This is a genomic window from Candidatus Zixiibacteriota bacterium (genome assembly GCA_040752595.1).
In the GTDB taxonomy this organism is placed as follows: domain Bacteria; phylum Zixibacteria; class MSB-5A5; order WJJR01; family WJJR01; genus JACQFV01.
In genome coordinates this window covers 1-57671 of the sequence record JBFMGX010000011.1, presented here as the reverse complement: position 1 = coordinate 57671, position 57671 = coordinate 1, and the positions used below count along the sequence as shown (strand labels likewise).

At 62.5% G+C, this 57671-nt stretch carries 55 protein-coding genes (1 of these 55 running past the window's edge); 12 read left to right on the top strand and 43 right to left on the bottom strand.

What is annotated here, in order from left to right; translation table 11 throughout:
• From atpD to AB1792_04295, 22 genes are all read right to left on the bottom strand, one after another.
• Positions 1-934, bottom strand: the 5' portion of a protein-coding gene (atpD, locus tag AB1792_04400) for a F0F1 ATP synthase subunit beta (GenBank protein ID MEW5701452.1). It extends 488 nt beyond the left edge of the window; 934 of the gene's 1422 nt are visible here — the first part of the coding sequence; it begins with the start codon at positions 932-934; the stop codon falls past the left edge of the window.
• 150 nt (positions 935-1084) lie between these two features.
• Entirely contained in the window at positions 1085-1945 is an 861-nt protein-coding gene (gene atpG / locus AB1792_04395) for an ATP synthase F1 subunit gamma (protein MEW5701451.1), read from the bottom strand.
• 49 nt (positions 1946-1994) lie between these two features.
• Positions 1995-3503, bottom strand: a complete 1509-nt coding sequence (gene atpA / locus AB1792_04390; GenBank protein MEW5701450.1) for a F0F1 ATP synthase subunit alpha — start codon at positions 3501-3503, stop codon at positions 1995-1997.
• 57 nt (positions 3504-3560) lie between these two features.
• On the bottom strand, positions 3561-4118 hold the full coding sequence (gene atpH / locus AB1792_04385; protein MEW5701449.1) for an ATP synthase F1 subunit delta: 558 nt from the start codon (positions 4116-4118) through the stop codon (positions 3561-3563).
• Positions 4119-4136: 18 nt separating this feature from the next.
• Positions 4137-4634, bottom strand: coding sequence for a F0F1 ATP synthase subunit B (atpF, locus tag AB1792_04380; GenBank protein MEW5701448.1), 498 nt, complete (start codon positions 4632-4634; stop codon positions 4137-4139).
• Positions 4635-4719: 85 nt separating this feature from the next.
• The gene (gene atpE, locus AB1792_04375; GenBank protein MEW5701447.1) at positions 4720-4953 is read right to left on the bottom strand and encodes an ATP synthase F0 subunit C; all 234 of its coding nucleotides are present in this window, start codon (positions 4951-4953) and stop codon (positions 4720-4722) included.
• Positions 4954-5171: 218 nt separating this feature from the next.
• Entirely contained in the window at positions 5172-6032 is an 861-nt protein-coding gene (gene atpB, locus AB1792_04370; protein MEW5701446.1) for a F0F1 ATP synthase subunit A, read from the bottom strand.
• Complete coding sequence (locus AB1792_04365; protein MEW5701445.1) at positions 6032-6436, bottom strand: hypothetical protein; 405 nt, start codon at positions 6434-6436, stop codon at positions 6032-6034. Before AB1792_04365 ends, atpB begins: the two co-directional genes overlap by 1 nt.
• An 18-nt stretch (positions 6437-6454) precedes the next feature.
• Positions 6455-6697, bottom strand: a complete 243-nt coding sequence (locus tag AB1792_04360; GenBank protein ID MEW5701444.1) for an AtpZ/AtpI family protein — start codon at positions 6695-6697, stop codon at positions 6455-6457.
• Positions 6698-7051: 354 nt separating this feature from the next.
• On the bottom strand, positions 7052-7813 hold the full coding sequence (locus tag AB1792_04355) for a DpnI domain-containing protein (protein MEW5701443.1): 762 nt from the start codon (positions 7811-7813) through the stop codon (positions 7052-7054).
• Positions 7814-7873: 60 nt separating this feature from the next.
• Entirely contained in the window at positions 7874-8506 is a 633-nt protein-coding gene (locus AB1792_04350) for a BglII/BstYI family type II restriction endonuclease (protein MEW5701442.1), read from the bottom strand.
• 84 nt (positions 8507-8590) lie between these two features.
• Positions 8591-10180: a glutamine-hydrolyzing GMP synthase gene (gene guaA, locus AB1792_04345; protein MEW5701441.1), complete on the bottom strand. Its 1590-nt coding sequence runs from the start codon at positions 10178-10180 to the stop codon at positions 8591-8593.
• On the bottom strand, positions 10177-11808 hold the full coding sequence (gene nadB, locus AB1792_04340; protein MEW5701440.1) for an L-aspartate oxidase: 1632 nt from the start codon (positions 11806-11808) through the stop codon (positions 10177-10179). Before nadB ends, guaA begins: the two co-directional genes overlap by 4 nt.
• Positions 11809-11962: 154 nt before the next feature.
• Positions 11963-13045 carry a tetraacyldisaccharide 4'-kinase gene (gene lpxK / locus AB1792_04335; GenBank protein MEW5701439.1) on the bottom strand — a complete coding sequence of 361 codons (1083 nt, stop codon included), beginning with the start codon at positions 13043-13045 and terminating at the stop codon, positions 11963-11965.
• 47 nt (positions 13046-13092) lie between these two features.
• Complete coding sequence (locus AB1792_04330) at positions 13093-14364, bottom strand: glycosyltransferase N-terminal domain-containing protein (GenBank protein ID MEW5701438.1); 1272 nt, start codon at positions 14362-14364, stop codon at positions 13093-13095.
• A gap of 205 nt (positions 14365-14569) precedes the next feature.
• Complete coding sequence (gene lpxB, locus AB1792_04325) at positions 14570-15715, bottom strand: lipid-A-disaccharide synthase (protein MEW5701437.1); 1146 nt, start codon at positions 15713-15715, stop codon at positions 14570-14572.
• 15 nt (positions 15716-15730) lie between these two features.
• Complete coding sequence (locus AB1792_04320; GenBank protein ID MEW5701436.1) at positions 15731-16762, bottom strand: Gfo/Idh/MocA family oxidoreductase; 1032 nt, start codon at positions 16760-16762, stop codon at positions 15731-15733.
• An 18-nt stretch (positions 16763-16780) separates the two neighbouring features.
• Positions 16781-17581, bottom strand: a complete 801-nt coding sequence (gene lpxA, locus AB1792_04315; GenBank protein ID MEW5701435.1) for an acyl-ACP--UDP-N-acetylglucosamine O-acyltransferase — start codon at positions 17579-17581, stop codon at positions 16781-16783.
• Between the two features lie 334 nt (positions 17582-17915).
• A complete protein-coding gene (locus AB1792_04310; protein MEW5701434.1) occupies positions 17916-19313 on the bottom strand; it encodes a bifunctional UDP-3-O-[3-hydroxymyristoyl] N-acetylglucosamine deacetylase/3-hydroxyacyl-ACP dehydratase in 1398 nt (465 codons plus the stop codon).
• A 114-nt stretch (positions 19314-19427) separates the two neighbouring features.
• Positions 19428-19982, bottom strand: a complete 555-nt coding sequence (locus AB1792_04305) for a transposase (GenBank protein MEW5701433.1) — start codon at positions 19980-19982, stop codon at positions 19428-19430.
• 156 nt (positions 19983-20138) lie between these two features.
• Positions 20139-20924, bottom strand: a complete 786-nt coding sequence (locus tag AB1792_04300; GenBank protein ID MEW5701432.1) for a hypothetical protein — start codon at positions 20922-20924, stop codon at positions 20139-20141.
• A 173-nt stretch (positions 20925-21097) separates the two neighbouring features.
• Entirely contained in the window at positions 21098-22681 is a 1584-nt protein-coding gene (locus tag AB1792_04295) for a YifB family Mg chelatase-like AAA ATPase (GenBank protein MEW5701431.1), read from the bottom strand.
• Between the two features lie 414 nt (positions 22682-23095).
• Here AB1792_04295 and AB1792_04290 point away from each other — a divergent pair, with 414 nt between their 5' ends.
• The 7 genes from AB1792_04290 (at position 23096) to AB1792_04260 (ending at position 30118) form a co-directional block, all read left to right on the top strand.
• Positions 23096-25726, top strand: coding sequence for a hypothetical protein (locus AB1792_04290; protein ID MEW5701430.1), 2631 nt, complete (start codon positions 23096-23098; stop codon positions 25724-25726).
• A 558-nt stretch (positions 25727-26284) separates the two neighbouring features.
• Positions 26285-27100, top strand: a complete 816-nt coding sequence (locus AB1792_04285) for a DUF6754 domain-containing protein (protein ID MEW5701429.1) — start codon at positions 26285-26287, stop codon at positions 27098-27100.
• A gap of 18 nt (positions 27101-27118) precedes the next feature.
• A complete protein-coding gene (locus tag AB1792_04280) occupies positions 27119-27748 on the top strand; it encodes a hypothetical protein (protein MEW5701428.1) in 630 nt (209 codons plus the stop codon).
• Between the two features lies 1 nt (position 27749).
• Positions 27750-28562: a hypothetical protein gene (locus AB1792_04275; protein ID MEW5701427.1), complete on the top strand. Its 813-nt coding sequence runs from the start codon at positions 27750-27752 to the stop codon at positions 28560-28562.
• On the top strand, positions 28520-29149 hold the full coding sequence (locus tag AB1792_04270) for a hypothetical protein (protein MEW5701426.1): 630 nt from the start codon (positions 28520-28522) through the stop codon (positions 29147-29149). Before AB1792_04275 ends, AB1792_04270 begins: the two co-directional genes overlap by 43 nt.
• Positions 29150-29174: 25 nt before the next feature.
• Positions 29175-29318, top strand: a complete 144-nt coding sequence (locus tag AB1792_04265) for a hypothetical protein (protein ID MEW5701425.1) — start codon at positions 29175-29177, stop codon at positions 29316-29318.
• Entirely contained in the window at positions 29315-30118 is an 804-nt protein-coding gene (locus AB1792_04260) for a DUF72 domain-containing protein (GenBank protein MEW5701424.1), read from the top strand. The genes AB1792_04265 and AB1792_04260 overlap by 4 nt, the downstream gene beginning before the upstream one ends.
• 195 nt (positions 30119-30313) lie before the next feature.
• On the opposite strand, the gene AB1792_04255 is transcribed toward AB1792_04260, so the two are convergent.
• Positions 30314-31849, bottom strand: a complete 1536-nt coding sequence (locus AB1792_04255; protein MEW5701423.1) for a hypothetical protein — start codon at positions 31847-31849, stop codon at positions 30314-30316.
• Between the two features lie 1779 nt (positions 31850-33628).
• On the opposite strand from AB1792_04255, the gene AB1792_04250 reads away from it, so the two are divergent.
• The 3 genes from AB1792_04250 (at position 33629) to AB1792_04240 (ending at position 35275) form a co-directional block, all read left to right on the top strand.
• Entirely contained in the window at positions 33629-33847 is a 219-nt protein-coding gene (locus AB1792_04250; GenBank protein MEW5701422.1) for a hypothetical protein, read from the top strand.
• Between the two features lie 231 nt (positions 33848-34078).
• Positions 34079-35017, top strand: a complete 939-nt coding sequence (locus AB1792_04245; protein MEW5701421.1) for a serine hydrolase — start codon at positions 34079-34081, stop codon at positions 35015-35017.
• 24 nt (positions 35018-35041) lie between these two features.
• Positions 35042-35275: a hypothetical protein gene (locus tag AB1792_04240; GenBank protein ID MEW5701420.1), complete on the top strand. Its 234-nt coding sequence runs from the start codon at positions 35042-35044 to the stop codon at positions 35273-35275.
• Between the two features lie 150 nt (positions 35276-35425).
• Here AB1792_04240 and AB1792_04235 read toward each other — a convergent pair whose 3' ends face one another.
• The 7 genes from AB1792_04235 to dusB form a co-directional block, all read right to left on the bottom strand.
• Positions 35426-36322, bottom strand: a complete 897-nt coding sequence (locus AB1792_04235; protein MEW5701419.1) for a PorV/PorQ family protein — start codon at positions 36320-36322, stop codon at positions 35426-35428.
• Between the two features lie 92 nt (positions 36323-36414).
• Positions 36415-37509: a PorV/PorQ family protein gene (locus AB1792_04230; GenBank protein ID MEW5701418.1), complete on the bottom strand. Its 1095-nt coding sequence runs from the start codon at positions 37507-37509 to the stop codon at positions 36415-36417.
• A 70-nt stretch (positions 37510-37579) separates the two neighbouring features.
• Complete coding sequence (locus AB1792_04225) at positions 37580-40159, bottom strand: hypothetical protein (GenBank protein ID MEW5701417.1); 2580 nt, start codon at positions 40157-40159, stop codon at positions 37580-37582.
• Between the two features lie 94 nt (positions 40160-40253).
• The gene (locus AB1792_04220) at positions 40254-41219 is read right to left on the bottom strand and encodes a hypothetical protein (protein ID MEW5701416.1); all 966 of its coding nucleotides are present in this window, start codon (positions 41217-41219) and stop codon (positions 40254-40256) included.
• Positions 41220-41456: 237 nt separating this feature from the next.
• Complete coding sequence (locus AB1792_04215) at positions 41457-42443, bottom strand: electron transfer flavoprotein subunit alpha/FixB family protein (GenBank protein ID MEW5701415.1); 987 nt, start codon at positions 42441-42443, stop codon at positions 41457-41459.
• Positions 42444-42445: 2 nt separating this feature from the next.
• Complete coding sequence (gene larC, locus AB1792_04210; protein ID MEW5701414.1) at positions 42446-43639, bottom strand: nickel pincer cofactor biosynthesis protein LarC; 1194 nt, start codon at positions 43637-43639, stop codon at positions 42446-42448.
• A complete protein-coding gene (gene dusB, locus AB1792_04205; protein ID MEW5701413.1) occupies positions 43636-44703 on the bottom strand; it encodes a tRNA dihydrouridine synthase DusB in 1068 nt (355 codons plus the stop codon). Before dusB ends, larC begins: the two co-directional genes overlap by 4 nt.
• Before the next feature lie 163 nt (positions 44704-44866).
• Here dusB and AB1792_04200 point away from each other — a divergent pair, with 163 nt between their 5' ends.
• Together AB1792_04200 and AB1792_04195 are read left to right on the top strand one after the other, a co-directional pair.
• Entirely contained in the window at positions 44867-45565 is a 699-nt protein-coding gene (locus AB1792_04200) for an FHA domain-containing protein (GenBank protein ID MEW5701412.1), read from the top strand.
• 24 nt (positions 45566-45589) lie between these two features.
• Positions 45590-48118 carry a serine/threonine-protein kinase gene (locus AB1792_04195; protein ID MEW5701411.1) on the top strand — a complete coding sequence of 843 codons (2529 nt, stop codon included), beginning with the start codon at positions 45590-45592 and terminating at the stop codon, positions 48116-48118.
• Between the two features lie 203 nt (positions 48119-48321).
• Here AB1792_04195 and AB1792_04190 read toward each other — a convergent pair whose 3' ends face one another.
• The 13 genes from AB1792_04190 to AB1792_04130 form a co-directional block, all read right to left on the bottom strand.
• A complete protein-coding gene (locus AB1792_04190; protein MEW5701410.1) occupies positions 48322-49254 on the bottom strand; it encodes a 4Fe-4S double cluster binding domain-containing protein in 933 nt (310 codons plus the stop codon).
• Between the two features lie 65 nt (positions 49255-49319).
• Positions 49320-49958, bottom strand: a complete 639-nt coding sequence (locus tag AB1792_04185; GenBank protein MEW5701409.1) for a potassium channel family protein — start codon at positions 49956-49958, stop codon at positions 49320-49322.
• A gap of 286 nt (positions 49959-50244) precedes the next feature.
• Positions 50245-50691, bottom strand: a complete 447-nt coding sequence (locus AB1792_04180; GenBank protein MEW5701408.1) for a hypothetical protein — start codon at positions 50689-50691, stop codon at positions 50245-50247.
• Positions 50692-50911: 220 nt separating this feature from the next.
• Entirely contained in the window at positions 50912-51166 is a 255-nt protein-coding gene (tatA, locus tag AB1792_04175; GenBank protein ID MEW5701407.1) for a twin-arginine translocase TatA/TatE family subunit, read from the bottom strand.
• 220 nt (positions 51167-51386) lie between these two features.
• The gene (locus AB1792_04170; GenBank protein ID MEW5701406.1) at positions 51387-51680 is read right to left on the bottom strand and encodes a hypothetical protein; all 294 of its coding nucleotides are present in this window, start codon (positions 51678-51680) and stop codon (positions 51387-51389) included.
• Positions 51677-52423: a phosphoribosylformylglycinamidine synthase subunit PurQ gene (purQ, locus tag AB1792_04165; GenBank protein ID MEW5701405.1), complete on the bottom strand. Its 747-nt coding sequence runs from the start codon at positions 52421-52423 to the stop codon at positions 51677-51679. The genes AB1792_04170 and purQ overlap by 4 nt, the downstream gene beginning before the upstream one ends.
• Positions 52420-52665 carry a phosphoribosylformylglycinamidine synthase subunit PurS gene (purS, locus tag AB1792_04160; GenBank protein MEW5701404.1) on the bottom strand — a complete coding sequence of 82 codons (246 nt, stop codon included), beginning with the start codon at positions 52663-52665 and terminating at the stop codon, positions 52420-52422. The genes purQ and purS overlap by 4 nt, the downstream gene beginning before the upstream one ends.
• Positions 52666-52812: 147 nt before the next feature.
• Positions 52813-53574, bottom strand: coding sequence for a CDP-diacylglycerol--serine O-phosphatidyltransferase (gene pssA / locus AB1792_04155; protein ID MEW5701403.1), 762 nt, complete (start codon positions 53572-53574; stop codon positions 52813-52815).
• A complete protein-coding gene (locus AB1792_04150; GenBank protein MEW5701402.1) occupies positions 53558-54214 on the bottom strand; it encodes a phosphatidylserine decarboxylase in 657 nt (218 codons plus the stop codon). Before AB1792_04150 ends, pssA begins: the two co-directional genes overlap by 17 nt.
• 88 nt (positions 54215-54302) lie before the next feature.
• Positions 54303-55595, bottom strand: coding sequence for an adenylosuccinate lyase (purB, locus tag AB1792_04145; GenBank protein MEW5701401.1), 1293 nt, complete (start codon positions 55593-55595; stop codon positions 54303-54305).
• 39 nt (positions 55596-55634) lie between these two features.
• Entirely contained in the window at positions 55635-56306 is a 672-nt protein-coding gene (gene fsa / locus AB1792_04140; protein MEW5701400.1) for a fructose-6-phosphate aldolase, read from the bottom strand.
• Positions 56307-56378: 72 nt separating this feature from the next.
• Positions 56379-57125, bottom strand: a complete 747-nt coding sequence (truA, locus tag AB1792_04135) for a tRNA pseudouridine(38-40) synthase TruA (protein ID MEW5701399.1) — start codon at positions 57123-57125, stop codon at positions 56379-56381.
• An 11-nt stretch (positions 57126-57136) separates the two neighbouring features.
• Positions 57137-57671, bottom strand: a 535-nt coding sequence (locus AB1792_04130; GenBank protein MEW5701398.1) for an energy-coupling factor transporter transmembrane component T, incomplete at its 5' end; no start/stop codon positions are given.

The window sequence follows — 57671 nt, the reverse complement described above, 5'->3', positions numbered from 1 at the left end:
GGTCATCGGCGGGGACATAGATCGCCTGCACCGAGGTGATCGATCCGGACTTGGTCGATGTGATCCGTTCCTGCAGAGCGCCCATTTCGGTGCCCAGTGTCGGCTGGTATCCGACCGCGGAGGGCATGCGCCCGAGGAGCGCCGAGACCTCGGAGCCGGCCTGCACAAAGCGAAAGATGTTGTCGATGAAGATCAGCACATCCTGATGCTCTTCATCACGGAAGTACTCGGCCATGGTCAGGCCGGCCAGCCCAACCCGCAGACGCGCGCCCGGTGGCTCGTTCATCTGGCCAAAGACCATCACCGTCTTCTTGATCACGCCTGAGGCAGTCATTTCCAGATAGAGATCATTGCCCTCGCGGGTGCGTTCACCGACGCCGCAGAAGACCGAGAAGCCGCCATGCTCGGTGGCGATGTTGCGGATCAACTCCTGGATGATGACGGTCTTGCCGACGCCGGCGCCACCGAAGAGACCGACCTTGCCGCCCTTGGGGTAGGGTTCCAACAAATCGATAACCTTGATGCCGGTTTCGAGGATCGCCGTTTCCGTGGCCTGGTCGGCCAGCGAGGGCGCAGGGCGATGGATCGGATCGCGGCGCCCGGTGTCGCCGGTCAATGGCCCCTTGCCGTCGATCGGCGCACCGAGGAGATTGAAAACGCGGCCGAGGCAGTGCGGTCCCACGGGGACGGCGATCGGGCCGCCGGTGTCGAGTGCCGGCATGCCGCGCACCAGGCCGTCGGTCGAAGCCAACGCCACACAACGGACGAGATTATCGCCGATATGCATCGACACTTCGACCGTGAGATCGATGCCCCGCTCCTTGTCGGCGATCTTAATCGCGTTGAGAAGGTTCGGCAGACGGTCGGAATGGAACTCACAATCGACTGTTGGACCGATGACCTGCACGACTTTGCCCCAGTTTGCTTCCGCCATCCTATCTCCCTTGTACGCAACCTACAGATCCAGTCAATCTCCCGACGCCGCAACAAAGCGCGGGCAAGGGGCTTAAGCCCCTTGTTGACCGATCCGGAAGGCCATTGTCATTGCATCCAATCCAGAACACACAACGCCCGCCAGCAACATCTATTGCACCGCATTGGCGCCGCCGACGATATCCAACAACTCCTTGGTGATGGCGCTCTGGCGCGCCTTGTTGTACTGCAACGTCAACGCGTCGATCATCTCGCCCGCCGACTTGGTCGCCGCCCCCATGGCGAGCATGCGCGCCGCATGCTCGGCGGCGAACGACTCGGCCAGCGCGGTCTGAATCACCGTGGTGGCGTAGCGCGGCATCAAGTCATTGTAGATCGATGCCGGATCGGGCTCGAAGATGTAGTCGGCCGCGGCTCCCACCTGCGCCTCAGACGTCGCAATCGGGAGGAAACGGGCCACCGTCACCTCCGAGCGGGCGATCGACAGGAAACGGGCATAGACCAGGTGGATCGCATCGGTTTGGCCGCCGGTGAATCGTTGCGTCAACTCCGATGAGATCCGGCGCACGCGCGCGAAGTCGAGGTTGCCGCCGAAGTCGAGGTGGGCGGCGACAATCGGGAAGCCGCGTTTCCGGAACCAGGTGTGACCGCGCTTGCCGATCAACACCAATTCTGCGCTCTGTGTGTCGTATTCACCGAGCAACTGCCAGGTGCGGCGAATCAGGTTGGCGTTGAACGACCCGCACAAGCCGCGGTCGGCGGTCACCAGCACGATGGTGGTCTTCCGGACCGGGCGGACATCGAAGTAGGGATGTGGTGTCGCACCGCCCTGCGTCGCCCGTGCCAGATTGGTGAGAATGAGCTCCAGCTTGCGGGCGTACGGCCGGGCCCGCTCGGCACGCTGTTGCGCCTTCCGCAACTTGGCGGCCGCCACCATCTCCATGGCCTTGGTGATCTGCTGGGTCGAATTGACCGTGCGGATCCGGCGTTTGATGTCGCGTAACGAGGGCATGATTCAATATGGAAGGCGGCTCCGCAGGAGCGTCGCCCTCCCAATCAGATCAGGCGACGAAGGCCTTGCGGAACTTCGCGCACGCCTCCTTCAGCTTGGCGTCGAGATCGTCGGTCAATTGCCCCTTGGATCTGATGGTGTGGCCGACATCGGGATACTCTTTGTGCATGAACTCCTGGAACTCGCGTTCGAACTTGCGCACGGCCGCCACGGGGAGATCATCCAAGAACCCGTGCGTCCCGGCCCAAATCACCATCACCTGATCCTCGACCGCCACCGGGACATATTGATCCTGCTTGAGCAGCTCGACCATGCGCTCGCCGCGCGTGAGTTGGCGGCGGGTCGCTTCATCGAGATCGGACCCGAACTGGGCGAACGCCGCCAGGGCCCGGTACTGCGCCAGATCGAGACGCAGCGAACCAGCGACCTTCTTCATCGCCTTGGTCTGCGCATTACCGCCGACGCGCGACACCGACAGACCCACATTGACCGCCGGACGCACGCCGGAGTAGAACAAGTCGCCCTCGAGATAGATCTGCCCATCCGTAATCGAGATGACGTTCGTGGGAATGTAGGCGGTCACGTCCCCGGCCTGCGTCTCGATGATCGGCAGCGCTGTGAGCGAGCCACCGCCCTTCTCATCATTCAGCTTGGCAGCGCGCTCCAACAGCCGCGAGTGCAGATAGAAGATGTCACCGGGGAAGGCCTCGCGTCCCGGCGGGCGACGCAAGAGCAACGCCAACTGGCGGTAGGCCGTCGCATGCTTCGACAGATCGTCGTAGACGCAGACGACATGGCGCTTGCTGTGCAGAAACTCCTCGCCCATCGCGGCGCCGGCATACGGGGCGATGAATTGCAGCGGCGCCGGGTCGGTCGCCGAGGCGACGACGACGGTCGTGTACTCCATGGCGCCATGCTTGCGGAATGTCTCCACGACCTGTGCGACGGTCGAGGATTTCTGGCCGATCGCGACATAGATACAGAAGAGGTCTGTCCCCTTCTGATTGATGATCATATCCACGGCAATGGCGGTCTTGCCGATCTGACGGTCGCCGATGATCAACTCGCGCTGGCCACGCCCGATCGGGATCATCGAATCGATCGCCTTGAGTCCGGTCTGCACCGGCTCTTTGACCGGCTGGCGCTCCACGACGCTGGGAGCATGACCTTCGAGCGGTCGGAAACGATCGGTGACAATCGGCCCGGCACCATCGAGCGGCTGCCCGAGGGGGTTCACGACACGACCGATCAGGGCATCGCCCACCGGCACCGAAGCGACGCGCCCGGTCCGGCGAACCGTGTCGCCTTCTTTGATGTTGCGGTCGGAACCAAAGATCGCGCAGCCGACGTTGTCCTCCTCCAGGTTGAGGATCAAGCCGATGATGTCGCCGGGGAAACTGACCAGCTCCGACATCATCGCATCCTGCAAGCCCCAAACGCGCGCGATGCCATCGCCGACCTGGAGCACGGTGCCGACCGATTCCATTTCGAGCCGACCCTGATATTGGCCGATCTCGCGGGCAATGACGGATGAGACTTCTTCCGGTTTCAACGCCATCGTTTATATTCTCCCTTACTATACGGCATTAATAACAGCGCCAAGATGCGTGACATCTCACGCCGCCGCGTGGACCTTCAGGGCCTGCAGGGCGTCGCGCAGCCGTGTCAAGTCATGCCGCACCGAGTGATCGATGATCTCCCCACCGACGATGATCACAACACCGCCGAGAATGGTCGGATCGACGACGAGTTCGTGGCGGACCCGTTTGCCGGTGAGTGTCGCCAGATGCGCCAGAATGCGCTGCACCTCATCGTCCTGCAACGGGACGGCGCTGGTGATTGTCGCCTCGACGACGCCCTGCGATTCATCCAGAAGCCGGCCATAGAAGGCGATGATTCCGGGCAGGTCGGCGGTGCGCCGTTTGTCGATGACGAACAGGACGGAGTTCATGACCGTCGGTTCGGCGTTGGCCAGCAGGTCGCGCGCCAGGTTCTGTTTGTCTTGATCGGGAATCTGCGGCGCCGCCCAAATGCGCATGAGCTGCGGGTCCTCCCGGAGGATGTCGCCAAGCACCACCAGATCATTCCACACGGACTGAGCGATGCCGCGCGATTGCGCCAACGCGAACAGCGCCGTGCCGTATTTCTTGGCGACCCGTGACTCCATGATCATCAAACTCGTCCGCGTGCATCACGCCGGGCGCGAGCTCTGCTGCTCCAGTTCATTGATGAAACCGGCCACCAGCCGACGGTGGCCTTCCTCGTCCAGCGAGCGTCGGATGACCCGCTCCGCGGCGGTGATCGTCATGCCGACGATCTGTTCCTTCAGCGCGACCTGCGCCTTGGCCAGTTCCTGCTGCAGATCGGCGCGGCCCTTGTCGATGATCTTGTGGGCCTCGGCCCGGGCCTCCTCGCGGATTTCGCCGGCGATCCGACGGCCATCGGCGATCGCCTCCTGGACCTTGGCCCTCGCCTCGGCCTCGATGTCCCTGAGGTGCGCCGCGTACTCTGCCGCGGCGGCCTCGGCCTCGCGGCGTTTCTCGGCGGCGGCATCGAAGTCGGATTGGATCTTCTGCCGCCGCTGTTCGAGAATCCCCAACAGCGGCTTCCACGCATACCGCCGGAGAATCCACAGCGCAATCAGAAAGCCGATGATATGAGTGATGATCTGCTGAATATCAACGTTCATGGTGCCTCTGCTCTCCCGGGCCCGGTCCACGGCACCGCCGCCCGGACCGGACCACGACCCGAGCACGCGTCACGATCGCCGACAATCAGACGATTCGCCCCTGGAGGATGAAGAACGCCACCAGCGCGTAGATGGTGAGCGCTTCAATCAGGGCGCAGCCGATGATCATGCCGGTCTGGATCTTGCCGGCGGCCTCCGGCTGGCGTCCCATGGCATCCATCGCCGCCGCGACGGCGCGCCCCAACCCCAGGCCCGACCCGATGGCCGCCAGGGCGAGACCGAATGGCAGGGCAAACGACAGTGCGGTCTTGAAGTCCATTGTGCCTCTCCTCTTTCTGCTTTGAACCAGCGTTATACAAACAATCACACTATCTGCAATCCCACAGAACACTATGACCGGCACAGGTGTCCCGTTGCGTTTTCACAGCCGGAAGAACGGCAGATCCATCGCTTCCCTCGGCTTCGCTCGGGACGAGTCGCTCAGGATGACAGCAGTGATGGTGTCGATGCACAAGATACATGCTGTCCATTACCCTGTCAGTGTTCGTGCCCTTCGTGCTCCTCGTGGCCGCTCACCATCATCGAGAAATAGACGGTGGACAGCAATGTGAAGACCAAGGCCTGTATTGTTCCGGTCAGCAACGCCAGGAAGATGAACGGCAACTCCAGCGGTACGCCGAAGGGAATGTGCAGGAACGCCGTGCAGGCGACGCCGAGACCGACAAACGCCGCCAGGAGAACATCCTCTCCGGTGATGTTGCCGAAAAGACGCAACGAGAGCGACAACGGCTTGGCGAGCTCGCCGATGATGTGGACCGGGAGATTCAGAGGGACAAGCACCCACTGGATGACGCTGCGGGGGGTTCCCATGAGATGATCGACATAGCCGCCGATTCCGAGCTTCTTCATGCCGGCATACTGGACATAGAGAAAGACGCAGACGGCCAGCGCGATCGTCGTGTTGATCCCGTTCTTGCCGCCGGTCGGCGACATCATGCCGGGGACCAGGCCGAAGAGGTTCATGCACCAGATATAGATGAAGAGCGTGCCGAGGAAGGGCGTGAAGCGCCGTCCCTCCGGCCCGAGAATCCCGGCGAAGAAGTCATCGAGCCCCTGCACGACCATCTCGAAGACATTTTGCAGCGGCCGCGGCACCATGGTCATGCGCCGTGTCGCCAGCCGCGACAGAAGCGAGAGACCGATCGCCACCACGAAGGCGAAGATCACGTTTTCCCATTGATGGAGAAACGCGATCACAGGCGACTCATGGAGACGCGCCGACAGAAGCGTGATGACATTGGGCAATTCCGGCGCCCCGGAGGCGGGTGCGGCATGATCGCCGCCGTGCGACACCGTCGCCAGCAGGGGAGGACCGATGATCGCCAGTGGGGAAAACATCAGCGCGAGACCGCTTTCGCCGGCGAAGTCGATGTCCGCTCATCGAGTTTCAGATACAAACGTCCCAAGGCCTTCAGCAAAGTCACGAAAAACAGCAAGGAAAAACCGGCCAGCAATGGGATGGGGCCGAACCAGCCGCTGTGGAGTATGAGATAGCCGACTCCGTAGAGGGCGGGGAACTTCACGGTCGCCAGAATCAGCGCGCGCCGCCGATCCACGCCACCGGGCCGGATGGTGGCGGTTAGCACGCCCGCAAGTGCCGCGAAATTCGCGACGCCCCAAAGGCAGCCGACGAGCACGCCGAGCGCGAAATCGACGCGGTAGTAGACGGCGGCAAAAACGAAAACCAGCGCTCCCAGCGCTGCTGTCGTTCGACCGATCCGCTTCAGAAACTCCAGGTCCATCGCGCCGTGGCTACCGTCTCACTCGTTCTCCTGATCGCGCGCGGCGCGCTTGATCAGTCCCCAGACTTCCCTTCCTGCGGCCACGAATCCCAGAACAATCAGAAGGACCATCAGGTACGGGGAAGTTCCCCATTTTCGATCCAGCCAGTCGCCGACGAAATACCCAATCAGCGGCCCAACCAAGAGCACGAATGGAATCGCGGTCAGCAGACCGACGGGCCGCATCGATCGCCCGGCCCTCTCGGCCGCGGGTTTCTTCACCGTCCATTCCCCGTTGGCCTTGGCCCACAATCGGCATCCGGCCGGTCTGCAATCTTGTGACGAGACTTGCAAGCCCGACCGGGTCGAAACACAAGTATTTTTCCAATTCAGCAGGAGAGTCAAGCCGAAATTCATCACCGGCGGCCGAGGTTGTCACAATCTCGCTCGGCGGCTCATTCCCACTCGATTGTCGCCGGGGGCTTGGAGGGTATGTGGCGGACTCCCGGTCGACATCTCCCTTCATTCCAAGGTGCCCGATATCGCCTGTCGTCGATACGAGAGCTCAGGGGACCATGTCCCTCGGAGGAACGAGGTCCTCGAACCAATTGTCGCTAGCGTTGAATCTGCGCCCTGTCAGCGGGAGTGAGCGAATCTGTACCGTCCGCCCCCCAAGAAAGAGATCAGCCCCATGTCACGCAACTCCTGCAATTGTTGCCTCATCTTCGCACGCACGTTCCGATTACCAGGATAGAGTGCGGCCATCTGGGACTCAAAAGCATACACGTCGGCAAGTTCGAATGACGGGCCGCCCAAGGAGTGAACGCACCGTAGAACATCCACCGTCCACCCTCTACGCTTTGGCGTAAGGGTAGACAGGGGACGCACCAGACCATACATATCCCGGACCTGGGCGGCATCCAGGACTCTGCCTCTGTCGACGACAGGGAGTTTCCCCTCCGGGGCAATCGAGGTCAGACAGATATTGCACCCAACCCACCCAGCCCGACGCGCGCTGGCGCCGAGGGGCTTTCTCTTCTCTATGCACGACAGATTCAGGAAGAAGCGTGGCACCAACATGAGGTTCCTGACGGTCCAGGCTGCAGTGTATTGAAGCAGAAGAAGGTTCGGGGTCGTATCGTGCTGGATCGCTTGAACCATCGTATCGTAGGCCGCGTCGGGAACACGGCGCTCATTCCATCGAATGCCTGCCTTCAGCTGATACCGGGCTCCACAACTGCCGCAAGAGAAATCGTATGCGCGCGTGTTCGGGAGGGTAGCGTCCAGCCGGTCGGTGTCACAGGCCGCGCAGTAGACATTCCTCAAGCACCAGTCTTCGGTCATGCGCCTTGCGATCTGCGAACCGCTCTTGTAGCCTGTGGCCACGTGAGGGTTCATCGTCAGATCCATTAGCGAAGAGTCTCCTTTGACGGTGGGAGCAGAGACGATCAGTGCTGCTCACGACAATGCTGTCTGGTGGAGGAGCAACTTCGGTGTAGTCCACACGACTAAGACAGGGCAACCGCTCCTTGACTCCGAGCGGAGCCCCAAAGAACACCCCAGAATCCCGTCTGGGCCAAGCCTCGGGGCTGTGGTCGCGCCGCAAGCGGGATCGTACTGCTCAGCAAGTGCTATCAGGGACTCAAAGCACGGTGCGATCTCACAACTTGCAACGACGAGAACACCAACGCTGATCTGATCGTATGCGAAAAGTCTGTTGAAAGCGCACAGGTCTCGCTCGGGAGCCATATGCTCTGCACTCCAAAGGCTGCAGAACGCAACGCGCCCTTTGAGGTGCTGCACCGTGAGCCGACTCCGTCCTACGATTGCCCCGTCTACCGCCAGGTTGACATCGAAGCTGGCTTCTCCCCATCCAAGGGGGCCGAGTACATCGGAGAACTTCCTGCGAGCGCCTTCGTAGCCAGTAGACCCAAGCAGGTTCTCTCTCGTGATCCTGAACTTGCGCAGTACAGTGCAAACATCCCTGAATTCGGACGGGAACTCGTTGGACAGAATCGCCGCCGCATGATGGTAGTCGTGAACCTCATACAGGTCAGCGACGTCCACGGGGATGTAGTCTCGCCATACCATCATTCGTCAATCACTTCCTTCCCTCCCAGCAAGAAAAATGATTCGGCTGCACGTCGCAAGCTCCAGTTATCTGGTGCGCTCGTCTCACTCCCATTCGATCGTCGCCGGGGGCTTGGAGGAGATGTCGTAGACGACGCGGTTGACGCCGGGGACTTCATTGATGATGCGGTTGGAGATGATCTTCAAGAGCGACGGTGGAATTTCGGCCCAATCGGCGGTCATACCATCGGTCGAGATTACGGCGCGCAGGCCGATGACGCGTTCGTAGGTGCGTTCGTCTCCCATCACGCCGACGGTCTGCACCGGAAGAAGCACACAGAAGGCCTGCCAGATGCGGTCGTACCAGTCGGCACGGCGCAGCTCGTCGATGAAGATGCGGTCGGCTTTGCGCAAGAGATCCAGATCGGGACGCCGGATCGGACCGATGATCCGCACGGCCAACCCTGGTCCTGGGAATGGGTGACGTCCGAGAACACCCTCGGGCAGGCCGAGACGTCGTCCGGCGGCGCGGACTTCATCTTTGAAGAGCCACTTGAGCGGTTCGACCAGGCGCAGATGCATCTTCTCCGGCAGTCCGCCGACGTTGTGGTGGGACTTGATGACCGCCGAGGGTCCCCGCACGGAGACGCTTTCGATCCAGTCGGGATAGAGCGTCCCTTGGGCCAGGAACTCGACGGCGCCGAGTTGATGTGCCTCCCGCTCAAACTCCTCGATGAAGACGCGGCCGATGATCTTGCGTTTGGCCTCGGGATCGGTGACACCGTCCAACTCGCGGAGGAAATGATCGGCGGCATCGACGACGCGCACATGGACTCCCGCCGCGGCCAGCGCTTCGGTGACTTCGCGGGTCTCATTGCCGCGGAGCAGACCAGAGTCGATCAGCACGGGATAGGCGCGATCGCCGATGGCGCGCTGCATCAGCACCGCAAGGACGGCGGAATCGACCCCGCCGGAGACACCGAGAATGACATGTCCCTCACCCACCTGCCGTCGGACAGCGGTAATCGCTTCATCGACAAAGACGCCGGCGTCCCAGCCGCCGCGACAACCGCACAGGCGATACAGAAAGGTCCGCAGGATGTCGCGTCCATGCTCCGTGTGCTCGACCTCAGGATGGAATTGCAGTCCCCAGAACTTGGCAGCGGTATCGGTCGCAGCCGCAACCGGAACGGAGGCGGTCTCCCCGATGATGCGCATTCCCTCCGGGATCGAGGTCAACGTGTCGCCGTGGCTCATCCAGACATCGAACGATGCGGGCAGCCCCTCCCAGAGCGGGTCGTGATGATCGGGAGTGAATCGCGCCCGCCCGTACTCGCGCGTGTGGGAGCGCGCCAGCATACCACCGCGGCTCCTGCCGTAGAGCTGCAGACCATAGCAGATCCCCAATTTCGGCACCGGGGAACGGAGGAGTCGCTCATCGCAGCCCGGCGCATCGGGCGCCGTCGCCGACGCCGGGCCGCCGGAGAAGATGAGCGCCCTGGCCTCATCCCAATCGATCTCTTCGTAGCGGACCGTGTGGGGGACGACACGGGAGAAGACGCCGAGTTCACGGACCCGCCGCGCGATCAACTGGGTGTACTGCGAGCCGAAGTCGAGGATCCAAACCGCCTCCCCCTTGTGTACATCGGGCCGGGAGACGTCTCCGGCCGCGGTGTCCAGAACATGATCGGTCATCGCCGCCCTCCGGGCGCCATGATCGTATCGTGCTTCCAGTGCACGTCGTCGCTGCGCGGCCAATCGGTGCGCTCGTGGAGGCCACGGGACTCGCGACGCGCCAGGGCGGATTGGGCGATCAGCAATCCCACCAACGTGGCATTGCGATACTCGATCGTGTCGGCATTGACGCCGCGCCGGCGGAATTTCGCCTCGGCTTCGCGACACAGCCCCCGGAGCACCTTCGTGGCCCGCGTCAATCCGGCGCGGTCACGGATGATGCCGACATCATTCCACATCGTGTCACGGAGCGAGGCCCATTCCCTGCGATCGCGCGAGATCGGACCGACACAAGGCAGCGGCCCATCTTCGGCTGGTGCCGTCAGCCGGCGTTTGAGGTGCGCGCGTGAGCGAGCGGCGGATTGGGCCGCGGCTTCGGCGAAGAACATCGCTTCCAGAAGGGAATTCGAGGCCAGCCGGTTGGCACCGTGCAATCCGGTGCAGGCCACTTCGCCGGCAGCCCACAGCCCCGGCATATCGGTCCGAGCGGAACGGTCGGTGATCACGCCACCGCACATGTAGTGCGCCGCCGGGATGACCGGGATCGGTTGGCGCGTCATGTCGATCCCCAGTTGGCGGCAACGCTGATCGATGTTGGGAAAGCGCCGACGCAGGAACCCCGGTTTCAGGTGCGTCATGTCGAGGAACGCGGAGCGCGATTTCGTGCGACGGCATTCGGCCACAATGGCCCTGGCCACGACGTCCCTGGGTGCCAAATCACCGAGGGGATGGACCTTCGCCATGAATGCTTCTCCGCGGCTGTTGCGGAGGATGCCTCCTGCCCCGCGCAACGCCTCGGAGATCAAGAACCGTCCCGCCCCCGGAGCGAACAACCGGGTCGGATGGAATTGTACAAACTCCATGTTCGCGACACGGCAGCCGGCGCGGTATGCCATCGCCACGCCGTCGCCGGTGGCAATGTCGGGATTGGTCGTGTGGCGATAGACCTGACCGGCACCGCCGGTGGCCAGGATCGTCACCGGCGCATGGATGCACTTGATCACACGACGGTAGCGATCGAAGACGAAAGCGCCGGTACAACGCGTGGCCACGCCGGTCCCGTGATGCAACAGGTCGATGGCGAGGTGGTGTGTCAACAGAAGGGCGCGGGGATGAACAGAAAGAGCGTGGACGAGGGCCGACTCGATCTCCTGACCGGTCAGGTCAGCGGCGTGCACGACGCGCGGCATGGAATGGCCGCCCTCCAGACCCAGATCGAGATTGCGAAGCCGATACGGTCTCTGCCGATAGGTGAAGCGAACACCGGCTTCGGCCAACGCCGCAACCAGCGTGGGGCCGGCACGGACCACGGCGCGGACGATTGGACCGCGTGCCAGTCCTGCCCCCACCGACATGGTGTCACGGACATGCGCCTCGACCGTATCCCATTGGGAGACCGCCGCGGCGATCCCTCCCTGGGCGTAGTTCGTATTCGACTCCGCCTCGTCTTTCTTCGTCACAACGACGACGCTGCCATGTTCGACCAGACGGAGGGCGGCCCACAAGCCCGCGATTCCGGATCCGATGACCAGAAAGTCCGCTTCTGATGTCTCGAACGTCGTGGATGCCTTCTTTGGGATCTTGTTCATAGACGTTCCATTCGCGGGCGATGCGATCCGAACGGCACCATCCGGGAGCCGATCTCAGGCAGCCAACCTGGCAGACTGGGCCGGGAAGAACAACTTGATTCCGTCATCGGAGGCGCGTTCGTGTCAGATTCATCCATGGTCTGCGCGCTGTCCGCTACAGGTTCCCCGCAAGCGTCGTGAACAGGTCATCGCCCGCGACCTGTTGGAGCGATATACGCAGGAAGTACGCCGGCGTTGACCCCAGCCATGCCGGGTCGATTTTGACGGCATCCTTGTGCGTTGTCAGAAACCACGTGCATTGACGATTGCTCCGTCGCCTGTCAAGCTGTTCGGCGTCCGCTCGCCGGTAGCGGTGATGGTCGGTATAGAAGTGGAATCCGCCCGGTTCGAAACCAGCACTGCGGACTTGGGCGAGAAAGCGCCGTGGCTGTCCCAACCCGCAGAAGACGAAGGGGCGGCCAGAGGGGACCGTTCCGCTGCCGGCGGACATGCCGACGATCGGACTCAACGCGATGACACGCGTCGCAAACCAGCCGACCGGACCGGTGAATTTCCAACCGGCCAGGATTCGTCGATGGTGTTCGCGGACCGAATCGGAGCAGTCGAAGGCATCGGTGACGGCGACAGCCGCGGCCCTCGCCACGGTCCGCGGCGTCGTGCGCCAGCGCCCATCCGGAAGGTACCGGACCGGCGCTTCAAGATCGCGGGAGGTCAGAACGGCCAGGCGACGTTCATGTTCCCACCGCCGGCGTACGCCGTCATCAAACACAACGGCGTCGGTCCTGCTGTCACGATCCAACTCCGCGACGATATCCGCCGGCTCGTCCCCCACCCGCACCGGGATGTTCGTCCGCTGCCGCAGTTCCAGAGCCTCGTCCCCGCTCTCCGCGACATCGACAGTGCGGCGTGCATCGCCCAGACCAACCGTCCCCCGTCCGGTGCGACCGTATCCCAACGTCACGATCACCACGCGTCTCCCCTGCTGCTGCAGGCGGTCGGCGATGAAGGCGACAAGCGGCGTTTTGCCGACCCCGCCAGCCACGGGTGAGGAGACCACAATCAACTGCGCGCGATGCGGCCCCGCAAGAACACCGCCGCGATGCCGCCATCGGGCAAACCACTCAACCATACGGTAGATCCATCCGGCAGGTCGGGCGAATATCCCATAACAATAGAGTGCCAGGCGGCGGTCTCCAGCGCTCCAATCCACAAATGCCCGGGTCAGGAATTCCAGCATCACGACGACTCGGCGTGCGCCCCGTCCTCAAGCAAGACACGATCGGTCTACGCGGCCGAATGCCCTCTCGCTTGTTGTCGCCCCCGAGTTGGAAGTGCCTCCAGTCGGGTGAGAAGATCGTCCGCGACGTCGTCACGCACACGGAGGAGGCGATCGCGGAGCTCGTCGCTTTGGGCCTGACGTTGCTCACGGGAGCGGGACGAGCGCAACTCATCAGCAACGGCACGCGCCAGAGAAGGCGCATCGTACACGCGTTGGGCCAGACCTGCCTGCAACACCAGGGCCGCGGCGTCATGCTGTTCGTCCATGTGCGGACCGAAGAAGACCATGGCACCCGCCAATGCCGGTTCGAGAGGATTGTGACCACCGAACGGCTTCAGACTCCCCCCGACGAAGGCGACCTGGGCGTGTCGGTACAGCCCGGCCAAGATCCCGATCTGATCGATGATGAGGACAGGAGCACAGGTCCGGTCCGGCGATTCCTTTTGGCACTGCGACCACCGGAGCGGACGATATCCGGCCTGCTCCACCAGCCTGGAGACTTCATCGAAGCGATCCGGGTGCCGTGGTGCCAACCACAACCGCAGATTGGGGAACTCGGACTGCAGCGAGCGGAAGGCAGACAACACGGTCGGTTCCTCCCCTGGTCGTGTACATCCGGCGACCCAGACCAAGGGCACCCCGTGTTCTGAGACAAGCGGTATTGAACTCGGGTCGGTCGACGCATCAGGCGACGGCAGGACCTTCAGCAGTCCCGTCGCGGCCACTCGCCTGTGGTCGACCCCCAACGAGACCAATCGCTGCGCATCCGATTCAGAACGCATATAGAAGAACTCCACGCCGGACAGCAGGGCACGCCAGTACCGGGACAGAAGACGGTAGCGTCGGTAGGCGCGCTGCGAAACACGGCCATTGATGACGAAGACCGGCACGTCGCAGGCCGCGGCTCCGAGGATCAGATTGGGCCACCATTCGGTTTCGACGAGGATCAACGCACGTGGGCGACAGTGTGACAGAGCGCGACCGACCGGGCCGGGCAGATCGAACGGAAGACGAAAGCAAGCGGTATCCTCCCGATGGACCTCTCGACACAACCAATACCCCGGCTCGGTCATGGCCGAGGCAATGACCGCCTGACCATGGCGTTGGAGTGCCTCGGCGAAGAAGCCACCGACGCGCACCTCACCGAGCGAGGCGCCGTGAATCCAGATCGGCTGGGAGGATGGCATCGGGGGTAGTTGACGTCCCTGGCGCTGCCGGATTCCCTCTTTCGGCCAACGGCCTGACCGTCCAAACCACCAGGCGGAGAGAGGCGCCATCCCAAAAGCTGCGAGCGAGTAGACATTCGTGAGGCGGCGCACCCAGAACCCGTGGCGTATCGGCTCGCGCAACGCGTCTGGCGACGGAGGAGAGAGGTCGCGGACGGCGGGACCGATGGGAGCGGTTATCACGCTATGAAGATAGTGAAACCTGCCGGGACCACCCAAGCGAGATTCGCATGGCGACGAACCGCTGGCCACGCGCTCAATTGTGCCGGGGCACCGACTCCAGCCACTGATCGATGACATCGGCGGCGCGTTCCACGGCGCCGGGCGAACCGAGTCGGGCGCGGACATTCGCCAGGTCTTCGCGCTGACGGGCGGCCGCATCGGGTCTGGTCAGCAATTCCGCGGCCGCAGCGGCCAACGCCTCCGCCGTGGCGGCTTTCTGGATGAACTCCGGCACGACCTGTCGTCCGGCGATCAGATTGGGCATTGCGGCATAGCGAACCTGCACCAGTCGTCGACCGATGGCGTAATTCAGCGCTCCAGTGCGGAAGGCGCAGACCATGGGAGTGCCCAGCAAGGCGCATTCTACAGTTGCCGTTCCCGTCTTGGTCAGAACCAGATCAGCCGCCGCTATGAGATCATAGATCGCGTCGGTCGACGGTATCGACACGTTTCGCAGCGCCCCTGACGGCGCCTGGGCCTTTACTGACGGCGCCAAACCCAGCACGGCATGGAAACCCGGGATGACGCTCCTGAGCCGTTGGGCGGCAGACATGAACACGGGTAGGTGATGACCAAAGTCCTGGACGCGCGACCCCGGGAGGAGCGCCATCAACGTCGCCGTCGATCCGACACCCAAACGCGCGCGCAGTTCATCCCGCAGCGCTGAGGGACGGACCCAGTCCACGAAGGGATGACCGACCCAGTCGACCGTCACGCCGCGTTCCGCGAAGAACTCCCGCTCGAACGGGAAGACAACGATCGTGCGGTCGATGCAACGCTGGAAGATCTCGATCCGTCCCTGGCCCCAGGCCCAGATCTGCGGCACTATGTAGTATAGTGTGCGAACTTCTGAACCACGGAGCCGTCGCGCCAGGCGCAGGTTGAATCCGGGGTAGTCGATGAAGACGACGCCGTCCGGCCGGCGGCTTATGATCTCCGAGTGCAGACGACGGAGCCGGCGGCGAAACTGCGGCAGGGAACGCAGGACCTCGGCGAATCCCATCACCGCCCAATCACGGGAGTGTTGCCACAGATCGCACCCAGCGGCGGCCATCCGGTCGGAGCCAACGCCCCAGAGTCGCCAATCCGGATGACGGCGCCGCAACGCCGCAATCAGGAGCGCGCCGTGCAGGTCTCCCGACGGCTCGCCGGCGACCAGGCAAAGCGATGGACTTGGCATGGGAAGTCCGCACGTCTACGCCGTGGGGCGTGACGTCGTCAGGAGCTCTCGCGCTTCGGGGCTGTTGTCGGTGCGCGCCGCCTCGCGGCAGGCGGCCGCCACCGCTAGAGCCACACGCAGGGACGCGGCGCCTTCGCGCAGATCGACGCGTGGCGCACCGCCGGTTGTGATCGCTCGATGGAAGTCTTCCAATTCCGCCGCCAGAGCATTCGCCTCCAAAGGCGGGAATGACCGCCGGGCAATCATGCGCCCCTGCCACTCGACCACGGGCCGCCATCGTTCGCCGCGAGCCGCGCCCGGTCCAAAGAGCTGAAAGGACTCACAAGTCTTCTGCGCCAGATCGATGGTCGTGTAGCGGTCGGTCGAGAAGACGCGCAACTTCCGCATCGGCGACGCCGAGATGCGCGAGGCGGTCAGATTGGCGACGCAACCATCGGGGAACGCCAACCGGCAGTTGGCGATGTCGTCGGTTTCCGACAAGACGGGCACGCCCGAGGCGCGGATCTCGACCGGTTCGGCACCGACGAGACTGCGGACCAGATCAATATCATGGATCATCAGTTCGAGGACGACGTCGGTCGCCAGGCCGCGCGGCGAAAACTGGTTGAGCCGGTGCGCCTCGATGAACCGCGGCCGGACAATCTCCGGCAGCACGGCGACGAACGCGGGATTGAAGCGCTCGATGTGCCCAGTAACGCCAATAATGCGATGTTGCTCGGCCAACATGACCAGCCTCGCTGCCTGCTCGTCGCTGGCGCACAGCGGCTTTTCAACAAACACATGGCGTCCCCGTTCCATCGCCAGCCGGGCTAACTCAAAGTGGGAATCGGTCGGCGTGCAGATGACGACGGCGTCGCAATGCTCCAGCAGCTCCCCGGCCGACGTCAGAACAGGGAGGGAATACTGCGCGGCGGCCGTGGTGTTCTTGTTTGGATCAATATCAAACACCCCGGCCAGATGCCAGAGCGGCGAGTCGGCCAGCAGGCGCACGTGGTGGGCACCCAGATGCCCGACACCGATGACACCGATGGTCGGCTGCGATGCCATACCGACACGCCGGCGGGATCAGCGAACGATCCCGCGCTCGGAACCGCCGACGAACTCGATGAGGTAGCGCGTTTCCGGAGTATCCGGTGCCTCGGCGCGCAGCTTTTCCATCGCCTGCGTCATGTTCAATCCGGAACGAAAGAGAATGCGGAAGGACCGGCTGACGGCGGCGACCTGCTCGGCGCTGAAGCCGCGACGTTCCAGGCCGATGCGATTGATCGAGAGCGTCTTCAGGGGATAGCCACCGACGATCACATAGGGCGCAACATCCTGTGTCACGCGGAACCCGCCGCCGACCATTGCATGGGCGCCGATCTTCGAGAACTGGTGGACGACGGTCCCACCGCCGATGATCGCCCAATCGCCGATGTGAACATGCCCGCCCAGTTGCACGGCATTGGCAAGGATCACATGGTGCCCAAGCTCGTTGTCGTGTGCCACATGGCCATAGGCCATAATCAGGCAGTCGGCGCCGATGACCGTGCGCCCGCTCGCCTTGGTGCCGCGATTTAGCGTGGCAAACTCGCGGATCACCGTGCGATCACCGACGATCAATTCGGTCTGCTCGCCGCCAAACTTCAGATCCTGGGGCGGATTGCCCACCGCCGCGGCATCGTAAACGCGGACCTCGCGTCCCAAACGCGCCCCGGCGGCGATGCGCGCGTGCGAACCGATCACGGATCCGGCGCCAATCTCGACATCGCCATCAATGACAGCGTACGGCTCGACGGTCACGCCGACATCCAGACGCGCCGTCGGATCCACTATTGCTGTCGAGTGAATCCGTGTCTCTTGTGACGTCGTCTGCACGCTGTCCATTCCTGCCACGTGGCCCGTTATCACCGACTTGACCTCACAAATCTCGTCAACAAGGGGTTTCAATCCCTTGCACGCAGTTCACCTGGCAGGCTGCTGAAAGACACGTCAGAACGCCCGAAAAGCGGATTTGTCATGCTGAGCGAAGCGAAGCATCTGCTTTTCCTCCCCTATCAGAAGACAGCAGATTCTTCACCCCGCCGAAGAGCGGCGGGGTTCAGAATGACAGTGTTGGATGGTTTGTCAGCACCCTCCTGGTCTCGCCAAGACACCACAGCCGTTCTCATTCGAGGACAAGGGGCTCAAGCCCCTTGTTGACCGCCGAACGACACGCGCCTCACTTCTCCATCAGCATCGCCATCATGGTCGCTTCGGTGACCACCACGTCATCGACGAACGCCTTGCCGGCGATTTTACACATGCCGCGCCGGAAGGTCACCATCTCGACCTCGAAGCGCAGTTGATCGCCGGGGCGCACCGGCTTGCGGAAGCGGGCGTTGTCGATCCCCATGAAGTAGACGACCTTCTCCTGGGGATTCTCGATCATGTTCAAAAGCATCAAGCCGCCCGCCTGCGCCATCGCCTCCACGATCAGCACGCCGGGCATCACCGGATGGTTGGGGAAATGCCCGACGAAGTACGGTTCATTGAACGTGACGTTCTTGATGGCCACCACGCGCTGGCCCGGTTCCAGATCGAGAATACGGTCGATCAATAGCATCGGATAGCGATGCGGCATGATACCGGCGATGGCCTGGGCGTCCAGTTGCAGGCCGCGTCCGGTGGATGGCGCCTTGTACTTCTCGGCCAGACGCTTCTTCTCCATCTCGGCGCGGATCTTCTTCGCCAGACCGACGTTGGCGGCATGCCCGGAACGCGCCGCGAGGATGTGCGCCTTGATCGGCATGCCGATCAGCGACAGATCGCCGATGAGATCGACCACCTTGTGCCGTACCGGTTCATTGGGAAAACGCAACGCGACGTCATTGAGAATCCCCGTGCGGCCGATGGACACGGGGCCGGGGTAGTGGATCGCTTCCCGGAGCCGGTCGGCGTCGATCTGCGAATAGCCGTCGTCGCAGATGACAACCGCATTGTCGAGGTTCCCGCCGCGGATCAATCCCTGCTTGTGCAGCGCCTCGACCTCGGACATAAAGCAGAATGTCCGCGCCGGGGCGAACTCGTTGGCATATTCCCCTTCGAGCGACGCCAATGTCGTGTACTGAGTGCCGAGCGCGGGGTTGCGGTAGTCGACCATGAAGGTGACGCGAAAGTCCTCCGACGGGACACAGATCAAGTCGACGCCGCGCCCCGGCTCGGAGTAGTTGATCGGCCCCTCCGGCTCGAAGTAGGTTTTCGGCTCATCCTGCACCGAAATTCCCGCCGACAGGAGGACATCGACAAATGGCTTGCTCGACCCATCGATGATCGGCGGCTCGTTGTTGTCGAGGACGCAGACGCAGTTGTCGATCTCCATCCCGGCGAGCGCCGAGAGGACATGCTCGACCGTGTGGACTTTCGCGTCTCCCTGGGCCAGCGTCGTGCCGCGGTTGACATCCTTGACGAGATCGATATCCGCCTTGATCTCAGCCACATTGTCGCCATTGGGCACGCGGAAGACGACCCCGGTCCCCGCCGGCGCGGGAAGGAATCGGATCGTGCACGCCTGTCCTGTGTGCAGACCGGTGCCGGTCAGTTCCGCCGCTTTTTGAATGGTGCGTTGGTGTTTGTGCATCCTCGGTCTTGTGGGGTGGGCTCTGCCCACCTCTTTCTCGAGCGAGAGTCCTGTAGGGTGGGCTCTGCCCACCTTCTCATTGAACGGAAGAAACAACGGTGGGCGGAGCCCACCCTACTCGTTTCCGATTCCTTCCGGCCACTCATCCAGCCCGCCCCAATCCTGCGCGTAGATGCCTTCCTCGACATACCGATGGAATGTCGAATGCCGCCACTCCATCGGTCTCCTGACAAGCCCATGCTTGACAGGATTGAAATGAATGTAATGAAAATGGGCCTCGAAGTCAGCCTCGTTGCGGATCTTGTGCTCCCAGAATCGCCTCTGCCAAATGGCACTGTCGCTCCGGGCAATCTTCGACCTGCTCCGTGTCTCCGTCTCGGGCCGGAACGAAGACAGGGCGACCATGCGCTTCGTGAATCGCAACTTCACCAGCGCCCACGCTCGGGAGAAATCGCAGGTGTCATCGCCGAGGCGCCAAATGCAGTGGAGATGGTCCGGCAGAAGCGCATAGGCCTCGACCTGGAACGGGATTTCCTCGGCCACAACGCTTATGATGGCGAGAAGTTGATCGGCAACCCCGTCTTGGCATAGAATCGGACGGCGCTCATGCGTGACGACCGTGAAGAAGTAGGTCCCGCCTGGAGTCCTACATCGGCGGTATTCGGACATCGGTCATTCAATGTAGGGTGGGCTCTGCCCACCATGCGACGCCACAAAAGAGGTGGGCGGAGCCCACCCTACGCACAATTCGTCTGCTGTTCGGCATGGGGAAGAAGAACGGCGGGCAGAATCCGCCCAATAACTCCAGGCCGAGCCGATTCCCCCTCACACCCGTCCCAGCCAGGCGCGCACGCCGGTCTGGACCAGGAGAACATAATCGTTCACGAGGTCGGGCGCGACCTGTTTGACACGCAGCTTCAGCGCGGCGAGCTTGCCCACGGAGGTGGTGAAGGAGGCGGCATCGGCGGATTGGAACATCGCCATGAGAATCGCCAATTGATCGATCAGTTCCTTCTTCGCTTCATCATCACGGGCGGGATAGGCCTGCAACTCGGCGAAGAACGAGGCGACCTCATCGGCGAAATTCTGCTCGGCTTCCTCCTGCATCGCGGAGACGGCTTCCTGCGTTCCGCCGACCGAGACCTTGATCCGTTCGCGACCTTCCTCCTCGGGCGGGCGTTCCTGTTCCTTTACGCCGCCGGTGTCGGGACGGATATCAATCTTCCCGTCCTTGATCGTCAATCCGACCTTGCGAGGTCCGGGCGGCGGCTCGGTCTCGCGCGTTGAGGATGCCGCCGTGGTATCGCCGAAACCGATGCTGAATCCGCCGGCGGCGCCGCGGGGCGGTTCGGAAAGTCCGCCGGGACGTTCCTCGATCCCGCGCACGCGAATGTGATACGCCGTGGCATTGCCATGGGCATCGACGGTCGCCGCCTTGGCGGTAATCTTCCCTTCGTTGAGCAACTCGCCCAAGGCATTGATCAGTTCGATTTCATTCACCTGGGGAAACTTGCGAATCACCAGGTCGGAGTGAATCGTCATCGACGGATCCTTCTTCGCGTACGATTCCAGGACCTGCCAGACGGCGTCTTTGAGTTCGGGTGCCACCATGATCGCAACCTCACATCAAGAGTCACATTCGATACATGCTTGTGTGTTCTGTGTGCCCGCGATCTCCGATCGCGGCTTTGCATCGGAACACCGCGATCAAAGATCGCGGCCATGTGGACTATCACTCCATCTTCCCACTGACCAAGGTCAGTGGCACACTATTCAATCCTCCATTACATCCACAGCGTCCGGTCCAGGTTGCGGTATTGGATCGCTTCGGCGATGTGCTGCGAATGAATGTCCATCGTCCCGTCGAGATCGGCGATTGTCCGGGACACTTTCAGGATACGATCATACGCCCGCGCCGACAAGCCGAGTTTGGTGATCGCGCGGCGCAGCAGATCGAGCGACTCGTTGTCGATGGGGCAGTAGGTGCGCAGGTGTTTCGATTCCATGTGCGCGTTGCAGTACATCCCCTTCTCGTGGGCGAAACGATCCAACTGCCGTTGGCGCGCCTTGTTGACCCGGGCGCGGATCGTCTCCGAGGGTTCGCCTGCTTCTTCCGATGACAACTCTTTGAATTTCACCGCGGGGACCTCGATGTGGATGTCGATACGATCGAGAAGCGGCCCGGAGATCTTCGACATATACTTGGTGATCTGCTGCGGCGTGCAGTGGCAATCGTGTTGCGGCGAGCCGAAAAAACCGCAGGGGCAGGGATTCATTGCCCCGATCAACATGAAACGGGCCGGGAACGTCAATGTCTGCGCGGCGCGGGCGATGGTGACATGGCCATCCTCCATCGGTTGACGCAGCACTTCGAGGACGTCCTTGTTGAATTCCGGCATTTCATCGAGGAAGAGTACGCCATGGTGCGCCAGTGAGACCTCGCCCGGGCGCGGCGTGGTGCCGCCGCCGACCAGACCGGCATTGGAGATCGTGTGGTGCGGCGAGCGATACGGGCGTGTGGCGATCATCGCCGCCCCCGACGGGAGTGATCCGGCGACGGAGTGGATCTTCGTGGTTTCCAGCGCCTCGTCCAGGGTCATGTTCGGCAGGATCGTAGGGAAGCGTCGCGCCAGCATCGTCTTTCCCGATCCGGGCGGACCGACCATGATCACGTTGTGTCCACCGGCGGCGGCGACCTCGAGGGCGCGTTTGCTCAACTGCTGGCCTTTGACATCGGTGAAATCGACGGGATAAACCAAGGCGCGATTGAAGATTTCCTGAACATCTATCGTGTGCGGCTTGACCGTATCGCCGTTTTCGAGGAAGGCGACGGTCTGTATCAGCGACTCGACCGGATAGACATTCAGCCCGCTGGGGATCGCCGCCTCATCGGCGTTGGCAACGGGGACGAGGATTCCCTTCTTCTTCTCCGCCAAGGCGCGCATCGCCATCGGCAACACGCCGGGGACCGGACGCAAAGCACCATCCAACGACAGCTCACCGATCAGGACATAGTCGGAGAAATCCTCGCGCAGGACTTGTCCGGTGGCGGCGAGAATTCCGACCGCCATCGGCAGGTCGAAGGCCGAGCCCTCCTTCTTCACATCCGCCGGGGCGAGATTGATCGTGACCTTCTTGCTGGGGAACAGGTAATCGGAGTTCTTGATCGCCGAGGCGACCCGTTCTTTCGCTTCGCGCACTGCGCCATCGGGGAGGCCGACGGTCACGAACGCGGGCAACGCCGGGGTGATGTCGGCCTCGACCTCGACCAGGTAAGCGTCGATTCCCAGCACCGCCGATGAGATCACTTTGGCCAGCATGCTCGCCCCGGATTCGCGCGTGTTCGGCCCGGTACAGGCCCGCGTCACAACCACCTGCAATGGACTAAGCTAAACGTCGGGATCGCTGGATTCAATCACTTTCCGGCCCCTTCGGCCCGACAGGACAGCCCGCGTCGTATCGGTCCGCCGCTGCTGTGATAAGGGGGAAACAGCAGATCCCTCGCTTCATCCCGTGCTCCAAGGCACGGGACTCGCCCGGGATGACAGTTGAGTGGAGGGGTAGTCCTGTACCTGATCGAAGCCCCCCCTGTCATCCCGAGTGGAGCGACGCCCATGTGGCGGCGCGCAACGAGGGATCTGCTGTCCATGGGCCGCGGAAGGCCTGACAAGTCTGGCTTGCTTCCGCCGAGAATTCCGGGAATACGCAGGAGGCAGGGCGGTATATTCCCTTGGTTTGTTCGTTTACTCAGGCGGACTTCCGGTACGACGTGGGAGGTGCGGATGTGGTCTGAGGGCTACAGGAATGGACACAGTCCTCGTGGGCTGGTTCTGGCGATCTTCGCGGGGGCGCTGGCGGTGCTGGTGTTGTGTCCGCGTGCGTCGGGCGGGCCGACGACGGGGATTCCCGACCGGCTCCGATTGCGTGACACGCTCCTCTCTCAACATGAAATGAGCGCTGCGGCAATCAGAAGATCACGCTACCATGACTGCGGGGACTTGCGGGTTGCCATTTGGAACTATGGAGTTGTGGGGGAGTGGTGGATCACTCGGGACGCCCCACTATATTGGCTCATTTTCCCGTTCAAACCCTCTTACACTCCTGCCTTTCGCGGCGAGCCCATCTCCGGCAACTACTACTTGAACGGCCTTGCCTCCCTCTTTGGATGTGTCCGCGGCTACGACACATTGGTCAGCGAAACCTCAGACGAGTTCCTCTCCTACGAGCCGGTTCGCGCTCGAAGTGCCGATCCCTTGTCCTCAGAATACGCATCGGGCGCCAAGGCGAAGCAGGAATACTACGTGGTGTGCTCCGATACTCTGTGGAATGTGTACGATGAAGTCGAACCTCAGAGGTACCGAGCGATCGGTCTCGAAGTCCACCAATCCTCCTATTCTTGGGACGCGTCCTACAGTCGGCGCTTCGTCATCGTCGATGCTTGGTTCGTCAACATCTCCGGCGGCCCCATCGAGCAGGGCACTGTGGGGATCGAGGTGAATCCACACATCATGAAGGGCCGTTGGAACTGGGATGAGGTTCCATTGGACGATCCCGATGACATCTGTGGCTTCATACAATCCCTCCCGGGTGTTGTTGCGCGTATACCTGACACAATGAACCTGGCTTGGGCCGCCAGCAACGACGGTGATCCGAACAAGAGTACTGGGCGGTTCGACATCTTGAGCACAACCGGGGTTCTCGGTATCCGGCCCCTTCGCACTCCGCCCGGTACATGCATTAGCTTCAACCGGTGGGGATCGGTTGGGAGTACCTCTCCCTGGGTATGGTGGAGCTGGGGTCCGTCCCGTCAGAAGACTCCGCCGGAATCGTTCGCTGATCCGTGGGGCGGGGGACCTGTCGGCGACCGCAATCGATACAAGCGCATGACCAACGGGGAGATTGACTATGACTCGCCCTACTCGGCCATCGACTACTCGGCGGACGGTTGGTATCCGCCACCCCAAGACGAGAGCTTGCGGGTCTGGAATGCACGTGGGGCCGACGTCATGTTCCTGCTCTCCTGCGGCCCATTACCCCCAATTGCCCCCGGCGATTCGGTGTCGTTCACGTATGCGATTGTCATGGGGGCCGACTTCCATACCGACCCGCGCAACTTCGCCGATAACTTCCGCCCCGAGAATCCGGCGCCGTATCTCAGTCGGCTCGATTTCACCGATCTGATTTCCAACGCCCGCTGGGCCGAGTGGATCTTCGATAATCCCGGCGTCGACACCGACAGCGACGGATACAAAGGGCCGTTCCACGTCGTCTGCGCCGGGGACGGCAGCGGCTGCGACACGATCTACTACCGCGGCGACGGCATCCCCGACTTCCGCGGGCCACAACCGCCGGTCGGACCATCGTGCGAGTTGACCACCCGACCCCACGAGATCATTGTCCGCTGGAACGGGGCCACGACCGAGTATGCCCGCGATCCCCTCTCCCGCAAGACCGACTGGGAGGGATTTCGAGTGTACACCTCCTACACCACCGAGCCGGATGACTTCACATTGCTCGCCAGTTGGGACAGAAAAGACTTCAAGCGCTTCTCGTACCGTCCCCAGTTCAACGATTGGAAACAGAGCTCCGACCCGTTGACGGTCGCCGAGTGGCAGGCGGCTCTGCTCGTTCCATATTTTGATCCCATGCAGCATCCGCTGCCGTCGTTCGAGACCGCCTACCGCGACAGCGCCGTGGACACGATCCGCAACGTGCAACAGGAGATCGTCGACATCGTCCGCCATGAGCGGATTTCGTACTTCCTTCCCGAGGATGCGAACAATCTAAACACCTATGTCTCCGGCGGACGCACGGAAACGAACCTGATCCAACGCGTGGCGGAGCGCGATACGGTCGTTAATGGGAAGACGTGCACCTATGGAGTCTACGAGCTTGTGCTCGACAATCTCCTCGACTCCAAACCGCTCTATTTCTCGGTGACGACATTCGACTGGGGCGACTATGCCCGGTCGGTGGAACCGATGGAGTCCGCGATCGCGGCCCAGGCGGCCTTCGGGTTCCCGTTGTATTCCGCCGACGTCGTCGTCGACTCGGGCTTGAAGGTCTCGGTCTATCCCAATCCGTACAAGATCCGGTTCAAGGACGCGTACGGCGACTGGACCAACTATGTCGAGCAGGGGTACGAGAGACCGGGGAAGGGGACCGAGGAAGAACGCAACCGCCGCATCTGGTTCATCAATCTCCCCGACACCGCCGAGATCAACATCTACTCGTTGGACGGTGACCTGATCCGCAAGATTCTCCATCCCGATCCGTTTTTGACCACCTATTCCTCGGTGGTCGGCTGGGACCTGATTTCCCGCAACACGCAGGCGGTGACCTCGGGGATCTACATCTGGCGGGTCGATTCAAGGTTGGGGAAACAAGTCGGCAAGCTGGTGATCATCAAGTAGGGGCACGGCGTGCCGTGCCCGCATCCGCGATCCAAGATCGCGGGCACACGCATTCGCACGTAGGGCGGGCTCTGCCCGCCCGCAAGGGGCTGAAGCCCCTTGTCCTCGGTTGTTGCGTCGAATGACGGAAGCCGCGATCAGAGATCGCGGGCACACATCTCACGTCGCATCCGTAGGGGCACGGCGTGTCGGAGATCACGAGCGGAGTCGAGGGGCCGTGCCCGCCTGCAAGGGGCTGAAAGCCCCTTGTCCTCGGTGGGTGACCAAGTTGCAGCCCTAGAGGGGCGTTAGATCATAGCCCACGGCGTCAGCCGTGGGACGATGGTCCGCGACCATCGCAGTCCCGAGGGGCGAAAGAACATTGCCCATGGCGTGAACCATGGGAAAGGAATCCCACCCTTCGGGTGGGGCTCCAAAGCACATCAAAACGGGATCGGTGGGGACGCAATTGCTGTTGACCGATCTGGCGGCGTCGGGTTAATACCGAACGTGCTCCGTTTCCCCCGCCATAGCAAACTGCCGGTTCTGTTCTCTGCATTGTTTTGGGCATCGGCATCCGTGGTTGCGCATTCCGCCGATGACGCTTCGTCATCGAGCCCGACATCGTGGTTCCATGGCGAACGGACGGTGGAGTTGATCGCGATTGGAATCGTCGTGCTGGCCATTGCCGGGGCGCAGTGGTGGAGTAAACGACGCCGACTCCGCTTTCGCCGTCTGGCGCCGATGGAGGCGATCGACGATGCGGTCGGGCGCGCCACCGAGACGGGGACACCGGTCGTCTACATCACCGGCTGGGGGGGCGACATGGGGCGGCCGACGACCATGGCATCGATGGCGATTCTCTCCCACGTGGCGACGTACACCGCCGAATACAACAGCCGCCTCCTGGTACCATCGCATGACCCGATCGTCGCCTCGGTGGCGGAGGACACGATCCATCAGGCGGCCACGCTGGCGGGACGTCCGGAGTGGATCCAATCCAGCGAGGTCACCTTCGTGACGCAAAGCCAGTTCGGATATGCGGCGGCGGTCGATGGGCTCTTTGCGCGCGAGCGACCGGGCGCGGTCTTCCTCATCGGTTCGTTCGAGGGCGAGGCACTGATCCTCGCCGAAGGCGCCCAGCAGTGCGGGGCGGTGACGATCGCCGGTTCCGATTCGACGATTCAACTCGCCTTTTTCCTCGTGGCCTGCGACTACACGTTGATCGGGGAAGAATTGTTTGCGGCCCCCGGCCTGATTTCCGGTGATCCCAAGGTGTCGGCCGCCGTGCTGGCGCAGGATTGGCTCAAGTATGCGGTGCTGGCAGTCCTCTTGTTCGGGGCCGTCGGACTATTGGCGTTCCATGCCGACTTGAGCGCGTTGCTGTCTCGATAGTCACTTCCCGACTACCTCATGGGCACCCTGCGCGACAAGGCGGCCATCGCGACGGCCTCGGCGGCGGGAGTGTTCATGGCCGCGCAGTACTTTCTCGGCGCGCCGGCGGCGCAGTCTGTCTATCGTGTGCTCCTCGGGTGGATGCAGGTGGTGTTTGCGTGCGCGCTCGTGGCGGGCATCCTCGCCGTGATGCGCAGCCACATCATCACCATGTCACGCCGGCCCCGGGAACGATTCTATTCCCTCACGCTACTGGGGGCGATCGTCCTGACGGCCGTGGCGGGATTCTCAGGCGGGATCGACCGCGGTTCACTCTTCTTGTGGTTATTTGATCATGCCCAGGCACCGATGCAAGCGACCGTCTTCTCACTACTGGCGTTCTATATCACGTCGGCGGCATATCGCGGCTTTCGTGCCCGGACGGGGGAATCGACGCTGCTGATCCTGGCGGCGCTGATCGTGACGCTCGGGCGTGTGCCATTGGGCGAATACATCTCGCCGCATCTTCCCACGGCGGCACAATGGTTGGTGGACGTTCCCGGGCTGGCCGCCAAACGCGGCATTTTGATCGGCATCGGACTGGGAATGGCAACGACCGCGCTCAAGGTGATCGCCGGCGTCGAGCGCACGTACCTGGGGGGGCGCTGACATGCTCGGACGGCGTCTCCTCTTCGCGATTCTGGCGCTGGCCGTCATCGGCGTGCTCCTGGCACGTCTCCATTGGACGCAGAGAGTCTCACCCGAGACGAGGCAAGCGTTCGAGTTGATCGAATCGCTGGACTCCAGCGCCGTCGTGATGGTCTCATTCGATCACGAGGCCGCCAGTCTGCCGGAGGTGGGGCCGCTGGGCGAGGCGATCATCCGGCACTGTTTCCGACGCGGCGTCCGCATCATCGGGCTGGCGCTCTTCCCCGAGGGAACGGCCGCCGGATACGAGCTGCTTGCACGCGGCGCGGGCGCGTGCCATGCGCACGAGGGGAGCGACTGGCTGTATCTGGGGTATCGCCCGCAGTACACGGCCGCGATCCTCGGCATGGGCGAAGAGATTCGGGATGTGTTCTCTGCCGACTATGCCGGACGACCGCTCGATGCCACGCCACTGGGGCAGCGCATACACAACTACCGCGATGTGGCTCTGATCGTGTCGGTCGCGGACGGCTCGATGGCGACATACTGGGTCGAGTACGCCGGCGTGCGCTACCACGCCCGGATTCTGGCGGCGCTGTCCGCGGTCATGGTGACGTCGTACATCCCCTACTTGGAAGCAGGACAACTGGCAGGTCTTGTCGCCGGGTTCCGGGGGGCAGCCGAGTACGAACAGTTGCTGTCGCAACCGGGGGCGGGATCGCGCGGCATGGCCGCACAGACAGTCGCTCATGGGTTGATCGTGCTTTTGGTCATCGTCGGCAACCTGGAGGCATGGCGCGCACGACGCCGGAGAACCACGGAGGCGACGCATTGAGCTGGGAGACGACGCTCACCGCCCTGCTGACGCTGGCGATCTACACGTTTCTGGTCGGCGACAATCCCATCTACCGGTTCGCCGAGCGTCTCCTGGTGGGGCTGAGTCTGGGGTATTCGTTGGTGATCACCGTCCGGTCGGTGCTGATCCCACAGGCGGTCGCGCCGCTGGCGCGTGGCGATGCGACGGCGCTGGTACCGATCTTGTTGGGCGGCGCGATGTTCCTGCGCTTCTGGTCGCCTGCACGCCCCTGGTCGCGCATTCCGCTGGCGCTGGTCATCGGCGCCGGCGCCGGCGCCGCAATCCCGGCCATGCTGCAAGCCCGCGTCCTGGCGCAGATGGGCGCGACCATATCCGGCAGCACGACACTCGACGGCCTCGTGATTATGATTGGCGTGCTGGCCACGCTCACGTATTTCATTTTCTCGCGGGAGCATGCCGGTCTGACAGGGCATGTGACGCGGATCGGCCGCTACTTCATGATGATCTTCTTCGGCGCGACATTCGCGTACACGATCATGTCGCGGATGGCACTCTTGATCGGCCGCGTCGAGTTCCTGCTGGGGGACTGGTTAAAGTGGTTGTGAATCCGGACCAGGCGCCGAGTCGAAGATGATCTGCCCACGGTGCCGCAGCCAGATGGTCGAGCAGAAGCGGGTCTATCACCGCCAGCGCAAGTGGATTTGCCCGGACTGTCAGCGCGTGCGTTTCCAGAGGATCGTGCCGCGAAAACGGCAGACAAAGGCGAAGAAATGACCGGCACGGGCGGGACGATACGCGTCGGAACAAGCGGCTACTCCTTCCCCGACTGGGTCGGCACCTTCTACCCGGAGGACATTGCCAAGGGGAAGATGCTGGATCACTACGTTCAGCACTTCGACACTGTGGAAATCAACTCGACGTACTACCGCACGCCCCACCCGGCGGTGATGCGCAACATCGAACGCAAGACCCCGCCGGGCTTCGAGTTCATCGTCAAGACGCCGCAGACGTTCACGCACGAGCGGAAAGGAATTGCAGAGGCGATTCCTCCGTTTCTGGACGCCATCGCCCCGTTGGCCGAATCCGGCAAACTGGCGGGACTGTTGGCGCAATTCCCGTGGTCGTTCCGATACAATGATGCCAACCTCGACTACATCATTGGCCATGCGCCCCTGTTCGACGGGACGCCTCTCTTCGTTGAGTACCGCCACGACAGTTGGCTGGCACTGCCCGTCAAGGAGGCTCTCGCACGCGCCGGAATCGGCTATTGCAACGTCGATCAACCGCGCCTCCCGCATCTGCTCCCGCCCGAGTCGGCCGCGACCACCGATGTGGGATATGTGCGGATGCATGGGCGCAATGCGGCCCATTGGTGGGGGGGCGGCCCGCTGCGCTATGACTACGCTTACTCCGATCCGGAGCTGTCCGAGTGGGTGGGACGGTTAGACCAGCTCCGTCACCAAGTGGGAAAGGTCTTCGTGTTCTTCAACAATTGCCACCTCGGCCAGGCCGTGCGCGACGCGCGACGGCTCAAGGACATGCTCGCGGGCACGGCCCCTCGACTCCGCTCGTGATCTCCGACACGCCGTGCCCCTATGGATGCGACATGAGATGTGTGCCCGCGATCTTTGATCGCGGCTTCCGTCATTCGACGCAACAACCGAGGACAAGGGGCTTCAGCCCCTTGCGGGCGGGCAGAGCCCGCCCTACGTGCGAATGCGTGTGCCCGCGATCTTTGATCGCGGATGCGGGCACGGCACGCCGTGCCCTTACTTGATGATCACCAACTTGCCGATCTGTCGGCCCAAACGCGAATCGACGCGCCAGATGTAGATACCGGATACCACCGCCTGCGTGTTGCGCGAGATCAGGTCCCAGCCGACGATCGACGGATAGGTCGTCAGGAACGGATCGGGATGCAGAATCTTGCGCACCAGATCACCATCGAGAGTATAGATGTTGATCTCCGCGGTGTCCGGTAGATTGATGAACCAGATGCGCCGGTCGCGCTCGTCCATCACCGGCTTGCCGGGGGCCTCATATCCCTCACGATAGTAACTGGTCCAGTCACCGAAGGCATCCTTGAACTGGATCTTGTATGGATTCGGGTAGACCGACACCTGCAAGGCCGAGTCAATGACGACGTCGGAGGAGTACAGCAGGTGGCAGTATTGGCTGTTGGTGTGGGGGGACCCTTCCAACGTGGTCACATTGCGGACATAGTCGCCATAGTCATAGGCGGTGATGGCGAAGTAGAGCGGAATGGCGGCGTTCAGATTGTCGAGCGTCATTTCGTAGACGCCGTAGGTGAGCGTGTCGGCATCGATGATCGTGTCCTGCTCGCCGACCTTCTGGATCAGATTGTCCTCCCAACGGTCGGCGCCCCAGTAGCGGTTCCCCCGGTTGGCGTTCTCCGGGATCCAATACGAGTAGCGCAGCCGTGGGACGATCTCGATGATGGTCCCGTGCACGTCGACCACGGTGTCGATGATCGTGTCGCGGTAGGCGGTTTCGAAGGAGGGATGGGCATAGTTCGCGGGATCGAACGCCGGATCGTTCATGACAGCGCGCCATTGGTCGACGGTCAGCGGATAGGAGACTTGTTTCCAGTCGTTGGTCTTGGACTGATAGGCCCATCGGGTGAAGTCGTCCGGTTTATCCCAACTGGCGATCAGTTCATACTTGTCGTCGACATCGAAGCGGGAGGAGTAGACCCGGTATCCTTCCCAGTCGCGCTTGCGCGACAGTTGATCCCGGCTGGTCTCTGGAATCGCCCCATTCCAGCGGAGGGTGATCTTGTGCGGCGCGGTGCTGAACTCAAACGGCGGCGAGGGCGGCGCCTGCGGCCCGGCCCAATCGGGGACGCCGTCCCCTTTGTACCAGACTGTGTCACAGATGGTCCCGGTGGGATTGCAGTTGGTGAGATGATACTTCCCCCGATATCCATCGTTGTCGGTGTCGACACCGGGAGTGTCATAGAACCAGTCGGCGGTCTGTGCAATGGTGATGAGGTCCGAAAGATCAAGATTGTTCAGGTAGGCCTCAGGATCGACAGGCGACGCGTTTCGCAGGAAGTTATCTGGGAGTGTATGGAAATCACTTCCAACTGTGAGGGCGTACACGAACTCAACGGAATCGGCCGGGAGGATATCTTCGAACGGGCCAAAGGAAGTCAACAGGCTGATCTCATTGCCCAAAGCTATGGCACGAGCCATGGCTGCATCAGGAGGAGGGCTCCATCCCTGATCGGTGAAGTCGAGAGCAACATATGCTTGATCGTAGTCGATCTCGCCGTTGCTCATCATATGGTAGCGTCCCCGATCTCCCACAGGCCGCCCCAAGGAACCGGCAAAGCCGAAGCGATTACTATGCTGCCGTGGACCCCAAGAGTGCTCGGATGATTCTGTCCACCAATTGAAACTCACCAAAGATTCCGCTGGGGCACGGAGAATGCACACACCCAATACACCAGTCGGAGCATATCGCAAGAAAGACCCATTCCGCGGGTCGCCATCATTGTCTGCCCCCCACATGACATTGACTGTGTCTGTGGTTCCCGGCAGCGATCCGGGGACCACGTGCAGAAAACCCGTGATTGTCTCGAGGGATGAGTTGGGGAAGTCGTAGTTTACGACCCAAGGGAGCACGTACAGGCCAACACATGGCTGCCGTATTTGGTCTGAAGAGGTATTGAGTATCCAGTCCTGGACAATTATGAATCGGGCTCCATAGCCGCTCGTCCAAGCGTAACTGGTTTGGTGCACTTCAATTCCTAGGGGTATGTGGTTGCGGTTCTCCAATTCATCGAGCCCGCCCCGCGTCATCATCGCGGCGGTGTCCGAATATGAAGCAAAGCACTGTTGGTCGCCGGCGGCCATCGGACCATGACAGGGGGAACCAAGGGGCGAGGTTGACACGCAAATGGAATCGAAGCTCAGAAACTGGTTGCTGCGTGCGGTTCCCAGGGCCCCGCTCACGAGCGTGTCTGCGCCCTTGATGCCTCCAATCATTATGCCCGCGTGATGCAGGTAGTTGGTCTTTGTTCCTCCGTGGAATTCGAATGACGGGACCCAAGATATCCGCAGCGCGTCCATTTCCTGGCGGGGACGTATCTCGGTCGGGTAACCAATCCCCCCGCCGCTGCGCGTATGCGGGCTACTACCAATGACCCCATCGTTGGCTAGATAGAGCCAGACTTGACCGGCATAGAGGATTCTGGCATCCTCGACCGGGGTGGAGGCGTTTACCCCGACGGGCACCGGCAGAGTAAACGCAACCGTCGTCAAGACAACGAGTTGACGCGATGGTCGCGGCCGCGACGTGAGCACGGGCCTGCTCCTTATCATCCGGCTTTTTGAAGCCCCAACGGGCGATTTCCCTTGACAAGTAACATGAGGGGGGGGTACGCTGTCAACACGAATCACGCCTTTGTTGGAGTAGAGAAGGGTGAACTCCCTGAGATCTCCGCGGTTCATAAGGGCGACGCTGGCAACGGCGCTTGCAGTCGCGGCCACTGGACTCGCAGGATGGTGGTTTGGGTCCTTGTACGGCCGGAGTGTGGGCGTGCGCCAAGGGCACGCGGATCGAGAGAAATCACAGACTCTGCTGAAGGAGAGAATTCGCGGAATCAACATGGGTTCGCCGTTTCCTGACATTCCAGTGTGGTCGACGGACGACTCCACGGCGCAGCCGGTCACGGAGTGTATTCCGGGAGGTGGCGTGCTCTTGTTTGTATCACCCAGCTGCGATGAGTGCGCAGATGCTGTCGAGTCGGTATTCAAGACGTTCGCGTCCTTGGGGTCGGATGCTCGTGACGTTATCATTATCACTGACCGCGGCGGTCCGGTTGCCCACGCGTTCTTGCGCGACATTCACAGCCGTGGCGTCGTGTTGCCCGTATGGTATGACAATACCATGGCGCTGCGTCAGCAATTCGGAGTTGCGACTCGGACGGCATACTTCACGCTGGATTCGCACTCAGTCGTACTTGAGCTCGGCACGTGGAGTGACGATGACCGCGAGATTGACCATATTCTACGACGACCATAACCTGGCAGGGGCAAGAAGAAAGGGGGTGAAGAATCATGAAGAGAAAGACGCTGGCTCTGGCATTGCTGGCGATCTTTGCATTCACCTTCGCGTTCTCCGCTGCTGCCGCGCTCAAGGCCGAAGCTGCAGTGTGCGATGGGTGTAGCAAGTGCAAGGATCTGTCAACAGGTTGGTGGTACAACGATGGAAAGAAGGTGGGCGCGGATTGCTGGGAACACGTTTGCATCATTCCCGAGTGCGACGAATTCCCATAAGATCGACAATGGCGCACGTTCAGTATTGTTGTGTCTCTTGCCCGATACTGCCAGAAGACGAGCCGGGCTCAGGGATGGGCCCGGCTCGGTTGCTTTTCGGGATCGTGTGCAAAGAGAGGGGACGAAATCGAAGGTGGAGCACAGCCGATAATTTCAGTTGCGGGGCATTGCCGCGGCCGCTAACATTGGCTGGGGGCGTTCCCTGGGGGGCGATTCCCATCCGTTGGGGCAATGGGCACACGTCGTTGGTACAAGACGCTGTTACGGGCTGGTCTCGCGACCGTGTTCCTGTTGGGGCTGGCGCGGGTCTTGGAACCGTCGGTGACGGCGGAGTGGCATGAACGCAGCATCGAGCGCGAGCTGCCCCGGCAGTGGACCGAGCGAATCCCCGCCGCGACGACCGGTAAGAACCGGGCTCCCAAAGTCCGTTGCGCCGCAGCGATGGTCGTGGACAATACGGCGGGCGAGATCATCTACGCCCTGCACGCGCGCCAGACCCGCCCCATCGCTTCCCTGACCAAGCTCTTGACCGCGCTGGTGTTGCTCGAAAGCGGCGTTGACCTCAACCGCGAGACAGAGATTACCAAGGAAGATGCCGACGGCTCATCGCGGTCACGACTGCGTCCGGGCGAACGCTACACCTTGAATGATCTGCTGCATGCGGCGCTGATGGTCTCCGACAATCGCGCCGCACGCGCCCTGTCGCGATCGGCGGATATGCCCCAGGCGCGGTTTATCGCCCGGATGAACGACAAGGCCCGCGCCCTCGGCATGAAGGCGACGCATGTCGTGGAACCGACCGGCCTGTCGACGGACAACGTCTCGACGGCGTACGACTGCGCCATCCTCGTCAATGCCGCCCTCCAGAACGACCTCATCGCGACGATCAGCGCCTCGCGGGAATACACGATCGCGCCCCGCAACAAACGCCGGATCAGTCATCTGTCGAACACCAACCGACTCCTGTACTCCGATCTGCGTTTTGTCGGCGCCAAGACGGGATACATCGTCTCGGCCGGGTACTGCATCGGGGCACGCGCCCTGTCGCCGGACGGCGACGATGTCACCGCGGTTGTGCTGGGAGCGCGTTCATCCGGGCAACGTTTCCGCTCACTGGCCAATGCCCTGCGCTGGGCCTTCAACCTGACGCCCGCCGCATCGAAGCAGTGATAACAGAACCCGTGAGTCCGCGCCATGGGCAGCGAAATCGAAGGACAGATCGAGAAGCTCGTCAACACGCTGGAGAAGACCCTGGGGGAGTTGGAAGAACTCCTGGACACGCTGTCGGAACAGCGCGAGCAGGTTCTTCCGAAGCTGGATGCGCTGGCGCGCGATCAAGGCGAAACGCGTGGTGGTCTCCAAGAGCTGCGCGAGGCGATCGAGGACCTGAATCAGAAGATTGATCGCATCGCCACTCTGCGATCGTGATCTATCCGACTTGCCCCATTTCGTAGGGTGCGTGCTTCGCACGCACCGACAGCGGGTTGAAAACCCGCTGTCCTCAATCCCGGAAATCTCGGAGACGTGGGGCTCCAGCCCTTGGACGGCGGCGGAGCCCGCCCTACGAGACAATGGCAGCTATGGTCGGACGGTCAACCCGAAGCGATGCGTGGCACCCAGATCATCGCTGTAGGGAGAATAGGCATAGTCGACGCCGAACCGTCCGTCGGGAGTTTGCATGCCCAATCCGGCGGTGAAGACTTGGGTGTCATAGCCGAGTCGGACGCCGCCGCGCAGTGAGACTCTGGGATCCACCGCGTACTCGGATCCGAGATTCCATTTGACGTTGTCGCGGTCGGCGGTCACAAGCTCGGCACGCGCCGAGGCGCGACCGATCATCCAACGGCCGCCAAAACGGAAGATGCTCGGCATGCGGAACTCGCGGTCCTTGAATTTCGTGGCCGGGCCGACGTTCAGGAAGGCGCACCCCATCGTCACATTGCGGACCGGCCGATAGCGCAGTCCCACGCCGAGAGTGAATCCCTGAGCCGTTTCCAGGTTGATGTTCTCGGCGACATAGGCCGCGGAAAGCCCGACGGCGAGGCGATCATCCACCCGGCGTGCCAGGGCGCCCTGAACCACCGCGTTGGAGCCATCAAACAGAGCGAGCGGCTCATCAGAGGGCCCGGTGCGCATGGGAATGTCGCTCGTCCCGACGTAGCCGACACGGGCCCCGATCGACCACGCGTGCAGCGGCACAACGGCCGCCACGTACTCGCCACGCGTGTCCAGATAGAAGACATTGTGCGCGAACGAAACCGCGACACGCGAGACGTCCACGAGGGCGGCCGGATTGTATTCCGTGACAAAGGCATCCTGATCGTCCCCGACCATTGTCTCCGCCAGACCCACGGCGCGGGCGCCGCCGCCGATGGTCAGAAACGCGAAACCGGGCTGAGTGTCGTCGACGGCGGTGGCGGTCCCGGCGCAGAGTACCAGAAGCACTCCGATCAACCATGCGGCTCTTCGCAACACGTCGGCCCCGGGCGCGACTGGGATTGACGGACGCATAGAATAGCTATCGGCGCAGGCAGCCACAACCGCACCCTGACACGGCACGACCGGAATCAAAAGCGGACACCCAACGAGAACAAATGCTCGGCATCGATGTCGTCGGGTTGAACGGCGAACGCATAGTCGATTGCCAGTCGCACGCCGGGACGCAACCGGGGCTGGAATCCCGCGCCCAGAGTCAGATCGCCATCATCCATCCCCGCGCGCACCGCAAAGAGAGACTGCACGGTGACCTCGCCGCCGCCATGCCAGCGTGTCCCCTGCTTCTCGTCCACGTCGGTGTCGAACGCCAGCAACGCGCGCCCCTGCCAAAAGACCAGCGCCACCCCGGAGCGGACCAGAAGCGGGAACTTCTCCTCAAAATCCGAGCCCGTGTCTTCCCCCTGTTGGGTCCAATACTCGGACGTGGTCCAAGGGTACTTCTCATTGAGGCGTTGCAGGGACAGGCCGACTCGGACCTCGGGAGGGATGGTCACGGCCCGGGTCGCCGGACGCAACCGGTAGCGCAACTGCGTGCCCACATCGAATCCGACAGTATAGGCGTTGATATTGGCGATATTATGCTGAAGGTAACGCAGGTTTAGCCCGACCGACCACGCGAGCGGCGAGTGGCGCGGCGTGAAACGCCGCGCGAATGAGAACGCGAACGCGTTGGAGTAGTCGGAGATTTTATCCCCGGGAATGCCATCCTGATCGAATGTGTACAGATCGCCCACGCCGGCGTAGATCCATGACAGACCCATCGCCGCCTCTTCCTTCCCGAACGGATGAACAAAGCTCAGGTACCCGGCCTGGCGGTCGAAGCTCATCCGCCGCATGGCCGCCTCAAAGCCGTTCTCGCGCATCTGGGCGACACCCGCCGGATTCCACCAGAAGCCGGTGGGACCTTCGGCAATCGCCGTGAAGGCGCCACCCATCGCCACCGGGCGCGCCCCCACACCCCATGCGAGCATCGCCGTCGGTTGTCCGCCGGTGTCGGCGGCACGGGAGGAAACGGGCGGCCATACGGTCGCCAACGCCAGAACCAGGGCAGCGACACAATGCCTACGGCAGAATCCCGGCAATCCCATCAGCACGAGCGTGCGAAGGACACCCTCACCCGATCCGCCTGCGGCGGATCGACCCCTCCCGGAGGGAGAGGTTATCATTCCCCCTCTCCCTTTCAGGGAGAGGGCCGGGGTGAGGGTCGTGTGAACTCTGCTCATTCTCACAAAGGCACTACGGAATCACGGCGATCTTACACCAGTGAATATCGCCGTTGCTATACTTGATGACACAAAAATAGGTGCCGACGGCGACGATGTCGCCGTCGCCGTTGCGCCCGTCCCACAGATCGGTCTCATCGTACTGCCGTCCGGCCTCACGCTGCAGGCCACCGGCCAGGACCCGCACGACGCGATTGGCGAAGTCGTAGAGCGTGATCGTCACCGGTCCGCTGACCGGCGGGCGGTAGTGCACGCGCAGTCCCCCGGCCGTGAGGTTGGGCGAGAAGGGAACCGGCGTGGCATAGGCGCCGCCTTTGCCACCCGGGACATCCGCATCGACGGCGGCGAAGGTCCGACGCACCGCCCGGGTGTGACCCTGCCGATCCAGAATCGCCATGCCGTTCTCAGTGGAGACCCAGACGCTGTCGCCGACGACCGCGACGCCAAAGACCTCGACGGTCGTGTCGATCACCGCACCGCTGACAGGATCCACGAAGTTGTTCAGTGTGTCCCACGTGATGCCGCCGTTCGTCGAGTGCAGCAGTCCCTGTGAGGATGCCGCCCAGACGACGGAACCATCGAAGGCGAAATTCCACACCTGATGCCCGGTGATCGGAACCGACCAGGTCAGCCCGCGGCTGCGGGAAACGGAAATGCCGTCGCGCTCGCTCGAGGACACATAGATATTGGTGTAGCGCCCCTGTCCGGTGCCCTGAGTCGCCGCCCAGAGGGCCTGTGTGCCGCCGGGCTCCGGCTGCACCGCCAGCGCGGTGACGAAGTTCCCCGATAACTGGACGAAGTTGCCGGTGGCCGTATCGACTCCGAGTTGAACATACCGCTGATAGAAATCGAATTCATAAGGATCAGGGTTGGAGAAGATGCGGGTCCAGGAGGCACCCTGATCGGCGCTTCGCACCAAACCGGAATCAGACCCCACCCAGAGCACGGCCAGACTGTCGCCGCCCGAGAAGTTCTTGGCCATCACGGTCGTCACGGCCCGGACACGACGACTGACACGGAGATTGTTGATCAGTGCCTCATACGTGTTGACATAGCTGACGGTGTCGAGACTCCGGATGTGGCCGAATACCAGACCGCTGTCGGTCCCGAGGTAGAACTGGCAGCCATTGAACGCCACGTCATTCACCGGCAGAGCCCGGCTGGAAACCCGCCACGTTGTCCCGGTATCATGGGAAACCGCGAAACCGTCGCGGCCAGTCCCGATGCCATTGGAACGATTGAGACTCCAGATGCCATCGGGGTATTCACAGGCCGCTCCCACTTGGTATGACAACCCCACCACGCGCTGGCTCAGCCCGTCGGCGGGCGTACCGACATACAACGAATCGAATCCCGTCAGCAGAGAATCCCCAATCAGCGTGTGGACGAAGATGCCCCGGTCGCGCCCCACATACAGGCGGGTCGTATCGCCGGACACGATCGGCAGGAGCGCATAAGCGGGACGGGGGTCGATCTCGCCGACCAGGTGGCTGGGATCGCGCAGTCCGATCAGACCGCCTTCTTCGGCAGCGACCCAGACATGCCCGGCGGCCAGCGCGATCGCCACCGGCCTGTGATTCGATCCAATCGTCCCCGACGGTCCGATCGCATTCCAGTCACGCCCACCGTTGTAGGAATAGGCCAGCCCGGCGCCGCCGCTGCGGTCGGGAGTGAGAACCCCCGCCCAGATCGTGTCACCATGAGCCGCCACGGTGCTGATCCGGTCGGACGCAAGACCATCGGTGGACGAGTAGAATGTCCGCCATGAGTACCCGCGATCGGGTGTCCGTGACAAACCCCGCTCGGTGGCGGCATAGAGCCGAGTGCTGTCGAGGAACAAGTCGGCGAACGCCGATCCGGTCACTTTGAGGGTATCGTTCAGGTATATGTACTTGATGATCCCGTAGGCCGTGCCGACATAGACGGCGGCCGACTCCGCCACCGCGGTGTCGACGGCCAGCGAGAAGACGCGGTTGTTCAGATCCATGAAGCTCTGGTTCTCGAAATCGGACTGCGCCGCCGCGTCGGGAAAGATGTTCCTCCAGGTATTCCCGTCATCGGTGGTGATGACCAGGCCGCCCGCGAAACACCCGGCCAGCGTCGCTTGTCGAAAACGCGCCAGATCATAGGCGAGCATGAACGGTTTCGATGCTTGCTCACCCGCCGGGGACTTGTCGACCCAGCGGTCCGTGCCGGCATCAAGACGGAAGATCCCATCGCCGAAACGTACCGTGCGTCCCTCGACCACTTCGGTGTGGCTGGCCGCCGCCCAGACACCGTTGTCGAAGGCATTGAGCGCCGGAATCTCGGCGCTGGCCAGTCCGTCCGCCGTGGCATAGGTCTTCCACGTCTTGCCTGGCAGAGTCAGCCGACTCACGCCACGCGCTGTGCCGGCCCAAAGGTCGGGTTCCGCGTAGATGAGATCGACGATGCTGTTCGAGCCGGGTACTGTATCGCTGGTGACCAGAACGGACTGCTGCTGAGGACCGACATTCCATTGCCGCGGCAGCACGGCGGAGATCGCTGAGACCGCCGGGACGAACAGGCAGACCAAGACACCCACAGAGACCGGGCGCCAACTCGTCGAGGACATCGGGTGGCGAGCGCCGTTCTTGATTGTTACTGGTGGTCTCAGAAGCGCAGGTCCCCCGTCAGAGGAGCGAATCTCGGCGTTGGAATGCGAAGGGTCAAGTGCTTTCTGCCACGAGATATACAGGAGGTTGTTGGGATCTCAATTGGCCGGAGAGAATCTCGGCGATGCCCCAGCGCAGCCCACGCACGGACACGGTCACGCGTGCAGCGTCCAGACGGTTCAACACCGACGCCCACAGGAAGGTTCCAGCGGTGAGAACGCGGGCCCGGGCACGGTCGAACGGGACCAATGCCGCCAACTGGTGCGTACTCATCCCGGCAAACTGAACGGCCATGCGGGCGATCCAGCTGCGAGTCAGGGCCATGCCGTGGACGCGTGCTGGGTCGAACTCCCGTAGCCCCGCTTTGATCGTGGCCAGTGTCGTGATCGTGCCGCCGACGCCGACGAGACGGCATGACTCCGGAAACAGACCACAGTTGAGTTTGGCGACAGCCGCATCGGCCTCGCGTCGGTAGAAATCGGCGCGCTGGTTGGAACGGCGGGGATGGGCACCCTGCCAATACCCAGTCAGCCACGCCGCCCCGCAGGGAAGTGAACACGTCGTGCCGGTGTGCGGATCGGTGATCTCTGTGGATCCGCCGCCGAGATCGACGACGAGCGTTGGTCGATCGGCAGCACGGATCCCGCCCATTGCCCCTTGGGCCGCCAGCAACCCTTCCCGCCGTGATGACAGCACGGTCACAGGGCAATCGGTCGCCTCTGTCAGGGCGGCGACGACTTGGCGACGATTTGCGGCACGGCGAATCGCCGCGGTGCAGACAATCGCGCCCCTGTCGCACTGGTGGCGCTCCATCAGGCGACGGAACCGTTGCACCACGCGGATCGCGCGCCGCATGGCCGCCATGGAGAGGGCGCGCGACGACGGGGCATACGACAGATCGACGTTGCGGCGCTCTTCCATGATCGACACCAATCGCCCGCGACGCCTCTCGGCGACAAGAAAGAGCGCCGAAAATGTGCCGAGGTCGCAGACGGCGACGCGGTGGGGCGTGCTCCTCATGGAAGTCCCAGGCGCGTGGACACATGGGCACGGCAGGCCGTGCCCCTACCGATCAGGGCGTGTTGAAAGAGCCAGAACGGTGGCGTCGCCGCCACACACTGTGTGTGCCACCCGCCCTCGGCTGGCGCACATGCGAACAACATACGCCACGCGAGGGCACGTGGCGTGCACGGCGCTGATTCGGGATCCGGTTCTTTGATCTGGCCCATTCATCATGGGGCACATCCTCAGAAGGATTCACCCGCCCAACTTCTCTTTGAAGACCCGCGTGATCTCCGGGAGATAGGCAAAGAGGTCGCCGACGATTCCGTAGCTGGCGACATTAAAGATCGGGGCATCGGGATCCTTGTTGATGGCGACGATGACGCGGGATGATTGCATGCCCACGAGATGCTGAATCGCCCCCGAGATGCCGCAGGCGACATAGAGCTTCGGATTGACGGTCTTGCCGGTCTGTCCGACCTGCTTGTCGTACGGTACCCAGCCGGCGTCGACAATCGCGCGGGACGCCCCGGCGGCCGCGCCCAGAGTCTTGGCCAGCTCTTCCACCATCGCGTAGTTCTCCGCCGCCCGCAAGCCGCGACCACCGGAAACGATGATGTCGGCTTCCGTGAGACTGACTTTCCCGGCGCCTGTGGACTCCGAAGCGACCACCTCCACGCGGGCCGGACCAAGGCCATCCACAGACCGTGCTTCCACAGAACCCTTCGCGTCACCCATCGGAGCTTCTTCATTGGACTTGGGGCGCATGGTGACCAGCCAGGGACGTCGATCTGAGAACTCGTACTCGGTGAACGCCTTGCCCCCATAGGTCGCCTTGACCACCGACAAGCGGCCGTCCGTGAGCTGGACCCCGCCGGCGTCCGCCACAAGACCGCAGTCCAGCATCGCCGCCACACGCGGAAACAGAGCACGCCCATACAGACTGGCGCTGCCCAAGACGAGATCGGGCCTGTCGGCTCGTATCCAGCGCGAGAGAAGATCGGCCTGGAGGTCATCCGCGAACGGCCCCAGCGAGGGGTCATCGGCGACCAGCGCCCGGTCGGCCCCGCGGGCGGTCAGAGCGACCGCGGCATCGCCGACTTGGTGGCCGAATAGAACACCTGTCACGGTGCCTGATGAGGCATCCGCCAAACGTCGCGCGACTGTCAGCAACTCAAAGGCGCTACGCGCCACGGTACCATTCTTCTGCTGAGCAAAAACCCAGATCGACAACCCTCCCATGTCTACTCCTTTGGTTCAGGCCCAAGACGGGCGGAAGATCCGTCGAACAATCGCTCCACCGTCGCGATGATCTTCACCAGCGGCTCGCCGGCCCGCTCCGCTGCGACCCGGCAATCATCGTATTCCGCAATCCCGCGCCGACCGTGCGCCGTCCGCGCGACCTTGACACGAATCGCCCCCCAGGGTGTATCGATGGCGACAATCTCACGCGGCAGTTTCGTACGCCAGACCGGAACCCAGCGCACCCCCAGCGACCCTGTCTCGGTGAGAATGACATCGGCGATCGCCGCTCGCGACGGCGCATCACAGAGCGCTTCCACACGGTGCCCGCGCCGGTTTTTTTTCATGCCGACGTCGGAGATCATCACGTCTACCGCCCCGGCCGCACGCAGCCGGTCGGCGAGCCAATCAAAGACCTCCGGCCGCGTGTTGTCAATGTCGCTGGTCGCCAACCAGAGGAGGTCCGTGTCGACGGGAGTGTCGACATGACCGAGAGTCGCGCGCACGAGATTGGGTCGATCCGAGAAGGTATGTGTCCCGGCGCCGTAGCCGACGCGTTCAGGTGTCAACATGACTTGCCGGGAGAACTCCGCCACTTCGGCGAGAATCGCCGCCGCGGTCGGGGTGGTTGTCTCTCCCAACCCCGAGACAAGCTGCACCGGTTGACCCTGCAGGATCGCCATGACCGCCGGAGCCGGGTAGACAATCGGTCCATGCGCCGACCGGCCGACACCTGAACCAAGGACCAACGGCGCGCAGTACACGGCATCGATGTGGAGTTCCGCCAGCGACCAGACGACGCCGATGATGTCGATGAGCGCGTCATTGCCGCCGACTTCGTGGAAGTGAACGCGCTGGGGAGTCGACGCGTGGACCGTCGCCTCCGCTGTCGCCAGCCGCTGAAAGATCGCACGGCATCGCGTTCGGACCCCTTCGGACAGGTCGCCTCTGTCCAAGAAGTCGTCCACCTCGGCCAACGTCCGATGCTTGGCTTCTGCGGCCACTTCGACTCGCAGACGTTTGGCCGCGATCCCGCATGTGGTCACCGGCTCGACATACAATGCGAATGGGGACGGAACAATCGGCCGCAACGCGGCGGCCAGTGCCGTCGCATCGATCCCCAGATCGATCAGTGCCGCCAAAAGCATGTCCCCGGCGGCGCCCGATTCTCCATCGATGTAGAGCGCGCGTCTCACGCCGCCACCACCGCTGCCGCGGCGCCTCGGAGGGCGTCGCGATCCAAGGCAACGTGCCGGTCCAGCCAGTCATCGCCTTCGCAACGAGGCAGATCGGGGTGATCCGCCAAGTAGCGGACAAACAGAGACCGGATATCCGCGAGCGACTCCAGGTTCATGAAGATCGCTTTCAACTCATGTGTGTCGGGCCACCCGCGGAGGTACGCCGCCATCGTCTTGCGCTGGCTGCGCACAATCACGTCGGGGATGGCCGATCCGGCGACTTTGTCTCGCAGGTGCATCCATGCCAGCGTCAGTCTGTCGGCAATCGACGGCTCGGGCAGCAGACGACCCGTGGCGAGGTAATGGTTGATCTCAGCGAAGATCCAAGGGCGTCCCAAGGCGGCCCTCCCGACCATGACCGCGTCACAACCGGTCTGCCGGAGCATCGCTTCGGCCCGCTCGGGAGAGGTGACATCACCATTGCCGATTACCGGGACGTCGGTCACCGCCGCCTTGAGACGGGTGATGTACGACCAGTCGGCGGTCCCCTGGTAGTGCGGACCCCAGGGACCATCGACCCGGGTCCGGGCATGAAGCGTGATCGCCTGCGCCCCGGCCGCGACCGCGCGTTCGGCCGCTTCTTCGAATACGAGAGTCTCTCTGTCCCAGCCGGCCCGCATCTTGACCGTCACGGGCAGCGGCACGGCCTGCACTGTCTCGGAGACGATTCGGCCGAGGAGATCGAGATCCTTCAATATGGCGGCGCCGCCATTGCGGCCGACAACCTTATTCGCCGGGCACCCGAAGTTCAGATCGATGATATCCGGTGAGAGCTCAGCCAGCAGGCGAGCAGACGGAGCAAATGTCTCCGTGCGGGCGCCAAATAGCTGGAAGGCAACGGGATGCTCGTCCTCACCCACAACCAGCTTGTGCTGTTGGTTCATGGTTTTGAAGACCAATCCATCGGTCGATAGAAACTCGGAATAGACAATCGCGGCACCGAAGCGACGGCATAAACGGCGAAACACGGAGTCGGTAATCCCCGCCATGGGTGCCAGCACCACCCGCCCTGTGACCGTCAAGTTTCCGATCCGCATGACGAAAATATAGTAGTCAGCGGCGCCGACAGCAACGTCGGGCCGAAGCGGCTTGGGATTGTGGGGAAATTTCGGCGCGGGCCATCACGGCGCCGACGCCGGTATGGCGCCAGAACCATGTCATGCGGTGGCTAATACGGAGGAGGCCATGACGGAAATCGTGGTTCGCTACGAGGACAAGATCATTGAACGGGTCATCACCGAAAAGAAGCGCATCTCCATCGGCCGCAACTCCGACAACGACGTCGTTCTCGACAACCGCGGCGTGTCGCGACGCCACGCCACCATCGAAATCAACCCCCAGGACGCCGTCCTAATCGACAACGAATCCCTGAATGGGACCTTCGTCAACAACCGCCGCGTGGAAGAGGAAATCCTCAAGGACGAGGACGTCATCACGATCGGCAAGTACACGTTGGTGTTCCACCCGCAGGCGTCCCATGACACCAAGATGTCGGACCTCGACGGCACCATGACGCTGAACACCAAAAAGCAGCGCGATCGGCTGGCCTCCGACCGGCGCGACCGGGAGGTCCTCGCCCGGGCCGGTGGATCAGCCGTGTTGATCGGGGAGGCGGGCACAGACATCGAAGAGATCCGTCTGGGCGGGGCCACGATCACCTTCGGTAAGGCGAACTTCGTCAACGTCCGCGTCTCCGGATGGTTCGTTCCCGACATTCAGGCCAAGATCACGCCGGAAGACGGCCAATACATATTGAACAATCTCGGGCATCGCCAGAAGACGCGCGTCAACGGCGTGGCCGTTGACCAGGCCGCACTGAAGAACTCTGATTTGATCCAGATCGGACGGTCGGTGTTCCGTTTCGTGGCGGGCGGCGCCGCGTAGGCCCGTCGGGAGCAGAGTCACTCCATGAATCGTCGCACACGGTTTGGCGGTTTCAAGCTCGGAGCCGAAAACGTCCTGCTGCGGCGGTTCGCGCCGTATCTCCTCTACGGCCTCATCACGCTGCTTGTCGTCGTGTTGTCGCTCGACAATCACCGCTGGCTGGCCACCGTGGAATTGGCAATCCAGGACATGATGGTCACACTGGGACGGCGCCCGGAGCCGCCCAGTCAGGTGATTCTGGTCAACGTCGATGACGACGCCGTGGCCAAGCTGGGACAGTGGCCATGGAACTCCGAGCGCGTCGGCTACCTCGTGGGGATGCTCAACGAGTACAAGCCGAAGGCGATCGGACTCGACCTGGAACTGCCGGAGAGTTTCGACGAGGACACGGCCGGAAACCAGTTCCTCGCCGAGATGATTGCCCGGGCCGGAAACGTCGTCCTGCCGATGCGCTTCACACTGGCGGAGAGCGACCGACTCAGTCCTGCCGCCCCCGACCGCATCGCCAAGTCGGCGCTCATTGTTGTCGATGAAGCCGGCCGTATGCTCAGTCTCCCCTACCCGACGGCCGGTGCCGTTTCGGCTCCGTACGCGGAAGTCTGCCAGGCGGCGTGGGGGTTGGGGCAGATCAATACCTGGCAGGACGTTGACAGCAGGATCCGTCGCGATCCTCTGGTCGTGAACTACGAAGGAATCTACTATCCGTCCATGGCCTTGCAGTTGGTGCGTCTGGCCACCGACGCGCCGCGCACGCAGGTGCGGATCGACCCCGGTCGCGGCGTCGACGTGGGCGCGCTGCATGTCCCCACCGACGAGGCCGGGATGTTTCGGATCGACTATCGCGGACCGGCAGGGACGATTCCCTCCATGTCAGCCGCGAAGGTGCTCGAGGGACTGGCGGACGGACATGCCATCACGGGCAAGATCGTCGTCGTGGGCGTCACCGCCTCGGGATACGGCACGGCGCTGCGCACCAGCTCCTCGTCGACCATGCCGCGCGCGGAGAAGATCGCCACGGTGGCCGCCAACATGCTGGACGGTCGCTACATCACGCCCGTGAATATGTCGCAGTTCCTCGATCTTCTGATTTTGGCGGCGATCGGGGGATTTTGCGCCATGGTTCTTCCCCGCGTGGGTCTCACCTACCGGTTGGTGATCCTGTTTGTCTTGGGCTTTGCCCTCTTGAATCTCAACTTCATACTCTACACGTCATTCAAACTGGTCACGAAGACCCTCTACCCGACCTTGGAGGTCGTGGCCTTCTTGATTTTCGCGCCGTTCGTCAAGCCGATCGAGACGATCCTGCAACCAAAGCAGCGGGCCCGAACCAAGCCACGCGCCAGACACGCGAAACTGACAGACGAGGCAGACAAGCCGAAGCCCGTGAGCACTCCGGCGGCGACCGATGCTGTCCCCGTGCGCCATGTACGCGAGGGCGCACCGGCGGGAGTGATCAGCGGCCTGTCGGAAACGGTGGTTCTGGATGTCAGCGGGCAAACGGCGACGGCGTCGAGCGGGAAAGTGAAGATCGACCGGCCCATTGAGCTGACGCCGACATTCGAGCCGCTATCGTCCGACGTTGGTGATGGCACGGCGGTCCAACCGCGAGACGTCATGAATGTCAGCCCCTCCCCGATGGGGCTCGACAAGGAAGCCGACTCACCCGTCACGACCGGAGCAGCGGCGCCTGGTGTCACCGATCTACAGCGACTCGGGCGCTATGAGATCCTCGGCATGCTCGGTGAAGGGGCGATGGGGACCGTCTACAAGGGCAAGAATCCGGCGATCGGCCGGATGGTCGCCCTGAAGACCATCCGCGCCGGAGCGGGATTCAATCCCCATCAGGCCCGGGAACTGCGCGAACGTCTGGTGCGCGAGGCGAAAGCGGCGGGCAAGCTGTCGCATCCCAACATTGTCACGATCTACGACGTCGGCACCGAGGGTGATCTCGACTACATCGCCATGGAGTATCTCGAGGGGTACACGCTGGAGCAGGTCGTCCGCAAGAAGGTCCAGTTGAACTTCCGCATCCTCGCCAAGATGCTGACGCAGGTCTGCGACGCCCTCGAATATGCGCACAAGGCCGGGATCGTGCACCGCGACATCAAGCCGGCGAACATCATGGTTCTGGACGATTTCAAGGTGAAGGTCACCGACTTCGGCATCGCGCGGTTTGAATCGTCATCGATGTCGATGACGCAGACCGGCGTGGCGGTCGGGACACCGTACTACATTTCCCCCGAGCAGTTGCGGGGCGGGACGGTCGACCGCCGTTGCGACATCTTCAGTCTCGGCGTGGTCGCCTATGAGCTTCTCACGCACAAGCGGCCGTTCAGCGGCGACAACATCTCGCAGTTGATCTTCGCCATCACGCAGACGAACCCCGAACCACCCTCCAAGATCGATCCGAACATCCCCGGCCTGCTGGACGTCGTCATCAGCAAGGCCCTCGCCAAAGACCCGCGCGAACGCTACCAGACCGCCGACGAGATGGCGCACGACCTGGCCGTCTTCGTCGAGGACCTGGCCGGCGCGAAGGCGTTCCGGGTTTAGCGACACAAAATACCGCAGCCTGGAAGGGTTCGTGCTTCGCACGCACTGCCAGCGGGTTGAAGACCCGCTGTCCTCAAGGCCAACGGTCTCGCGGACAGGGGGCTTTCAGCCCCCTGTGGTGGGTGCAAGGCACCCACATTGCGACCGCGGCACCTTAGACAAACCCGGACCAAGGTCCGGGCTACTTCACGATACGGTGCAGCTCACCCCGGTGAGCCCTCCCGCCCGATGACCATCGAGAGGTTCCGACACAGTTGATGATGGGCTTCGTTGATCTCCAGGTTGCTTAACTTGGCCGCGGTCTCTGCGGGGAGTCGGTCGGGCGGCACGCTTTGAAGCAATAGGGCGGTTTCATCCTCGGAGAACTCGCCCCGATCCTCGTACCAGCCCAGCACGGCCCTGTTCTCCGGGCATTTGGTCTGGCATTCCATGCAGCCAACCAGACAATGGTGCCACGACGGGTCGATCCATGACGGGAAATCGCCGTCGGCCTCATTGTGATATGTCAGGCAGATCTCCGCGCGGAGCAGGAAGCGATCGTCGCTGATCGCCCCAGTGGGACAGCACCGCAGGCAAGCGTCGCAGGTGTCGCACAAATCGAGTGCCTTGGGCTCGCGCCAGGGATCACCATCGCACGCAAGGTCGGTGAAGGCGCCGACAAGCTGGAGGTAGCTCCCCATGCCGGGAACATAGCAGATGTTGTTACGTCCGTATTCTGCCAAGCCGCTGCACACTGCGAGGGTCTTGAGCGGGAGCCGTGGTTTCGCCAGCCGATGTCCCTCGCGCCCCAGCCAGTCGGCCAGCATGGCCTGAACACTCTCCGTTCGGGGGGTGTAGCTCACGTAGGTCGGTGGTATGATGATCGGCGTGCGTTTCCCCTGCCAGTGGAAGAAGAGTCGCATCGGCGGCGTGGGCACAGCCACGATGACGATCGAGCGCACGCCGGGAAGGTCGGCGGGCGGATCGAACGAGAAGGAACCGAAGTGACTCCGGTAGAGCGCCTCGTCCAGAAGCCCATCCTCATAGCGACCGCGGATCGCACCGCGCAGATCGGCCAGTCGCTCAACGGGGACGATCCGGCTCTTCCATCCCTGCGCCTTGATCATCTCGGAGAATCGCTCCGTCGCCGGTTCCATCTCAGTAGTTTCCTACGATTGTGTTCGGCGGATGTTTCGGGGCGGTGAGTCCAAAGCCCATGTTGCTACCTCAGCCTCAGTCTACGGCGATGACTCGCATCGGAGACCTGTAGCCTGGTGGACAGACGGCCGATGGTCATCACCACCAAGAGGAGGCCGCAGCCACCCTGAAGGATAGACACAGCGCGAGCCCAACCTGCCGGTGTTAGATCACCGTAGCCAATGGCCAGCTGCGTGATGGCACTGAAGTAGAGCGGTGAAAACCAATCCAGCGGGCGGGGTATCTGCGGCATTAATGCTGTCGGATCTGACGCATAGATGCCAGCAAAGCAGACTATGAGTTCACCGTAGTTCATGATGCCCAGCACCAATCTGCGTCTGATAGAGTAGAAATTGACGATGGTCTTTGCCTTGGGATCCCAGAGACCTTCTCTAAGATCACCCCGCAGGTTTGCGAACGTGATATTCACAATCCGGAGCGCGAGCGTCCCAATCACAGCTACCTTGACCAGCGACGGAATCTCCAACGAGGCGATCAGCAAGAGCACGGGCGAGAGGATCCACCAGATGATCGTCATTATGTCCGCGTGGCGAGCTTGTCTCGATCGAGATGACAGCGACTGCTCTCGTGCCGTATAGTCCTTGGGATCATAGAACCTCGTCAGAATGGAGGACCATTTGCCCACAAAGTCGACAAGTCGCATCACTTCACCGGCGAGCCCCAATCGGCTAGAAGAAGAGAGCGATTCGGCAAGGCGCCTCGTCTCATGAGAAACGTCTGGTCTGGGTTCTGTCATTTCGTCCCCCACGCTCCCATTCTGGTCTACCCTCGGGCTGAGCGCGAACCCAATGGTCCATGCGATCATTCGGTACTGAGTGGAACACATCCCGCTGGCGCGGGCGAACCTCAGCCCAAGGGCTGACGGGCACACGAACTAGAGTCGCGCATTCCTTGGTCAGCACGGAGCGCAACGGCGGGCGGAACCCACCCTACGAGGCTGGGCTATCGTCGTCTTTCAGCAGGCCTTCGGCCAGGGAGAGGGCGACGCCGGAGAGCATGACTTCGACGCCGAGTTTGGTGAAGTCGCCGGAGATGAGGTCGCGGGTGACATTGGCGTAGAGCGAGCAGGCGGCTTCGCGCTCGACGACCAGCCCGGAGAGGCGTCCGCCGGACTCGCCGACAAAGGTCACCTCGCCCAGTTCCTCCGAAGTGACATACCCGGTGCAGTTGTGCAACTGCAGATGACCGCCGGAGGTGTAGACGACTACCATCGAGCCGAGGTGGCGTCCCAGACGGGTCTCGGGGTAGAGTTCCAGGACCAGCATGCGCCGGTCATGCCCGCCGATGAGTTTCAGGCGGTGATGATCGGCCTCAAACGTCCGTTCGACCGGCTGCAAGCAGGCCGCGATCTTTTCAATATCATCATCGGCAAACATGGTCGATCTCGTCGCAGTGGAGGATTCGGCTAAAATCCGTCCGGGGATACGTCACAACTCACGACAACCACCCAATCTGTCATCCCGAGCGGAGCGAGGGATCTGCTGTTGTCTTCTTCCGTCTCACGGTGTGGGGAAAGCAGATTCCTCGTCGCGTGCCCGCCAATGGCGGGCCCTGCTCCTCGGAATGACAGTGAACGTGACCTTCTCATAGGACCATCTACGCGCCCGCGGGAGGTTTGTTGCCCGGACCCTCCAATTCGCGCGGCGGTGTCGATTGTGCGGGCGGCTTCTTGTCGGGCTCATTCATCGAGCGGCTCAGTTCGTCCTGCGTCTCCTGCATGGCGCGTTTGAATTCGCGCATCCCCTTGCCGAGGCCATGGGCAATGTCGGGGATCCGTTTGGCACCAAACAAGAGGAGCACGGCCAGGAAGATCAACAGCAGTTCCTGTACGCCGATGCCGCCGAGCATCATCGACCTCCGACCATTCTCACCGCACCAGGAGCGTCCGGCAACACGGGCAAGAGATCCCTCACCCGCTTGGACCTCCGGTCCAAGCGACCTCTCCCGGAGGGAGAGGTTATCAAATCCCCTCTCCCCTCTGGGGACAGGGTAGGGTGAGGGGTCCACCCATCAGTTCTTCTACCACAATGCGATGTGTCGTGCATGAGATTCTTCATGGGTCGGGAAGACGTTACAGATACCACCAGCGGAAGTAGATCAAGAGCAACAATACAAACAGCACGCTGATGAAGTTGATCCGCACCGTCAGGCCGAAGACCAGCGCGACGGCATAGAGATTGATCGCGATCGGCTCGACGGTCTTCAGGTCGACCGTGCGCCCCAACCCGATGTCGATGTGGGTCTGGAACAGGGTTTTGATCGTACCTTCGGGCAGGAAGGCGCCGACCAATTCGCCCACCAGCGCCCCGGCGACAGCGGCGGTGATGATCCCAATGATGAGGAAAGTGAGCTCGCGCCCCTTCACACCCGTGCCTGTCTCTCGGCAGGACGCCCCGTTCCGATCTCGGCGCCCGAACCGGCGACGCCGGCCCCCAAGAGAGAATCAAAGAGCGCCAGGCCATCGGCGCTCCCCAGAATGGTCTCCACCGCGCGTTCCGGATGCGGCATCATTCCCAGCACGTTCCCCTGGGCGTTGATGATCCCGGCGATGTTGTGGCGCGAGCCATTGGGGTTGGACGGCCGGCTGGGTGCGCCGTCGGCATTGACATAGCGGAGAACGACACGCCCGGTGCGCTCCAGCTCATTCAGGACGTCATCGGAGGCATAGTAGTTCCCCTCCGCGTGCGCGATCGGCATGCGCAGGACTTGCCCCGGACGACAGCTTCGGGTGAACGGCGTCTGCACATTCTCAACCCGCAGCCGGACCCAATCGCAGACGAATCGCATCGAAGCGTTCTTGCGCATCGCCCCCGGCAACAGCCCGGCTTCGAGAAGTACCTGGAAGCCGTTGCAAATCCCCCACACCAACCCACCGGTCTCCGCAAAGGTGATGACCGATTTCATCACGGGGGAGAAGCGGGCGATCGCCCCGGCGCGGAGATAGTCGCCGAACGCGAATCCGCCGGGGAGAATGACACAGTCGACGTCCTTCAGATCGGGATCGGCATGCCAGAGGAATTCGACCGGGCACCCCAGCACATGACGAAAGGCGGCGTAGGCGTCATAATCGCAATTCGACCCGGGGAATGTGACGACACCGACTCTCACGCCTGTACCTCCACCGCAAAGGTCTCGACAACGGGATTGGCCAGCAATCGCTCCGACATCTCCTGCAACCGGGCGCGCGCCGTGGCGGCATCGGCCGCCTCCAACGTGATCTCAAAGGTCTTTCCGGTGCGCACGGCGTTCAGGCCTTCGTACCCCATGTGTTCCAGTGCCCGCTGGATCGTCAGTCCCTGCGGATCCAGGACTCCCTCCTTGAGTCGAACGGTGACGGTCCCTGTGATCATCATAGTCTCTCGAACCGTCCACGATCGCTCGCGCGGCCATCTCCCCCGCCGAGATTACATTATAGCCGCCATTCCGCGGAATCCCAACAACTTTCTGGGTATTGCCATCTGTTTGCCGCGCTTGACGTTGAATGAGATTGGATCAGATCAGATGCCATCCGACACCGTCGCATCGCTGTCACGATGACCGCGCTCGTGGTGCCCGTTGTTCCCCGAGACCAGTTCGACCGCCGCCCGGCCAATGCCGTGAAGCACGTAGATGAGAACCAGGGGAAAGAACGTCTTGGGAAGGTCAATCATGACGGCGATGATCCCGAGAAAGATGAAGATGAACTTGACGCGGTCTTTCGGAGTTCGCCACGATGTCGGCTTGTCCTCGTATGCGATCGTGGACACCATGAGACCGGACGTGACAATCATCGTCACGACCAGGAACTTGACATAGAGGAGTTGCTCCCAGAGATCATAGCTGAACAGGGTGTAGGCCACCAGCAGCGATGCCGCGGCGGGGATGGGCAAACCCTCGAATCCACGGCGCGGCGACGTCTTGGTCGTGAGGTTGTAGCGGGCCAGTCGAAAGGCGCCGCACATCACGAAGATGAAGCCGAGCACCCAACCCCAACGTCCCAGGACTTTGAGTTTGAAGGAGTAGATGAGGATCGCCGGCGCCATGCCGAAGGTGACCAAATCGGCCAGGGAATCGAGCTCGACGCCGAACCGTGTGGCCCCACGGGAGACACGCGCCACGAAACCATCCAGGCCGTCGAGGAAGAACCCGAGCAGAATGAAGCGGCAGGCATGCTCCACTTCTCCGTCCATCGACGCGAGAATCGAGAGAAACCCGCAGAACAGGTTCCCCATCGTGAACATGCCGGGGAAGAAACCACGGAAGTTACGCTTCGGCGTCACCAGGCCTTCCCCCATCATCCCGGACCCGACGCGCGATGATCGTCTCACCGGCGCGAACACGATCACCCGGACTCACGGCGGCAATGAAACCGCGCGGCACGATCACCGCCGCCCGCGACCCGAAACGGATCAGACCGATCCTGTCGCCCTGACGAAGCTGCTGGCCTTCGTGCACACGGCAGACAACGCGGCGTGCGAGAATCCCGGCGATCTGTGCCGACTGAATCGTCCCGATTGTGCTGTTGATCGTCAGGTCGTGGCGTTCGTTGTCTGATCCTGCCCTGGGCTTGTACGCGGCCAGGAATCGACCTGGTCGATAGAGACTGCCGGCGACGATGCCGCCCACGGGAGCGCGGTTGACGTGCACGTCCCAGACGGACAGAAACGTGTCGATTCGTATCCCACCCTCCGGGTGGGGCACAACCGAGAGGATGCGTCCATCCGCCGTAGCCACAACCGCTTCGGGATCACCGGGCGGAGTCCTGTCCGGATCGCGGAAGAAGAACCCGCAACCGACCGCGACCAGAACACCGAGGCAGAGCACCGGCCACGCCCAAATCCAGCCGCGCCCGACACCCCACACCCCGAGCGCTGTCACGCCCAGGGCCGGACCCACGAATCGCCAACCGTCGCGCTCCATATGAGATCAGCTTGCGTCCATCGATCATTGCTCAAGAAGTGATGGAGTTCTGTCAGGTGCACAGGGCACCTGACCTACATCCTTCGCGCTATGGTTCCCTTAGAGCCCGTTGGAGGATGATGCGGGCGCGACGCAGGAAGTACCGCACATCAAAGACGCCATCCAGGTCACGGCGATCCAGATGTCGCGTAATGACCGGATCGGTGCGAACGCGCTCCTCGAACGATGTCCCTTCATCGGAGAGCGCCAGGCGTTGCACGATGGCATACGCTTCATCGCGGGAGCCGATGGCCTCCGCCAAAACGAGCAACAACCGCTGGGAATAGACGCCGCCTCCCAAGCGGCGCAAATTGTCCCGCATGCGTCGGGGGTAAATACCGAGGGTGGAGAGAACCTGATCCAGTAACGCGAGTTGATAATCGAGAAGCGCCGTGGCATCGGGAATGATCACGCGCTCGACGGAGGAGTGCGTGATGTCACGCTCGTGCCAGAGGGCAACATCCTCCAGCGCCGGTTGCACGTACCCGCGCAAGACACGGGCGATGCCGCAGATGCGCTCGGAGAGGATCGGGTTCTTCTTGTGCGGCATGGCCGACGAGCCGCGTTGCCCGGCGAAGAAGCCCTCCGTCAGTTCGCCGGTCTCCGTCCGATGCAACAGGCGTATCTCCTGGGCGATCTTCTCGACGGTTGCACCGATGGCAGCGATGGCAAAGAGGTAGTCGGCATGGCGGTCGCGTTGCAAAACCTGGGTGGAGATCGCCGCCGGACGGAGCTTCAGCTTCCGGCAGACATATGCCTCCACGGACGGGTCGAGGTGAGCGAAGTTGCCGACGGCCCCCGAGATCTTGCCGACCGCGACAGAGTCAATGGCGGCTGCCAAGCGACGGCGCCCCCGCTTCAGGTCCGCATGCCAGAGAGCGAACTTCAGTCCCACGGATGTCGGCTCGGCAAAAACGCCGTGCGTGCGACCGGCAATCGGCGTGTCGATGTATCGCCGCGCCAAGGCGGCGGTGCGACGGATCGGCGAACGGAGTGCCCCCAACAGCAACTGCCCCGCCTGCACCATGCGCACCGACTGCGCCGTATCGACGACGTCCGAAGAAGTCAGACCATAGTGCAGATACCGCTCATCGCCTCCGAGATGACTCCCGACGTCCTTGAGGAAGGCGATGACGTCATGCCGGGTCGTGCGCTCGATGCGCTCAATGCGGCGTACATCGAACCGGGCCCGCCGCCGCATGCGCGCCGGAGCACCTTTGGGGATCAGCCCCATCTGCGCCATCTTCTCGGCGGCCAGGAGCTCGACTTGCAGCCAGACGGCGAACTTGTTCGCCTCCGACCATAATTGCGCCATCGCCGGGCGCGTGTAGCGCTCGATCATCGCGGTCCTGCGGGTCGCATGCTGTCGGCGCGCTCCCTCTTAGGTTCGACTGGCGGCGACCCTCTGCGCCGGGGTCAGCTTCTGCCAGTCACGGTTGAACGCCTGAATCCCCAAGTCGGTCAGCGGGTGCTTGACAATCGCCTGCAACACCTTGAAGGGAATTGTGCAGGCATCGGCGCCCTGTAAGGCCGCCTCGACAACATGGAGGGGGTGTCGGATGGAGGCCGCCAGGACTTCGGTGTCGAGCGCGTAGTTGTCGAAGATGGTCACAAGCTGTCCGATCAACTCCATCCCGGTGTGGCCGATGTCATCCAGCCGTCCCAGAAACGGTGAGACGAATGTCGCCCCGGCCTTGGCGGCCAGAAGTCCCTGTGTGGCGTTGAACACCAGCGTGCAGTTTGTGGCGATCTCTTTGGCGGCCAGTTGCCGGATCGCCTTGAGTCCCTCGGTCGTCATGGGGATCTTGATGACGATATTGGGCGCGACCTGCGAGAGCCGTGCACCCTGCTCGACCATATCGTCGGCCTGCTCGGCGACAACTTCCGCCGATATGGGGCCGCTGACGATGCGCACGATTTCGTGCAGGATGTCGTCGAAACTGCGTCCCTCCTTGGACACCAAGGAGGGATTGGTCGTCACGCCATCGAGAACACCCCAGTCGGCCGCCTCGCGAATCTCGTCGACATTGGCGGTATCCAGAAAGATCTTCACAATGCCTCCTTCGCTCTCACCATGAGTCTTTCAAGTAACGCTTCATCGTCCGCGTATTCAATGGAAATCGCGTCACGGTCTGCCCATCCCATAGTCCACCGCTTCCAGAGTCAACCCGTGCGGCGGCGCCGCCTCGCCACACAGGCGCACATCACCCGTCGTGAGCACGTCGCTCATCCGTTCGCTGCCGAATCGCCCGCGGGCGATGTCGACCATCGTCCCGACCAGAAGGCGTACCATCTCATGCAGAAAACGGTCGGCGCGAACGTGATAGACGAGCAGCTCCTTCTCGCTTTGCCAAGATGACTCGGTCACGCAACAGAGACTGCTCTCCTTGCGGGAAGCGGCACGGCAGAAGCCGGAGAAATCACGGTTCCCGACAATGACAGCCGCGGCATCGTCCAGCAAGCGGCGTTCCAGTGGTGCAGTGACCAGCCAGTGCCGATCGCGGCCGAACGGCGTGGGTCGTGTGGCGATCCGGTAGCTGTAACGGCGGCCGGTGGCGTTACAGCGCGCGTGAAACGTCGGGTCGACCGGGACCACGGAGATCACAACCAGATCCGGCGGCAGCGCCCGGCGCAGTCGTTCCAGCAGTTCATCCGGCACGACATCAACGTCGGTGTCGAAGTGCGCCACCATCCCGGCGGCGTGAACGCCGGTGTCGGTGCGGCCGGCGCCGGTCACGGCCACGGGGGATCCCACTCTCAAGAGCCGCCCCAGCCATGTTTCCAACTCCCCCTGCACGGTGCGCAGTCCCGGCTGCAGTTGCCAGCCATGGAAGTCACGGCCGTGGTAGGCAAGATCGAGGCGATAACGCACGATTGAATCCCTCAATGAAGCCGGAACCATAGCCAGACGGCCCATCCCGCGAGCGCTGCAACCGTCAGAAACCAGTCGATGCCGCGAAACCGGAGGGCGAGAACCATCGCGGGGGTGCGGCGCACATCCATCCCGCGGGCGGCCAATGCCAGCGCGAGCTGGTCGCTGCGACGGAGCGCCGCCGCAAAGACCGGGACCAGCAGTGCCGGCAGCGACCGCCACCGTGCCCGCAGCGATCCCGAGAAACGAATCCCGCGCGACTGCTGCGCCAAACGGATCGCGTGGCTCTCCCGAACCAAGAGCGGGAACATCCGCAGCACGAAGAACACAAAGTAGAAGATGGTCTCGACACGCACACCGACACGTCTGAGCAGAAGCAGAGTCCGCGTCACTCCCGCCGCCATCCCCAACGGTGCGGTCACCAGAGCCGCGAGTGCGGCCAACACCGCCAGAGCCATCAGGCGCAGTCCCATCCGCATACCGAGGAGCAGACCGGCCTCGGTCAGTCTGAGCATGCCCCACTGAAGGACGATGTCATCGCCTGCC

What these genes read in the sequence shown, in the direction of transcription:
- AB1792_04245 (MEW5701421.1), top strand. Translation starts at nt 34,079, where the DNA reads ATGGGCACACGTCGTTGGTACAAGACGCTGTTACGGGCTGGTCTCGCG.
- AB1792_04270 (MEW5701426.1), top strand. Translation starts at nt 28,520, where the DNA reads ATGGCGCGCACGACGCCGGAGAACCACGGAGGCGACGCATTGAGCTGG.
- tatA (MEW5701407.1), bottom strand. Translation starts at nt 51,166, where the DNA reads ATGATGCTCGGCGGCATCGGCGTACAGGAACTGCTGTTGATCTTCCTG.
- AB1792_04355 (MEW5701443.1), bottom strand. Translation starts at nt 7,813, where the DNA reads ATGAACCCTCACGTGGCCACAGGCTACAAGAGCGGTTCGCAGATCGCA.
- guaA (MEW5701441.1), bottom strand. Translation starts at nt 10,180, where the DNA reads ATGACCGATCATGTTCTGGACACCGCGGCCGGAGACGTCTCCCGGCCC.
- AB1792_04310 (MEW5701434.1), bottom strand. Translation starts at nt 19,313, where the DNA reads ATGCACAAACACCAACGCACCATTCAAAAAGCGGCGGAACTGACCGGC.
- purB (MEW5701401.1), bottom strand. Translation starts at nt 55,595, where the DNA reads ATGATCGAGCGCTACACGCGCCCGGCGATGGCGCAATTATGGTCGGAG.
- AB1792_04195 (MEW5701411.1), top strand. Translation starts at nt 45,590, where the DNA reads ATGAATCGTCGCACACGGTTTGGCGGTTTCAAGCTCGGAGCCGAAAAC.
- AB1792_04150 (MEW5701402.1), bottom strand. Translation starts at nt 54,214, where the DNA reads ATGGAGCGCGACGGTTGGCGATTCGTGGGTCCGGCCCTGGGCGTGACA.
- lpxK (MEW5701439.1), bottom strand. Translation starts at nt 13,045, where the DNA reads ATGCTGGAATTCCTGACCCGGGCATTTGTGGATTGGAGCGCTGGAGAC.
- AB1792_04320 (MEW5701436.1), bottom strand. Translation starts at nt 16,762, where the DNA reads ATGGCATCGCAGCCGACCATCGGTGTCATCGGTGTCGGGCATCTGGGT.
- AB1792_04350 (MEW5701442.1), bottom strand. Translation starts at nt 8,506, where the DNA reads ATGGTATGGCGAGACTACATCCCCGTGGACGTCGCTGACCTGTATGAG.
- nadB (MEW5701440.1), bottom strand. Translation starts at nt 11,808, where the DNA reads ATGAACAAGATCCCAAAGAAGGCATCCACGACGTTCGAGACATCAGAA.
- AB1792_04250 (MEW5701422.1), top strand. Translation starts at nt 33,629, where the DNA reads ATGAAGAGAAAGACGCTGGCTCTGGCATTGCTGGCGATCTTTGCATTC.
- AB1792_04230 (MEW5701418.1), bottom strand. Translation starts at nt 37,509, where the DNA reads ATGATAACCTCTCCCTCCGGGAGGGGTCGATCCGCCGCAGGCGGATCG.
- AB1792_04180 (MEW5701408.1), bottom strand. Translation starts at nt 50,691, where the DNA reads ATGTTTGCCGATGATGATATTGAAAAGATCGCGGCCTGCTTGCAGCCG.
- atpH (MEW5701449.1), bottom strand. Translation starts at nt 4,118, where the DNA reads ATGATCATGGAGTCACGGGTCGCCAAGAAATACGGCACGGCGCTGTTC.
- atpG (MEW5701451.1), bottom strand. Translation starts at nt 1,945, where the DNA reads ATGCCCTCGTTACGCGACATCAAACGCCGGATCCGCACGGTCAATTCG.
- AB1792_04300 (MEW5701432.1), bottom strand. Translation starts at nt 20,924, where the DNA reads ATGGTGGCACCCGAACTCAAAGACGCCGTCTGGCAGGTCCTGGAATCG.
- AB1792_04290 (MEW5701430.1), top strand. Translation starts at nt 23,096, where the DNA reads ATGTGGTCTGAGGGCTACAGGAATGGACACAGTCCTCGTGGGCTGGTT.
- AB1792_04200 (MEW5701412.1), top strand. Translation starts at nt 44,867, where the DNA reads ATGACGGAAATCGTGGTTCGCTACGAGGACAAGATCATTGAACGGGTC.
- AB1792_04255 (MEW5701423.1), bottom strand. Translation starts at nt 31,849, where the DNA reads ATGATGAGCAACGGCGAGATCGACTACGATCAAGCATATGTTGCTCTC.
- AB1792_04220 (MEW5701416.1), bottom strand. Translation starts at nt 41,219, where the DNA reads ATGAGGAGCACGCCCCACCGCGTCGCCGTCTGCGACCTCGGCACATTT.
- AB1792_04275 (MEW5701427.1), top strand. Translation starts at nt 27,750, where the DNA reads ATGCTCGGACGGCGTCTCCTCTTCGCGATTCTGGCGCTGGCCGTCATC.
- AB1792_04365 (MEW5701445.1), bottom strand. Translation starts at nt 6,436, where the DNA reads ATGGACCTGGAGTTTCTGAAGCGGATCGGTCGAACGACAGCAGCGCTG.
- AB1792_04260 (MEW5701424.1), top strand. Translation starts at nt 29,315, where the DNA reads ATGACCGGCACGGGCGGGACGATACGCGTCGGAACAAGCGGCTACTCC.
- AB1792_04305 (MEW5701433.1), bottom strand. Translation starts at nt 19,982, where the DNA reads ATGTCCGAATACCGCCGATGTAGGACTCCAGGCGGGACCTACTTCTTC.
- atpE (MEW5701447.1), bottom strand. Translation starts at nt 4,953, where the DNA reads ATGGACTTCAAGACCGCACTGTCGTTTGCCCTGCCATTCGGTCTCGCC.
- purS (MEW5701404.1), bottom strand. Translation starts at nt 52,665, where the DNA reads ATGATCACAGGGACCGTCACCGTTCGACTCAAGGAGGGAGTCCTGGAT.
- AB1792_04265 (MEW5701425.1), top strand. Translation starts at nt 29,175, where the DNA reads ATGATCTGCCCACGGTGCCGCAGCCAGATGGTCGAGCAGAAGCGGGTC.
- AB1792_04185 (MEW5701409.1), bottom strand. Translation starts at nt 49,958, where the DNA reads ATGCGACTTGTCGACTTTGTGGGCAAATGGTCCTCCATTCTGACGAGG.
- atpA (MEW5701450.1), bottom strand. Translation starts at nt 3,503, where the DNA reads ATGGCGTTGAAACCGGAAGAAGTCTCATCCGTCATTGCCCGCGAGATC.
- AB1792_04215 (MEW5701415.1), bottom strand. Translation starts at nt 42,443, where the DNA reads ATGGGAGGGTTGTCGATCTGGGTTTTTGCTCAGCAGAAGAATGGTACC.
- atpB (MEW5701446.1), bottom strand. Translation starts at nt 6,032, where the DNA reads ATGTTTTCCCCACTGGCGATCATCGGTCCTCCCCTGCTGGCGACGGTG.
- atpF (MEW5701448.1), bottom strand. Translation starts at nt 4,634, where the DNA reads ATGAACGTTGATATTCAGCAGATCATCACTCATATCATCGGCTTTCTG.
- AB1792_04240 (MEW5701420.1), top strand. Translation starts at nt 35,042, where the DNA reads ATGGGCAGCGAAATCGAAGGACAGATCGAGAAGCTCGTCAACACGCTG.
- AB1792_04190 (MEW5701410.1), bottom strand. Translation starts at nt 49,254, where the DNA reads ATGGAACCGGCGACGGAGCGATTCTCCGAGATGATCAAGGCGCAGGGA.
- AB1792_04330 (MEW5701438.1), bottom strand. Translation starts at nt 14,364, where the DNA reads ATGGCGCCTCTCTCCGCCTGGTGGTTTGGACGGTCAGGCCGTTGGCCG.
- lpxA (MEW5701435.1), bottom strand. Translation starts at nt 17,581, where the DNA reads ATGGACAGCGTGCAGACGACGTCACAAGAGACACGGATTCACTCGACA.
- AB1792_04280 (MEW5701428.1), top strand. Translation starts at nt 27,119, where the DNA reads ATGGGCACCCTGCGCGACAAGGCGGCCATCGCGACGGCCTCGGCGGCG.
- lpxB (MEW5701437.1), bottom strand. Translation starts at nt 15,715, where the DNA reads ATGCCAAGTCCATCGCTTTGCCTGGTCGCCGGCGAGCCGTCGGGAGAC.
- AB1792_04225 (MEW5701417.1), bottom strand. Translation starts at nt 40,159, where the DNA reads ATGTCCTCGACGAGTTGGCGCCCGGTCTCTGTGGGTGTCTTGGTCTGC.